General features: G+C 47.7%; 47 protein-coding genes (1 of these 47 running past the window's edge). 32 read left to right on the forward strand and 15 right to left on the reverse strand.

Features of this window, described 5'->3' with window-relative positions; translation table 11 throughout:
* Positions 1–166: 166 nt before the first annotated feature.
* Positions 167–1,447, reverse strand: coding sequence for an adenylosuccinate synthase (locus tag LRL21_RS34735; RefSeq protein WP_240420397.1), 1,281 nt, complete (start codon positions 1,445–1,447; stop codon positions 167–169).
* 114 nt (positions 1,448–1,561) lie between these two features.
* On the opposite strand from LRL21_RS34735, the gene LRL21_RS34740 reads away from it, so the two are divergent.
* From LRL21_RS34740 to LRL21_RS34780, 9 genes are all read left to right on the forward strand, one after another.
* A complete protein-coding gene (locus LRL21_RS34740; RefSeq protein ID WP_240420398.1) occupies positions 1,562–2,461 on the forward strand; it encodes a LysR family transcriptional regulator in 900 nt (299 codons plus the stop codon).
* 409 nt (positions 2,462–2,870) lie between these two features.
* The gene (locus LRL21_RS34745; protein WP_240420399.1) at positions 2,871–4,592 is read left to right on the forward strand and encodes a sensor histidine kinase; all 1,722 of its coding nucleotides are present in this window, start codon (positions 2,871–2,873) and stop codon (positions 4,590–4,592) included.
* Position 4,593: 1 nt separating this feature from the next.
* Positions 4,594–6,249, forward strand: coding sequence for a response regulator (locus LRL21_RS34750; RefSeq protein WP_240420400.1), 1,656 nt, complete (start codon positions 4,594–4,596; stop codon positions 6,247–6,249).
* 168 nt (positions 6,250–6,417) lie between these two features.
* Positions 6,418–7,743 carry an ABC transporter substrate-binding protein gene (locus LRL21_RS34755; protein WP_240420401.1) on the forward strand — a complete coding sequence of 442 codons (1,326 nt, stop codon included), beginning with the start codon at positions 6,418–6,420 and terminating at the stop codon, positions 7,741–7,743.
* 71 nt (positions 7,744–7,814) lie between these two features.
* The gene (locus LRL21_RS34760) at positions 7,815–8,687 is read left to right on the forward strand and encodes a carbohydrate ABC transporter permease (RefSeq protein WP_240420402.1); all 873 of its coding nucleotides are present in this window, start codon (positions 7,815–7,817) and stop codon (positions 8,685–8,687) included.
* Between the two features lie 11 nt (positions 8,688–8,698).
* Positions 8,699–9,529 (forward strand): carbohydrate ABC transporter permease, encoded by an 831-nt coding sequence (locus LRL21_RS34765; RefSeq protein ID WP_240420403.1) that lies wholly within the window; start codon positions 8,699–8,701, stop codon positions 9,527–9,529.
* On the forward strand, positions 9,529–10,491 hold the full coding sequence (locus tag LRL21_RS34770; RefSeq protein WP_240420404.1) for a phosphoglycerate dehydrogenase: 963 nt from the start codon (positions 9,529–9,531) through the stop codon (positions 10,489–10,491). Before LRL21_RS34765 ends, LRL21_RS34770 begins: the two co-directional genes overlap by 1 nt.
* Before the next feature lie 42 nt (positions 10,492–10,533).
* The gene (locus LRL21_RS34775) at positions 10,534–11,817 is read left to right on the forward strand and encodes a nickel pincer cofactor-dependent isomerase, group 22 (protein WP_240420405.1); all 1,284 of its coding nucleotides are present in this window, start codon (positions 10,534–10,536) and stop codon (positions 11,815–11,817) included.
* A gap of 55 nt (positions 11,818–11,872) precedes the next feature.
* Positions 11,873–12,781 (forward strand): dihydrodipicolinate synthase family protein, encoded by a 909-nt coding sequence (locus LRL21_RS34780; protein WP_240420406.1) that lies wholly within the window; start codon positions 11,873–11,875, stop codon positions 12,779–12,781.
* A 136-nt stretch (positions 12,782–12,917) separates the two neighbouring features.
* Here the strand turns inward: LRL21_RS34780 and aroA are convergent, their stop codons facing one another.
* On the reverse strand, positions 12,918–14,309 hold the full coding sequence (gene aroA, locus LRL21_RS34785; RefSeq protein WP_240420407.1) for a 3-phosphoshikimate 1-carboxyvinyltransferase: 1,392 nt from the start codon (positions 14,307–14,309) through the stop codon (positions 12,918–12,920).
* Between the two features lie 110 nt (positions 14,310–14,419).
* Between aroA and LRL21_RS34790 the strand changes: the two genes are divergently transcribed.
* Positions 14,420–15,343, forward strand: a complete 924-nt coding sequence (locus LRL21_RS34790; protein ID WP_240420408.1) for a LysR family transcriptional regulator — start codon at positions 14,420–14,422, stop codon at positions 15,341–15,343.
* Between the two features lie 60 nt (positions 15,344–15,403).
* On the opposite strand, the gene LRL21_RS34795 is transcribed toward LRL21_RS34790, so the two are convergent.
* Positions 15,404–16,279, reverse strand: coding sequence for an AraC family transcriptional regulator (locus tag LRL21_RS34795; RefSeq protein ID WP_240420409.1), 876 nt, complete (start codon positions 16,277–16,279; stop codon positions 15,404–15,406).
* Positions 16,280–16,447: 168 nt separating this feature from the next.
* Between LRL21_RS34795 and LRL21_RS34800 the strand changes: the two genes are divergently transcribed.
* Complete coding sequence (locus LRL21_RS34800) at positions 16,448–19,444, forward strand: family 78 glycoside hydrolase catalytic domain (RefSeq protein ID WP_240420410.1); 2,997 nt, start codon at positions 16,448–16,450, stop codon at positions 19,442–19,444.
* 180 nt (positions 19,445–19,624) lie between these two features.
* The gene (locus tag LRL21_RS34805) at positions 19,625–19,846 is read left to right on the forward strand and encodes a hypothetical protein (protein ID WP_240420411.1); all 222 of its coding nucleotides are present in this window, start codon (positions 19,625–19,627) and stop codon (positions 19,844–19,846) included.
* Positions 19,847–19,984: 138 nt separating this feature from the next.
* Here LRL21_RS34805 and LRL21_RS34810 read toward each other — a convergent pair whose 3' ends face one another.
* Positions 19,985–22,045, reverse strand: a complete 2,061-nt coding sequence (locus LRL21_RS34810; protein ID WP_240420412.1) for a peptidoglycan D,D-transpeptidase FtsI family protein — start codon at positions 22,043–22,045, stop codon at positions 19,985–19,987.
* Between the two features lie 24 nt (positions 22,046–22,069).
* Complete coding sequence (locus tag LRL21_RS34815) at positions 22,070–22,216, reverse strand: hypothetical protein (protein ID WP_240420413.1); 147 nt, start codon at positions 22,214–22,216, stop codon at positions 22,070–22,072.
* 170 nt (positions 22,217–22,386) lie between these two features.
* Between LRL21_RS34815 and LRL21_RS34820 the strand changes: the two genes are divergently transcribed.
* The 6 genes from LRL21_RS34820 (at position 22,387) to LRL21_RS34845 (ending at position 29,370) form a co-directional block, all read left to right on the forward strand.
* Positions 22,387–23,820 (forward strand): hypothetical protein, encoded by a 1,434-nt coding sequence (locus tag LRL21_RS34820; protein ID WP_240420414.1) that lies wholly within the window; start codon positions 22,387–22,389, stop codon positions 23,818–23,820.
* A 133-nt stretch (positions 23,821–23,953) separates the two neighbouring features.
* A complete protein-coding gene (locus LRL21_RS34825; RefSeq protein ID WP_240420415.1) occupies positions 23,954–24,493 on the forward strand; it encodes an RNA polymerase sigma factor in 540 nt (179 codons plus the stop codon).
* A 69-nt stretch (positions 24,494–24,562) separates the two neighbouring features.
* Entirely contained in the window at positions 24,563–26,119 is a 1,557-nt protein-coding gene (locus LRL21_RS34830) for an ABC transporter substrate-binding protein (protein ID WP_240420416.1), read from the forward strand.
* 41 nt (positions 26,120–26,160) lie between these two features.
* Complete coding sequence (locus tag LRL21_RS34835) at positions 26,161–27,537, forward strand: ABC transporter substrate-binding protein (RefSeq protein WP_240420417.1); 1,377 nt, start codon at positions 26,161–26,163, stop codon at positions 27,535–27,537.
* 241 nt (positions 27,538–27,778) lie between these two features.
* On the forward strand, positions 27,779–28,438 hold the full coding sequence (locus LRL21_RS34840; RefSeq protein ID WP_240420418.1) for an HAD family hydrolase: 660 nt from the start codon (positions 27,779–27,781) through the stop codon (positions 28,436–28,438).
* Positions 28,439–28,551: 113 nt separating this feature from the next.
* Complete coding sequence (locus LRL21_RS34845) at positions 28,552–29,370, forward strand: squalene/phytoene synthase family protein (RefSeq protein ID WP_240420419.1); 819 nt, start codon at positions 28,552–28,554, stop codon at positions 29,368–29,370.
* Between the two features lie 97 nt (positions 29,371–29,467).
* Here LRL21_RS34845 and LRL21_RS34850 read toward each other — a convergent pair whose 3' ends face one another.
* On the reverse strand, positions 29,468–30,256 hold the full coding sequence (locus LRL21_RS34850) for a phytanoyl-CoA dioxygenase family protein (RefSeq protein ID WP_240420420.1): 789 nt from the start codon (positions 30,254–30,256) through the stop codon (positions 29,468–29,470).
* Positions 30,249–30,539, reverse strand: coding sequence for a hypothetical protein (locus tag LRL21_RS34855; protein ID WP_240420421.1), 291 nt, complete (start codon positions 30,537–30,539; stop codon positions 30,249–30,251). The genes LRL21_RS34850 and LRL21_RS34855 overlap by 8 nt, the downstream gene beginning before the upstream one ends.
* A 571-nt stretch (positions 30,540–31,110) precedes the next feature.
* Here LRL21_RS34855 and LRL21_RS34860 point away from each other — a divergent pair.
* From LRL21_RS34860 to LRL21_RS34885, 6 genes are all read left to right on the forward strand, one after another.
* Positions 31,111–31,995, forward strand: a complete 885-nt coding sequence (locus tag LRL21_RS34860) for a helix-turn-helix domain-containing protein (protein WP_240420422.1) — start codon at positions 31,111–31,113, stop codon at positions 31,993–31,995.
* A gap of 148 nt (positions 31,996–32,143) precedes the next feature.
* Complete coding sequence (locus LRL21_RS34865) at positions 32,144–33,859, forward strand: ABC transporter ATP-binding protein (protein ID WP_240420423.1); 1,716 nt, start codon at positions 32,144–32,146, stop codon at positions 33,857–33,859.
* A gap of 181 nt (positions 33,860–34,040) precedes the next feature.
* On the forward strand, positions 34,041–34,535 hold the full coding sequence (locus LRL21_RS34870) for a hypothetical protein (protein WP_240420424.1): 495 nt from the start codon (positions 34,041–34,043) through the stop codon (positions 34,533–34,535).
* Between the two features lie 401 nt (positions 34,536–34,936).
* On the forward strand, positions 34,937–37,024 hold the full coding sequence (locus LRL21_RS34875) for a hypothetical protein (RefSeq protein WP_240420425.1): 2,088 nt from the start codon (positions 34,937–34,939) through the stop codon (positions 37,022–37,024).
* Positions 37,025–37,219: 195 nt separating this feature from the next.
* Positions 37,220–37,648: a DUF6157 family protein gene (locus tag LRL21_RS34880; RefSeq protein WP_240420426.1), complete on the forward strand. Its 429-nt coding sequence runs from the start codon at positions 37,220–37,222 to the stop codon at positions 37,646–37,648.
* Positions 37,649–37,704: 56 nt separating this feature from the next.
* Positions 37,705–37,881: a hypothetical protein gene (locus tag LRL21_RS34885; protein WP_240420427.1), complete on the forward strand. Its 177-nt coding sequence runs from the start codon at positions 37,705–37,707 to the stop codon at positions 37,879–37,881.
* Positions 37,882–37,891: 10 nt separating this feature from the next.
* On the opposite strand, the gene LRL21_RS34890 is transcribed toward LRL21_RS34885, so the two are convergent.
* The 6 genes from LRL21_RS34890 to LRL21_RS34915 all read right to left on the reverse strand — a co-directional run bounded on the left by LRL21_RS34890 (position 37,892) and on the right by LRL21_RS34915 (position 44,732).
* Positions 37,892–38,830 carry a dipeptidase gene (locus LRL21_RS34890; RefSeq protein ID WP_240420428.1) on the reverse strand — a complete coding sequence of 313 codons (939 nt, stop codon included), beginning with the start codon at positions 38,828–38,830 and terminating at the stop codon, positions 37,892–37,894.
* 52 nt (positions 38,831–38,882) lie between these two features.
* Positions 38,883–40,217, reverse strand: a complete 1,335-nt coding sequence (locus tag LRL21_RS34895) for an LLM class flavin-dependent oxidoreductase (protein ID WP_240420429.1) — start codon at positions 40,215–40,217, stop codon at positions 38,883–38,885.
* 32 nt (positions 40,218–40,249) lie between these two features.
* Complete coding sequence (locus LRL21_RS34900; protein WP_240420430.1) at positions 40,250–41,143, reverse strand: AraC family transcriptional regulator; 894 nt, start codon at positions 41,141–41,143, stop codon at positions 40,250–40,252.
* A gap of 48 nt (positions 41,144–41,191) precedes the next feature.
* Positions 41,192–42,067 (reverse strand): carbohydrate ABC transporter permease, encoded by an 876-nt coding sequence (locus LRL21_RS34905; protein ID WP_240420431.1) that lies wholly within the window; start codon positions 42,065–42,067, stop codon positions 41,192–41,194.
* Positions 42,068–42,078: 11 nt separating this feature from the next.
* Positions 42,079–43,014, reverse strand: a complete 936-nt coding sequence (locus LRL21_RS34910) for an ABC transporter permease (RefSeq protein ID WP_240420432.1) — start codon at positions 43,012–43,014, stop codon at positions 42,079–42,081.
* 98 nt (positions 43,015–43,112) lie between these two features.
* The gene (locus tag LRL21_RS34915; RefSeq protein WP_240420433.1) at positions 43,113–44,732 is read right to left on the reverse strand and encodes an extracellular solute-binding protein; all 1,620 of its coding nucleotides are present in this window, start codon (positions 44,730–44,732) and stop codon (positions 43,113–43,115) included.
* A gap of 407 nt (positions 44,733–45,139) precedes the next feature.
* Here LRL21_RS34915 and LRL21_RS34920 point away from each other — a divergent pair, with 407 nt between their 5' ends.
* Both LRL21_RS34920 and LRL21_RS34925 read left to right on the forward strand, forming a co-directional pair.
* Complete coding sequence (locus tag LRL21_RS34920; protein WP_240420434.1) at positions 45,140–45,964, forward strand: sugar phosphate isomerase/epimerase family protein; 825 nt, start codon at positions 45,140–45,142, stop codon at positions 45,962–45,964.
* Complete coding sequence (locus LRL21_RS34925) at positions 45,954–46,958, forward strand: Gfo/Idh/MocA family protein (protein WP_240420435.1); 1,005 nt, start codon at positions 45,954–45,956, stop codon at positions 46,956–46,958. The genes LRL21_RS34920 and LRL21_RS34925 overlap by 11 nt, the downstream gene beginning before the upstream one ends.
* Before the next feature lie 43 nt (positions 46,959–47,001).
* Here the strand turns inward: LRL21_RS34925 and LRL21_RS34930 are convergent, their stop codons facing one another.
* Complete coding sequence (locus tag LRL21_RS34930) at positions 47,002–47,688, reverse strand: class I SAM-dependent methyltransferase (protein ID WP_240420436.1); 687 nt, start codon at positions 47,686–47,688, stop codon at positions 47,002–47,004.
* Positions 47,689–47,792: 104 nt separating this feature from the next.
* Entirely contained in the window at positions 47,793–48,650 is an 858-nt protein-coding gene (locus LRL21_RS34935; protein ID WP_240420487.1) for an AraC family transcriptional regulator, read from the reverse strand.
* A gap of 174 nt (positions 48,651–48,824) precedes the next feature.
* Between LRL21_RS34935 and LRL21_RS34940 the strand changes: the two genes are divergently transcribed.
* From LRL21_RS34940 to LRL21_RS34965, 6 genes are all read left to right on the forward strand, one after another.
* Entirely contained in the window at positions 48,825–51,401 is a 2,577-nt protein-coding gene (locus LRL21_RS34940) for a glycoside hydrolase family 2 TIM barrel-domain containing protein (protein WP_275901066.1), read from the forward strand.
* Between the two features lie 72 nt (positions 51,402–51,473).
* Positions 51,474–52,628 carry a glycoside hydrolase family 88 protein gene (locus tag LRL21_RS34945; protein WP_240420438.1) on the forward strand — a complete coding sequence of 385 codons (1,155 nt, stop codon included), beginning with the start codon at positions 51,474–51,476 and terminating at the stop codon, positions 52,626–52,628.
* Between the two features lie 781 nt (positions 52,629–53,409).
* Complete coding sequence (locus tag LRL21_RS34950) at positions 53,410–54,978, forward strand: AraC family transcriptional regulator (RefSeq protein ID WP_240420439.1); 1,569 nt, start codon at positions 53,410–53,412, stop codon at positions 54,976–54,978.
* Between the two features lie 401 nt (positions 54,979–55,379).
* On the forward strand, positions 55,380–55,949 hold the full coding sequence (locus tag LRL21_RS34955) for a nitroreductase family protein (protein ID WP_240420440.1): 570 nt from the start codon (positions 55,380–55,382) through the stop codon (positions 55,947–55,949).
* The gene (locus LRL21_RS34960; protein WP_240420441.1) at positions 55,946–56,896 is read left to right on the forward strand and encodes an ABC transporter permease; all 951 of its coding nucleotides are present in this window, start codon (positions 55,946–55,948) and stop codon (positions 56,894–56,896) included. Before LRL21_RS34955 ends, LRL21_RS34960 begins: the two co-directional genes overlap by 4 nt.
* On the forward strand, positions 56,889–57,671 hold the 5' portion of the coding sequence (locus tag LRL21_RS34965) for an iron chelate uptake ABC transporter family permease subunit (RefSeq protein ID WP_240420442.1). The gene runs 168 nt beyond the window's last position; the window shows 783 of its 951 coding nt (coding positions 1–783); it begins with the start codon at positions 56,889–56,891; its stop codon lies beyond the right edge, outside the window. The genes LRL21_RS34960 and LRL21_RS34965 overlap by 8 nt, the downstream gene beginning before the upstream one ends.

The raw sequence follows: 57,671 nt of genomic DNA on the forward strand, positions 1-57,671 counted from the left end.
GCATAACTCTCAGAATTGCTTAAATAACGTTGAACAGCTGATAATTTTTCGTCTGAAGTATACTTAGCCATTAAAAAACTGCACCTCCAACTGTTAGATGATGTCTAACAATTGGGGTGCAGTTCAATCCGCTGGGGGATAAAGCGGTTTTTTGTTTGGAAGAGCTCTAGACTCTTTCCATCAGCTGCTCACGGTTCGGACCGTTGGATACCCAACGAATAGGCGTCTGGATCAGCTTTTCCAGTAAAACAACATAGGCTTGCGCCTGCTCGGGTAAATCCTCAAAACGGCGAATATGGGAAATATCGCATTTCCAACCAGGGACCTTTTCGATTACCGGGCTAGCATACTGAAGCTGCTCGGACACCGGAAAGGTTATTGTTGTCTGTCCATGAAGCTCATAAGCTGTACAGATTGGAATCTCATCCAGATAACCGAGTACATCCAGGTTCGTTAAAGCCACCTCTGTGGCTCCCTGTACCTCACAGCCATATCGGGTTGCCACGGCATCGAACCAGCCTACCCGTCTTGGACGTCCGGTTCTGGCTCCATATTCTCCGGCATCCCCACCGCGTTTGCGCAGCTCTTCAGCAGCATCTCCCACTAGCTCCATCACAAAAGGCCCAGCCCCCACACAGCTTGAGTATGCCTTCACTACGGCAAGAACACGTTGGATCGAATGTGGAGGAAGCCCGGCTCCTACCGAGGCAAAGCCAGCCAGCGTAGAGGAAGAGGTCGTAAATGGATAGATGCCATGATCAGGATCACGCAGGGAACCGAGTTGACCTTCAACGAGGATGTGCTTACCTTCCGCCAGTGCCTGATTCAGCATTGTTGTTGTATCCGTAACAAAAGGCTTCAGCCATGCAGCCAGCTTCATTAATTCCGGCATCAGCTCGTCTACCTGAACAGGCGGTTGCCCGTATAGATGCTGCAGCAGTACATTTTTGGCAGCTAGCGAGGCCTCCAGTCGGGTCCGTAAATGCTCTGGATCATAGAGCTCGGATACCTGAATGCCCAGCTTCGCATATTTATCCGCATAAAACGGCGAAATTCCCATCTTGGTCGACCCAAAGCTGTTTGCACCGAGTCGGGCTTCTTCCAGCTCGTCGAAGAGGACATGGTAAGGCATCAGCACCTGAGCACGCTCCGATACGACAAGCTGGGGTGCCGGAATCCCGCGTGCCTGCAGATTGTTCCATTCCTTCATCAAATCAGATATGTTAAGTGCAACTCCGGGTCCGATTACATTGATCACATGAGGATCAAATACACCTGAGGGCAGCAAGTTGAGCACGAATTTGCCGTAGTCATTAATAATCGTATGGCCTGCATTGCTTCCTCCTTGATAACGTACAACATAATCCGATTGGGATGCCCATGCATCCGTCATTTTACCTTTGCCTTCATCTCCCCAGTTAGCTCCTACTACAGCCGTAACCGGCATATCCATCGCCTCTTTTCATCAGATTGCTTGCTCCTACAGGTTTCAGTATAATCTCTATTAGGACATAAGTTAAATTGATATTATTGATACAGGATATAAAGGAGATTGATATTGGTGTTGGATAATTTGGAATGGTATCGGGTATTCTACAAAATCGCTATAACTGGAAGCTTCTCCAAAGCAGCGGAAGAGCTTTATATTACCCAGCCGGCAGTAAGCTACGCCGTTAAGCAGCTGGAGAACAGACTGGGCAGCAAGCTGTTTTTTCGGACCTATAAAGGGGTGAAGCTGACGCACGAGGGAGAGGTGCTGTTTCGATATATCGAGAAAGCGTACCACTTCATTGAAGCAGGAGAAAAAGAAATCGCCTCCATACATGAGCTGCACAGCGGGGAAATTACTATTGGTGCAAGCGATACGCTGTGCAAGCATTTTTTGCTGCCACATGTGGAACGGTTTCACCATGATTATCCGTTCGTTAAGCTGCGAGTGACGAATCGGACGACACAGGAAACGATTGATTTGCTGAAGCAAGGGAGGGTTGACTTTGGTATTGTCAATTTGCCAATCGAGGATAAACAGCTGCAAGTACAGGAAGCGTTGGAATTGCAGGACACGTTCGTAGCAGGAAAGGATTATTTGGCGCTGGCGCAAGCTCCGATTACGATGGAACGGTTGATTACCTATCCACTGCTGCTATTAGAGAAGGGAAGCAGTATTCGCCGTTATGCTGACAGCTTTGCGGAAGCTAGAGGGGTGAAGCTTCAGCCGGAAATTGAGCTGGGCAGCATCGATCTGCTGGTTGATTTTGCACGGATTGGACTTGGTATTGCTTATGTGATCCGTAATTTCGTATCGCCTGAGCTTGCATCAGGCGTACTGGTTGAAATTAAGCTGAAGGAGCGGATCCCGCCACGGCAGGCTGGGATTGTTACGCTCAAGGGCGTTCCTGTATCTGCGGCGGCTAACCGGTTTATTAATATGCTGCTGCCTGAAAAGCACAGTATCAAGTAAAGCTTCTGGCATACCGAAATTTGTTTGGTACGCTTTTCCAACGCACGCAGCTCCAGAGCGTGCGTTCTTGTTGTTGTATCGTAGCTGTCGAACCCCACGTGGCGTAGTTCAGCGTACAGCCGCCTGTTCAATTCAATTAAATTAATCCCCTAAATGTTAAGTTAATGCTATAGCTAAAAATGCTGGACACAATAAAATAAAAGTTAGAAGTCCGGTGAAGAACGAGCGCAGTGGCCAAATGATCCTGGAGAAGCGTAAGCGTTCGCCTTTGAAATCGTGAATAAACCGCTTAATCTCATCCAATTTCACGATTTCAACAGCGATCGGAAGGATATTTGGCCGCGCAGCGAGACTTATTCACCGGACTTTTAGAGATGACATCATGAGGAAATGGGGGAAACTTACAGATATGAAATTAAGGATGAACACCTTCGGCAAAGTAATTGCTCTTGTTTTTTTTCTGCTCATTCCGATCATTTTATTATATGGGTACTCCTATCAGGTAAGCGTAAATGTGGTGAGAGAGACCGTGGAGGACACGAATCGCAACAGGCTGTCTTTTTTTATGAGTCAGATGGAAATGATGATTGATCAATTGACGAAGTTTCCGGTTACGGTTAGCCGGGACTACAATATCAAACAATATTTTAACAGTCGAAATTCGGATGAATCCCGTACGTTATTGCAAAAACAGCTTCAGATTGCAGATGCACTTAATATTCAAACGGCAACGAGTGGTTGGAATAATCAGCTCATTTTATACTTGCTGGATTCCAAAGAAATTTTGTCTCCCGATTATTCTGTGCGTTATGAGGAGAACTATCTGCTTAATCCGGGCTCGAGAAAATGGCTGCACCGCAGCTCCTTGGTATACGGAATGTATCAAAGCTATTTTGCCAAAGTGCATGCAACCGATCTGACCAACCTGCTTGTTGAGGTGCGATTCACGGATGACAATATCAAAAACATGCTGAGCACGCTGAAGCAAGGGGGCCAGAGAGAGCCTTTTTTATACCGGACAGGTATGGAGCCTATCGTTAACTACTCTGCTAACCGAATACTTATAAACCGGATTATTGAACAACTGGACCAGTCGCAGCTTGCCTATAACGGAAGTCTGAACATCTCGCTGGATAAGCAAAAGTATATCGTGAATTACATTCATTCCGAGAGTCTGGACTGGTATCTGATCGATATTGTGCCGCTGGAGAGCATTTTCTTCCCAATTACAACGAGCCGAAATTTATTCTATACCTCTGTGGGATTATTAATGGTGTTAAGTATTTTGGCGACGCTTTTGTTGTACCGCAATGTTCAAAAGCCGATTCAATTGCTGCTGCGAGGCGTGCAAAGAATTAAGCAGGGGCAGTACTCTTCGCGGCTAAGGAAGCAGCCTAACAATGAATTTGATTTTCTGTTCGTCAGCTTTAACGAAATGGCTGAGCAAATTCAAGAGCTGATCGAAAAGGTGTATAAGGAAACGTTACAGTCCCGGGAGGCCACCTTAAAACATTTGCAGTCACAAATCAACCCGCATTTCTTATATAATTGTTTGTTTTATATTAAAAGCATGGCCAAATTAGGCGATCAGGAGGCAGTGGTGGCGATGGCTTTAAATTTGGGCGAATATTACCGTTACACCACGCGGCTGGAGAAAACGATGACAACGGTGAGCGAAGAGCTGAAGCTGATTGAAAACTATTTGAAAATCCAGATGCTGCGCATTCAAAGGTTCCATTACGAAATAGAGATTCCTGAGGCGATGATGGGAATGGAAATACCAAGGCTCATTATTCAGCCGCTCGTTGAAAATGCGATTATTCATGGGATGGAAAATAGTCTGGAGTACGGTATGCTGCGAATTCACGGGGAGTCTAAGAACGGTGTCCATACGATTATTGTAGATGACACAGGCCCTGGCCTTGCCCCTGAAGGATTGAAGGAGCTGCAAAGGCGAATCACGATTCCGTTGAATGAAGAAATGGGCTGTGGGTTGTGGAACATTCATCAAAGATTGCTCCATATGTACGGTGGCACATCAGGCCTAACCTTTTCTCAGTCTCCGCTAACCGGCTTTCGCGTGGAGTTGAGATGGGAAGCTATGAAATCATCGACCGAAGGGGGAGCTTGAATTGTTTAAATTACTGATTGTAGATGATGAGGCCTTCGTCGTCGATAGTCTTGGCGATACATTGCCATGGGAGCAAATAGGCGTCACAGCGGTCTTTAAAGCTTATTCGGGCTTCGAGGCTCTTGATATATTGAAGACGAATTCGATCGATATTATGATCACGGATATTCGAATGCCCGGAATGAATGGACTGGAGCTTCTGGAGCAGGTGCGGCGCAGCTGGAAAAGAATCAAATGTATCCTGTTGTCTGGACATGCGGAATTTACGTATGCCCAGCAAGCGATCCAGCATAACACGTATGAATATTTGCTGAAGCCGATAAGTGATGAAGATGTTTTGGCCAAGGTGAAGGAAGCTGTAGATTTGCTGCAAAAGGAGCGAGAAGAGAATCAGTCCTATCTGCAAGTAGTAAGAGCCTTTGAGGAAAATCTTCCCAAGTTAAGAGGAGAATTGTTAAATGAAATGCTCCAAGGAAGGAAGTATGCCTCCCAGCGTTTGATGGAGAAGCTTGACTCTCTAAAAATGTCCATTAAGACGGATGAGCAGTTTGCTTTTATGCTCGTTCGACTGGAGGGTCCGATGCTCGATTTTGATTTCTATAGCTTATCCTTAATGGAATACGCCATTGTTAACATGGCCGAAGAAATATCCGGCGAATACTTTCAGCTGTGGTCAAGTAAAGACGTCCATGGATATATGGTATTTCTGGCTACAGTTTCCCCAGATAAGCAGGCTGAGCTTGCCGGAGCTCCGGATAAGGGGATGGCTATTCTTGAAGAACAGCTTGACCTTATGGGCTCCCAGCTGCAGCTGAATGTAAATCGTTATTTGAAAGGGACGGTTTCCGTTCTGCTTAACAAATGGGGGAGCTTCCCTGGCGATGTGCAGAAGCTGTACCAGGACAGCTTGCTTTCACTTCGCAGACGCATCGGAAATCAAAGTGAACTGCTAGTTTATGTTGCTGATGAAATCGAGCAGCTTGGCGTTCAATCCCTGCAAAAGCTGTACGAGCCGCCTCATATCATTCATTTGCTGGAATCCGGGAATTGGGAAGTGACTCACGAGAAGCTGACCAGTATTTTAAATGAGTTAAGTATGAAATGGGCCGATTCGCAGGAGCATCTGATTGAGGTGTTTTTTTCGGTCTATGCGTCCTTCAGCTCGTTTGCTCATAAGAATGGGCGTGAGCTAGCGGACATGATTGGTCCGGGCTTGTCCGAGGTCTCGGGCTTGCCTGCTTGCCGTTCGATAGCGACATTGGAGCAGTGGATCTTTAATTCGTTCCGGCAGCTGCAGCAAGGGATGGAGAATGAGACGAGAAATGATCGTGAAGGTGCAGTCCGCAAAATACAGCTGTTTGTCCAGAAGCATCTGGTTGAAGATGTTTCCCTGCAGGCGATTGCCGACCATATGTATATGCATCCTGTGCATGTGTCCAGAGTGTACAAGCTGGAGACGGGCGAGAATTTAAGCGATTATGTGCTGCGTTTGAAAATGGAGCTGGCGGCTTCTCTGCTTGCCAACGGTGCGCTGAAAAACTATGAAATCGGATTAAAGCTGGGTTATCAAAATCCGAATTACTTTATTAAAGTTTTCAAAAAATACTATTTTGTAACCCCCCAGGAATTTCGTTTGAGACTCGAAGAGGGGGATTAGAGTCTGCTAATTTAGTACTATCGATGTTAAATAGTTAGCATTTTAACGTTATCTTGGATGCAATACAATAAATACAGAAGCAAGGATGCTGTGAGCTGGGGATGTACAGTAAGTCTTGCTATCCAAGAAAACAAGCACAGATTTTACGACTATGGGAGGTCTATTCACATGAAACAATGGGTGTCCAAAACTGTGGCTGTCGCTTTAATCGCGTCTGTTGCCGCGGGCTGCAGTACAGAGAAGCCGACAGGTGAAGCTGCAAATAATACAAGCTCCAAGCCGTCGCAAACCTTAACCTTCTGGATGAAAAAGCAGCTGTTCGATGACCAGAACAAAATGATTCAGGAGCGGGCCAAGCAATTCGGTGTTGAAAATAATGTGAATGTCAACGTCGAAATCATTGCCTATGAAGATTTTTATCCTAAATGGTCGGCAGCTATCGAAACCTCAACCGTACCCGATGTATCGTTCTTCGGTTATCAGGAGGTTGGCCAGTTTTACGGTAAAAACGTTCTTGAGGATATAACGGATGTAGTCAAAAAAATAGAAGGCACCAATGGTGAAATTCAGGAGAGCCTGAAAAAAGCTATCAGCTTTCAAGGAAAGCAGTATGCCGTACCGTATTGGACCGAATCGCAAGTACTGTACTATCGTAAGGACCTGTTGAAAAAGGCAGGATTCGACGGACCTCCGAAAACATGGGATGAATTTAGAAAAATGGCTAAGGCGCTCACGGATCCAAGCAAAGGGATATATGGCGCAGGGATCGGTTATGGAAAAGGAAATTCGGATGCAGAGTTTTTGACGCGCGGGATCATTTGGTCTTACGGCGGCTCTGTCGATACGAAGGATGGCAAAACCGTGATCGTGAATTCACCGGAAACGGTTGAAGCGACCAAATACATCCGGGATATTTTCCTGACTGACAAGAGCACGCCGCCAAGCGCAATTGGCTGGGATGACAGCGGCAACAACAAAGCCTACTTGAGTGGACAGGCTGCGATGATTTTCAACACAGGAAGTGTGCTCAGCACGCTGAAAAAAGACAATCCGGAGATGTACGAAAACACCGGGATTGCTCCTTATCCTGCAGGACCTAAAGGGGTCTTTATTCCTGGAATCAGCAACAACCTCGGAATTTTTAAGGATTCCAAGAACAAGGATTTGGCCAAAAAGTTTGTAGAGTATATGCTGGCCAACGAATGGTACAAAACTTGGGTAGAAAAAGGAGCACCTTTATCCGGTCCGGTTTACACGAAGCTGATGAGTGAGCCTGTATGGCAGGATGAGAAAAATAAAGCTTTCGTTGAATCGGTCAAAGGCTTTAATTTCCTTGGATATCCAGGTGAATACAATCCGAAGGCGGGAGAAATCTTCAACCTGAGACTTGTTAACGATGCGTTCCAGCGTCTGCTACTGGAAGCAAGCTACACTCCTGAAACCGCGGTCAAGGATTTGCACACGAAGATTGAGGAAGTTTATAACAAAAAATAATTACCAAGCTTGGCAGCGGAGTGACGAAAAGCCGTCATTCCGCAGGTCCGGCGGGTTAGGCGGGATGAAGCATGAAAACAAACGAAGATAGCAAGCTTGCATACGTACTGTTGAGTCCTGTGCTCCTTTATTTGCTCGCCGTTATGGTGCTGCCGTTCGGCTGGGCTGTCTATTTAAGCTTTACCAATAAAGCGGTGGGTACTCCTGCCACCTTTATCGGTCTGAAAAACTATATCGATCTCATGAAAGATTCGTTGTTCTGGAAGGTAGCTTGGAACACAGTTCTGTTTACTATAGTGGCAGTAATTGGAAAAACCGTATTCGGTATGGTGATGGCCTTAGTTTTAAATGAAAAAATTGTATGCCGTAATCTCTTCAGGGTGCTGCTGTTTCTTCCCTGGACAATTCCAACCATCGTTTCCGTATTTACATGGCAGTGGATTTATTCAGATGTTGGAGGCGTGTTGAATTATATATTGACGAAAACCGGAATCCTCGACCATCAGGTAGGTTGGCTGGCAACTCCAAGCCTGGCAATGTTTTCGGTCATCCTGGTTAACGTGTGGAGAGGCATTCCGTTCATGGGCATAGCCATCCTTGCCGGTTTGCAGACGATATCCAAGGAGATGTACGAAGCGGCTATGCTGGACGGTGCGGGCGCAATTAAACGATTTGTATATATGACATTGCCTTCTGTTAAAGAAGTCACGATATTGGCGGCTGTGATGACAACGATATGGACGCTGAACGATTTTGAAATTATATGGCTGTTAACCCGTGGTGGACCATCCAACGGCACTCAAGTTTTATCCACACTTAGCTATACGACCGGATTTTTGAATTTGAGCCTTGGTAAAGCGATTGCTATTGCAATTATTACGATGCCGCCGTTAATCCTGCTGATTAACTACGTGACAAAGCGTTCGCTTTCATCAAATGAGTAGGTGATGCTGCTATGGAAAAAAATAATGTAAGTAAACAAATTTTAGTATACGTGACGTTGGCCATTTTATTAATCTTTGCCTTGTTTCCGCTTTACTGGATGTTGAACACCTCTTTTAAATCGCAAGGTGAGATTTATAATATGGTTCCATCATTTTGGCCCAAGCATTTCGAGTGGTCCGCTTATGTGAAGCTGATTACCGAGAAGCATTTTCTGGTCAACATTAAGAATAGCCTTGTAGTGTCTCTGATTGTTTCCTTAGTCTCTATTATGATTAGTGTGCTGGCTGCTTATGCAATATCCAAGCTTCGCTTCCCAGGTAGAAGCATCATTTCCAAAGGAATTTTGTACGCATATTTAATGCCGAGAGCTGTATTGTTCATTCCTTTGTATATGCTGGTGTCTGCCATCGGTCTAAACGATTCTATATTTGGCCTGATGGTCATATATCCAACCATTACGATTCCTTATGCAACATGGATGCTTATCTCTTATTTCAAGTCCATACCGGTGGAAATCGAAGAGGCGGCTATGATTGACGGCTGCACAAGGCTGCGTACGATGGTGAGTATTATATTTCCGTTATCGGCACCAGGTATTGCGGCCACCTTTATTTTTGCCTTCACGTTGTGCTGGAGCGAATATTTGTATGCGTTGGTGGTTGTGACCAAGGGTGCGGACAAAACGATTACGTTAGGCTTGGCCGATATGATTGTAGGTGACGTATTTGCTTGGGGTCCTCTCATGGGAGGTTCTATCATCGCTTCTATCCCTGTCATCATTATGTATTTGTTTACTTCAAAATATATGGTCAGCGGAATGACTGTCGGAGGAGTTAAATAATGACAAAAGTGAATAAAATTTTAGTAACGGCGACCAACTATTCCAAGCTGTGTGCAGAAGCGAAACAATTATTGGAGGATAACGGCTGTGAAATTATAGAGAATAGGCTCGGCCGCCCCTTCACGTTCGAGGAATTAAAGGATATCGTGCGTGATATCGATGGCGTTGTCGCTGGTGTCGATACATGGGATGAGGCTGTGTTCCAGCTCGCTCCCAAGCTGAGGGTTATCGCAAGGTTTGGCGTTGGCGTTGATAATATCGATCTGGAGAAGGCCAAGCAATACGGCATCAAGGTAACGAACGTACCAGGCGGAAATGCGAACGCGGTAGCGGAGCTAGCCATTGGACTTATCCTTGGCGCCGTGCGAAATATTCCGGCCTTGCAGCAGTCAGCAAGAAATGGAGTGTGGGACCGGTTTGTAGGAGCGGAGCTTAAAGGCAGAAAAATTGGTTTGCTTGGATTTGGAAATATTGCCCAGATGGTGGCCAAGAAGCTGCAAGGCTTTGAAGTCGAGCTGTCAGCTTACGATAAATATCCAAATGCCGACAAAGCCAGGGAGCTTAACGTTACATTGACTTCTTATGAGCAGATTTTGCGTGAATCCGATGTAGTAAGCATGCACTTGCCGAGTCTGCAGGAAACGCATCATTTCATGAACAATGAAACCTTCGGGATGATGAAGGATGGTTCTTACTTCGTTAATACCGCAAGAGGTGCTGTTGTTAGCGAGAAAGCACTTTATGAGGCATTGAAATCAGGAAAGCTTGCCGGAGCCGCCATTGATGTGTACGAGCAAGAACCGGTTTCAGCGGATAATCCATTATTTCAAATCAGCAACATCGTCACCACGCCTCATACGGCTGCTGAAACCTATGAAACGTACCATTTGGTTAGCTTGACGACGGCTCAAGCGATTCTCGATGTTTTCCATGACAAGCAGCCGGCCAATCTGCTCACGTAGTTTGCAGCAGTACACTTTATTACGAGATCGAGGCGGATGCAGATGTTGATGGACACAATTCTTCCCCGAATGATTCCGGTTGAACAGCATTTTGCGCGTAAAAGGGTTGGGCATATATCGAAAGCTATACAGCAGCAATTTGCATTAGAGGATGTTCATCGTAAAATTGGCAGCGGCATGAAGGTCGCAGTGGCAGTTGGCAGCCGGGGCATTGCTGATTTGCAGCAGGTTGTAGCTGCTGTTATCGCGATGATTAAGCATTATGGAGGGGAGCCGTTTATCGTTCCAGCTATGGGCAGTCACGGTGGTGCCTCTGCCGAAGGCCAGATCGAGATTCTGGCGGAATACGGAATTACGGAAGCTGAGGTTGGAGCGCCTGTTGTCAGCTCGATGGATACGGTTGAGGCAGGGATGACGAGCGGTGGTATCCCTTTGTACTTTGATCGGCATGCCTTTGAAGCGGATGCAGTTGTCATGGTGGGACGAATTAAAGCCCATACCGATTTTAAGGGCTCTGTGGAAAGCGGGCTGCTCAAAATGGCAGCAATCGGCTTAGGCAAGCATAAGGGAGCAGCAGCTCTGCACAGCCAGGGCTTCGACTCGTTTGCAGCGTTGATTCCGGAAGCGGGCGCTATTTTGTTGGCGAAGACACCCATCGTATTAGGGGTTGCCATCCTTGAGAATGCGTATGATGAAATAGCAGATATCCAAATCCTCACCTCCGAAGAAATAGCTGCCAAGGAGCCGGAGCTATTGGCTATAGCTAAAACCTATATGCCGCGAATTCATCTGGATCAGATAGATGTGCTGATCATCGATGAGATAGGCAAGAACATCAGCGGAGCAGGAATGGACCCCAACATTACGGGCCGGTTTGGCGGACCGATTCATCATCCTGTTGAAGCACCGACTATTCAAAAAGTGTTTGTCCGCGATTTAACCTATCAATCTCATGGCAACGCTACAGGAATTGGGTTAGCGGATATTACGACAAGACGGCTGGTGGATAAGATTGATTTTAACAAAACCTATACGAATTGTATCACTTCAACCGTTCTGACAGGTGCCAAAATACCGGTTACGATGCCTTCGGACCGTGATGCCTTGAATATTGCAATTCAAACGTGCAACAAGATTGTTTCGGGAAATGTTAAAATCGTTTGGATTAAAAATACATTATTTTTGCAGCATATCTACGTATCAGACGCATACGCTGAGGCTTTGAAAGGCTGTTCCACGATGTCCATTATGGGAGACGCTGTACCATTTGAATTTGATGAGTTGGGCAACTTGGCGGTACCGCCATTGTTTGTTGATCATTCTTGAACGACACAACACTAGCAATGATGAAGATCATCTGATCATTAAGGAGATAGGACAAATGAAACATTTATATGGTGTAACGACAGCTATGGTAACTCCGTTCGATGAGCAAGGCAATGTTCAGATCGATAAAGTGGAGGAGCTGACGGAATTTTTAATTTCCAAGGGCGTTCATTGCTTGTACCCGCTCGGTACAACAGGGGAGATGCTGAGACTTTCCGTAGAGGAACGGAAAAAAGTTGCACAGGCCGTTGTCAAAAAGGCAAATCAACGTGTTACCGTCTATATTCATGTCGGAGCGATGAACGAGGAAGAGACCATTGCTCTGGCTAAGCATGCTTATGAGATTGGCGCGGACGGGATCGGCGTCGTTACACCTGTGTTTTTTGGAGCCAACGATAAAGAGCTGGAAACGTATTTTGTGAACGTTGCTTCCAGCGTACCGGATCATTTTCCTGTATATTTGTACAGCATCCCGCAATGTGCGGCGAATGATATCAAACCGGAAGTGGCTCAGCGTGTGGCTGACCAATGTAAGAATGTGATAGGCATCAAATACAGCTATCCCGACTTTTTAAGAGTGAACGAATATCTTACCGTTAATCAAGGTGATTTCTCGGTAGTGCCGGGTGCTGACCGCTTGTTTTTGCCTGCATTGGCTATGGGCTGTGAGGGTGTTGTATCAGGTGTGTCCTGCGTATACCCTGAACCATTTGTAGCCGTCTACAACGCCTATAAAGCAAATGATTTGGATAAAGCAAGAAAGATGCAAAGGCTGGCTACCCAATTTTGTGAAGCATTGAAGAGTGGAAGCAATATGTCCTACTTTAAAGAAGCACTCAGGCTCAGAGGGGTTGATGCCGGATTGATGAAAGCACCCCAATTAAATATTACATCGGCTGAGATTGCTGAGATGGAAGCAGTTTTAAATAAACTTGAACAACAGGCAGCCGTGTTATTGGGATAATTGGGTGAAAAGCAGAGCAGAGCACCCCGAGAGGTGCTCCTTGTATGATGAGGTCAACCGGAAACTTCGGGTGGCCTTTTTGATGTACCGTGTTCTATAGTGCGCATCTTCTGGCATGTTGTTTGCAGATACGTCTTCAGCGTCTATGCACTTGCAGCCCAAGCTGCTCCATATCCTCGAAAAAGCGCGGATACGTCTTGGATACACAGCCGGGGTCCAGTAGACGGATACCGCCGATGCGAGAGCCGATCAGGGTAAGCGACATCGCCATACGATGATCATCATAGGTTGGCAGTACAGCAGGCTGCGGGGTGCCGGGATAGATTGTCATTCCGTCAGGGTGCTCAACGACCTGAATCCCGAGACGGCCAAGTGATTCGCACATGGCCTGTATGCGGTCGCATTCATGTGCTCGAATATGGCCGACCTCCGTAATCGTAATCGGCGCATCGGCAAAGACAGCCATGGCTGCCAAAGTCATCGTCTGATCCGACATTTCCTTCATACTGATCGTAAAGCCGCCCTTTAATTGCTGTGCTCCCCATAATTCAATACCGGCGGCACTCTTCTGAATGCGGCAGCCCATTTGTTCAAACACCTCCAGCATACCGAGATCCGGTTGGTTCGTTTGGTCTGGAAGATTGGTAATCCTCACATAACCACCGGTTAGTGCGGCGTAGGCCAGCGCGTAGCAGCTGGTTGATGCATCGGCTTCGAGTGTCAGCGTCTGGGCTGCGTACACCTGCGGCAAAATTTCGTATTCATTCAATCGTTCATGGTGCGTTACGGTAACACCAAATTGCTTCATCAGGCTTATCGTTAAGCTCACATAGGCGTGCTGGACGATGGTGTCTGTGATTCTGATTCGTGTTGCTTGCCTCGCATATGGACTAGCAAGCAGCAATCCGCTTATGAATTGACTGGAAACAGACCCGGATACATGTACATTGCCCCCACGAAGTCCATGTGCCTGAATTTCTATAGGCAGCTGCCCATTAATAGCCTTATATTCGATGCTTGCACCTAACTGCTGAAGGGCTTCAATCAATGGCCGAATCGGACGTTCGCTTAGACGTTGGCTGCCTTCAACCAACCAATTCCCCGCTGCACTTACCGCCAAAGCTCCTGGCAGGAAACGGGCTGCTGTGCCAGCCGCACCCAAATACAGCCTTCCGCTCTGATTTGGCCATTGGCCTCCAGTTCCTTCAATGGTTACCGTGCTTTCATCGACATCAAGCTTCACGCCCAGCCTTTGCAAAGCATCCAGACACCAGTAAGAATCATCACTGCGAAGAATATGTCCGATTGTGGATGTGCCTTCTGCCAATGCAGCTATAAGGAGCGCACGATTCGTGCAGCTTTTGCTGCCGGGAATGGCGATGGCGCCATCCGGTACATGAAGGGGAGGATAAATCTCGACTTCCTTCGTATCTGACAGAGCGGCCCAGGGGGAGCGGGCTTGAAGATCGGGGCTGAAACTGTGTTTAGAATCGTTCTTGCCATCATGTGGCGACTGGTTAGCAGACATCAGCTTGTCACTCCTTGTTTACGAATTTGGATGTTTTCTCTATTATAAGGAATAGATAGACATACAAAAAATTGTTATCTTCTATACTTCACATAGAGAGGTGCTATGTCATGAGCTCGATGGACTACTATAAGGTGTTCTATCACACCGTGAAGGAAGGCAGCATAACCGGAGCCGCGCAGCAGCTTTACATTACGCAGCCGAGTGCCAGCTACGCAATTAAACAATTGGAGGAGCAGTTGGGCGTTCGTCTGCTGCTGCGCAAGGCCAAAGGAATTGAAATGACGGAAGAGGGCAGGGTGCTGTTTCAATTCGTGGAGCAGGCTTACGGGCTGCTGGTTGCCGGAGAGCGGAAAATCAGCGAGATGAAAACCTATATAGCGGGGACGATTCGTCTCGGTGCCAGCGACTCGCTCTGCAAATATTTCCTCTTTCCTTTTCTCGATAAATTTCACAAGGCGCATCCGAGCATACGCATCTGCTTATCTCACGGAAAAACGGAGTCCATCCTGCAGCGTCTGCGGGATGGGGAGATCGATTGCGGAATTGCCCATCTGCCGGTGGATGACCGGCTTCTTGTGCAAACGACGAGGCCGATCCAGGACTGCTTCATAGCGGGGCCTGAATATGCAGCTCTTGCCCAAGCACCGATTACGCTTCAGGAGTTGAGTAAGCAGCCTTTTGTTATGTTGTCGGCACACAGTCGGACGCGTACATTTTTTCATGCGCTGCTGCAAACCTATGGGTTGGAGGTCGTACCGGATATTGAGCTCGGGAGCGTGGATTTGCTGATCGATTTTGTCCGTAAGGGGATGGGTATTTCCTTTATAACCAAGGAGTTTGTAGGCGATGATTTGGCGGCAGGCACGCTGGTCGAGCTCGAGCTTGTGGAGCCGATCCCTTCCCGCTCGATCGGGGTCGTTACGATACCGGATGGGGCTTTGTCGCAAGCTGCGGCTTTTTTTGTAAAAGAGCTTGTCGCTCATATGGAGCAGAATGAAATGGAAGCGCGTCCGATAGATCGTATGGTATGATAAACAGGAAGCTTTGCGGATCGGATATTCGTTAGGCTGTACGTTTTGCATCTATTCTTTTCAACAGGTGGAGTCCCGGTATTGACTTGGGGTGACACCTGTTTTGCTTTTAAACAAACGATTAAAAAACTTCATATCCTGATATCCGGCACGAGAAGCGATATCACTTACCTTAAAGCTGGTTTCCCTGAGTAAAAAGCAAGCCTCACGAATTCGCAGATGCTGGAGCAGACCAACAAAGGTCATTCCTGTTCGGGCTTTGATCAGCCGTGACAAGTGGCGTTCACTGACCTTAATCGCTGAAGCAACCATGGAGGCCGTCAAAGGATGAGCAAAATCACGTTCCATCATGACCAAAGCTTGATCGAAGGGTTCGATGCCGGCACTTAGGGCCGGTAAACCGGCGGGATTGGAGACAGGTCGTGCTGTATGGAACAGTAAACCGTTCAGTTGGAGCATCCCTCCATATACAATGAGCTGCCAGCCGGGCTTTTTGGCTGAGAAAGCTTGATAGAGAAAGCTGAAAATCCGCTCGAATTCATCTCTTTCCTCACGATGCCGCAGCCAGCTGACTCCGTTCATGCTGTCCAGCAGTCCACTTCCTGGTTCCCACGGCAGGATGCTTTGCATATGACTTACGGCTTCCTGGGTAAATAGGCAGTTATAGACGATCAGCTTGGTTTTGGTGGTGGGTGATTCCGGACGGAATACATGAGAAACCCCAATTGGAATAAAGGTCACATCCCCTTTACGTACCGGAAAGCACTGCCCTCCTATAAAATGAAAGCCGGATCCTTCCCCGACGTAACAAATTTCATAGAAATCATGCGAATGCACCCCAAGATGGAACGATTCCGCGACCCGATTCACATAGATAGGAAAGCTTTTGTCAAAAAATTGCTCACCTCGGGTGACAAAAACGGCTTGCTGAACCATATTTCATGACCTCCTTATGAAATGCCCCTATTAAATGTCCGTATAGACCCTAATACTTCATTGCGACCATATTAAAATAAGAATAGATGGCAGTCAAGCATCTACTTACGAAGTAAGTGTTTCTAAGAACGATTTATATGTTCAGAAGAAATCTAAGGAGGACAATACATGGAAACTGGAACGGTTCACGATTTACCGTTTGTACCAGAGGCACGCTGGATTTGGGGAGAAGGGGAGGAAAGCCCGAGGAACGAATGGAGATGCTTCAGAACTTCGTTCATCCCTGTAGTTGATTCCGTGGGAAAAGCCGAGCTGCTGTTATCCGCAGATACCCGATATGTATTGTATGTGAATGGGGTTTTGGTTGGACGTGGGCCTGTACGTTCGTATCATCACCAGTATGCTTATGATGTTTACGAGATCTCTCATTTGCTGCATTCGGGAGCTCCAAACAGTATTGCCGTATTGGTGCTGCATTTTGGGGTAGCGACCTTTTACAGCTTGCGGGGACGCGGCGGGTTGCTGGCACAACTGACCTTTTCAGGTACAGGCAGCATCGAACCTGCCAATAGGAGTGAAGCTTCCGGAGCCGGGGGAAAATCGAGTACGGAGCCAAGGAAATCCATTGTGACTGACTCCAGCTGGAAAACAGAGCTGCACGCAGGTCACGACCCGCATCAGGCACGGATGTCCGTACAGCATGCTTTTGCCGAGAGTACGGATGCCAGGCTGTGGGATGACAGCTGGACGGAGGCGGGGTTCGATGATAGTGGTTGGCAGGCTGCACATACCATTGGTCCGGTAGGTACGGCACCGTGGACGGGGATGATGGAGAGAGACATTCCGATGCTTACTGAGGAAGTGGTGTATCCTGCAAGGGTGGAATCGTTGAACCAAACGAGACCTCCGGCATGGTCGATTGCTATCGATGTCAAATACCATTGGGAGGACAGTGGCGCTGATCACGCCAATCACTACCAGGTTGCCGGGATGGTAGCGGCGCTAATACGTCTGTTCGAGCCGGGACTGGTGACTCTATGTATGGTGGAAACCTCATTTCTCGCTTGTGCGATTAATGGACAGCTCTATGAGAAATCGGATTTTGACGGGGAAGATCCGAAGCTGGAGCTTGGTGTGGAGCTGACTGCAGGAGACCACCTGCTGCTGCTGGACGTATCCGGCAAAGATCATGGCAAAGCCTTCCGGATTGCGTTGGATGCGAACGTTCCATTTGAGGTTGTATCACCTTTGGAGTCGTCATCATTAAGCAATGAAACGCAACCATCGCCAGTCGTCACCGTAGGCCCTTATAAGCATATGGTTATCAAGGATACCGATGTCGTAGATGCCAAGGAGACGGAGGATTACGTTGAAGCCTTGTCCAAGGTTACCGAGACAATCAAACAGATCAAGACGATAGATGATTTGGTTAGTGGGGCTTATCCGGTGAAAGCCATTTCTCCAAGTCTTGTTCGACTGGAGGATACGTTTGCGATGTCCATTTGGAAACAGGATTCCGTGAGTCATGCCGTTCCTGTATCCTTACAGCTTCTGGCAGCGGCCAATGGGGTACCTGTGGAGGCTCCATTATTTGAGGGAAGCGATACGGAATTTGTATTGGATTTTGGCAAGCAATGGTCAGGCTTTCTGGAATTTGAGCTGAATGCTCCAGAGGGAACGGTAATCGACATGTATGGCTATGAGTTCCAGCAGGATGGCTGGCGTCAGGAAACCTACGGTCTGGATAATACGCTGCGATATATATGCCGCGAGGGCAGGCAAAGCTATGTATCGCCCGTTCGCCGAGGCTTCCGCTATCTCATGGTCACTGTACGCGGCGGCGTGCGTCCGACTCTGTGGTATAAGGTTGTAGTCCGCCAAAGCAACTTTCCTGTTGCACAAATCGGCGAATTTCAGTGCTCTGACCCCTTATTAAATGATATATGGGAAATCAGTCGTCATACGACCCGTTTATGCATGGAGGATACATTCGTAGATTGCCCTGCTTATGAGCAGACCTTCTGGGTAGGTGATAGTCGTAATGAAGCATTAGTTAATTATTATGTATTCGGGGCGACCGATATCGTGGAGCGCTGCATGCGGTTGGTGCCGGGATCGGCTGGACAGACCCCTTATTATGGGGATCAGGTGCCAAGCGGCTGGGTAAGCGTCATACCGAACTGGACCTTCTTCTGGGTCATTGCCTGCAAGGAATATGTCGACTACACAGGCAAAATCCAGTTTGCGGAGGATATTTGGCCGCATGTAAAATACACGCTTGATCATTACCTGCAGCACATTGGCGAGGATGGCTTGTTCAGTTTTAGAGGCTGGAATCTGTTGGATTGGGCACCCATCGACCAACCGCGGGATGGTGTTGTTACTCACCAAACGATGTTTTTGGTGAAGACGCTGTATGCAGCTGCGGAATTGGCCGAAACAGCAAATGACAGCGAACAGGCCGTGTTGTATCGGGAGCGTGCCGCGCAGCTGGCTGAGGCGATCAATCGTCAGCTGTGGTCAGAGGAGCAGCAGGCTTATGTGGATTGTATCCATGCAGATGGAAGGGTTTCGTCTATATTCAGTATGCAAACGCAGGTTGTGGCCCTGATTTGTCATATTGCCAACGGGAAGCGCGAGTCGATTTTACGCGAGTATTTGCTTGCACCTCCGGAGCATTTTGTGAAAATCGGCAGTCCGTTTATGTCGTTCTTCTACTACGAGGCGCTTGCCAAATACGGTGAAACGGGCCGTATGCTGGAAGATATTCGTCAACATTTTGGCGAAATGATTGAGAATGATGCGACGACCTGCTGGGAAATGTATCCCGGCTTTAAGGAAAATCGGGCGAATCCGCGCATGCTGACACGCAGTCACTGCCATGCCTGGTCTGCGGCTCCGGGATATTTCCTGGGGGATCAGCTGCTCGGTGTCAAACCGTTAACTCCAGGCTGGACTCAGGTCAAGGTAGCGCCGTCTCCAGGTGATTTGCGCTACGCCAAGGGACGAATCCCACTGCCCGTTCAAGGCTGCATAGAGGTATCCTGGAAGCTGGATGCGCAGCAGCGTTTGTTCCAGATACGGGTAAGTGCCCCGAAAGAGATACAGCTGGAGGTCGAATGTCCGACCGGCTACACGCCTGATATCACGATCGTTCGAATTTAATTGAGTATGATACACAAATATCGCAAAAACACCAGACACAGGAAATCTGGTGTTTTCTTGTTCATATATAAAGTTATCAGAAAATTAAAAACAATCTGAATTATTGCTTGACATGGAAATGCTTACAAAATTATGCTTTATTTATTCCAAAAATACCATTTGCAGGGGAGTGGATAGCTGATGAGAATGTCCGAGGGAAATCATGAGTCGATTGTGGATGCTTCAAACCGTTGCTATACGGAGTATCAGTATTTTACAGGACTATCTCTCTTCGAGCTTAATCGCCTACAAGGTAACTATTACTCGGAATTACATACACTTCAAGAAGAATTTAATCGCTTGATGAATGAACTGCGCGAAGAGCTGAAGCACAAACAAGGCCAGCTATCGCAAACTGCGTAGGAAGTCTCCTCACACCCTCAGACATAACTTCCACCTGTGTTGTATGCAGCATCAGTATACAATGTATAACATAACAAGACCTTGACTGCTCGGATCCGGGCAAACGAGGTCTTGTTCTCATTACATATGCAGATAGCATCAGGGTCTTTTTGCTGTATTGCCAGCTCCGGCAGCACCAGCAGGCGCACTTAGACCACCGATATATTGATCATAGGCTTGATACATTTTGGCAGCGATAGGTGCGGCCCCGTACTTTCCGAACCGACCCTCGGGTACGACAACGGCTATCGCCAGAACAGGATCATTGATAGGGGCAAAAGAGATAAATACCGCGTTATCTACACGTCCGCCAGGAACGTCCTGTGTGGAGGTTCCGGTTTTGCGAGCTACAGGAAAAGGCAATTCTTCAATGCCTTCCGCTCCGCTGCGCATTCCATTAATGACCGTATCCCAATAGTTTTTCGGATAATTAACCTCGTTAAGGACTACAGGCTCATAACCACGAACAAGCTCACCGCTCGACTTGGTCACTTTCTCCACGAATTGCGGCATCATGCGTTTACCCCGGCTGGCCAATGTTGCGGCAAACTGCGTAAGCTGCAGTGTCGTGTACTTTTCGTTTTGTCCCCAGGAGGCATAGACCATAGCAGATTGATAGCTGCTGGACTTGGCATTTTTATAAAACTCATTGGAGCCCTCGTACTCGTTGGGCAGCTTGCTGCCAGTTTTGACACCCAACCCAAATTCGGCAAAATACTTAGCCCACACGTCGAGTACCTCTGATTTCTCGCCACCGTATTTGTTATACAGCGGTATCCCGATCATGGCTGACATGAACGTATTGGACGATACTTGAATGGCCGTTGTTGGGTTCAGCAATCCATAGGCGTGTCCGTCCGAGTTGCTGATGGTTCGTTTATCCTTGCCGAACGTAAATGAGCCGCCATCGCTATAAGTAGAAGAAGGTGTAATTACATTTTCCATCAAGCCGATCAGTACCGACAACGGTTTAACTGTAGAGCCCATGTAGACCAGGGAAGATGGGTGCTTGTTGCGCTCTTTTTCCGGATAATCGGGGTAAGAGGTTGTGATCGTACCGTTATTGATAAAAGGCATGATCTGGTTATATTCTTCCGTACTCATGCCGCCTGTCCACGTGTTTGTATCATAGTCCGGCATGCTGGCCATCGCTACGATTTTACCGGTTTTGACTTCCATAGCTACCGCATAGCCCGAGCGGGCGTTAGGCGCGTAGGCGATATCGCCTGCCAAACGGCGGTTGCGAAGAAAGTTCAAATGATCCGTAATCGCTTGCTGGGCGACCAGCTGTACATTTTTATCGATGGTCAGATGCAGGTTGTGTCCTTTTTCCGGTGGTGTGAGTGTGGCAGGGCCAATAATTTTTTGGAGAGCATTGACCGGATACGACTTGATTCCTTTTTGCCCGCGAAGCTCATCCTGATACATCAGCTCCAGCCCGTCAAATCCGACATCCTCCACCTCCAAATATTCGTCACCCTTGTTTTTGTAGAAATCAAGTCCTGAAACCGGGTTTCTTGCAGCATTATATCTTTTCATATAGCCGACGAGCTGGGCCGAGATGCTTTGCTTGTCGTACACACGGATGCTATCCTCAAACACTTCAATGCCCCGAAGCTGGTCGCGATGCTCCAATAAATAGGCAATTTCTGTATTGGTCAGGTCGGTTTTGATTCTTCGGGGAACGGAATAATAGCTGGGTTCCTTCGCCTTATTCTTATCCATGTCGAATCCGACATCCATCAGCTTGAGAATATCACCAGCACTGAGACGTTTTTGCTCCGGTTTACCGAAGCGGGCAAATATATCTTCAAGCTCCTTGGCAAGGCGGATAATGTCATCCTTATCGGTGGCTCGCCCTTCTACACGGTAATATACGGATTGCATCGACCGCGATTGTGCGATTGGATAACCCGTGCGGTCATAGATAGTACCTCGGATGGGGGCAATGGGGCTGCTGCTTTTAGTAATTTCGGATGTTGCTTCCTTCAGGTACTTGCTCTCGACAAACTGTAAAATAGCCAAACGCACAATCAGTACAGTGAAAATCAAAAAGGTAGCAAAAAAGAATATGTTCAGCCGTATCGAAAAATGTTTTTGTATTCTTCCCTTTTTCTGATCAGGCGGTTCCTCCGTATATCGTGAAAATTGGTTTGCCATTCATTCACTCTCCAAGCCCCGTATTCAATTAGTTACATTAGTATTCGCAGGTAAGGCGGCCCATAGCACAATCACCCAGAGAAGAATGCCACTTAGCAGTCCGAGCATGAGATAAACGATAGCCTTGCGCCATTGATTACCCTTGTGCTGATGGCTTTCTGTGTTTCGCATCCATGACTCTCCTTTTACCTTTATTTTACCACGGGAATGATCAATAAGGCGAAAGATTAATTATAAAAAAACAGTTATTTTTCAAAGCGTGAATACTCGTATGAAACTAATTCATGTACCTCAGCGTCTAACTGATTGGAAAATAATTATAAATGCAGGAGGAAACCGCGATGTGGAGATTTTTATTTATAGCAGCGCTATTCATCGTGTTGCTTGGCCAGCTGCCGCAGCAGCTTCAGGCACAGTCTGGGCAAGTGCAAGTTACAATCCCCGAGTTTTCCATTACGTTGGATGGGGTGCAGATCGATCAGGAGCATAGCGCCTACCCGCTGATTACCTATAAAGACATTACTTACTTTCCGCTTACCTGGAACGCTGCGCGCGCATTAGGGCTTGCTTACACTTGGAGCCAGCAAAACGGACTTACGATCGTTCCAGGCTATGAGCAGGGGCTGCCGGGCAAAGACAAATGGAGTCAGGATGATTCCGTCACAAATCGTCTGAGTGCCAGCTACAATGCCGCGGTCGCATCCTTTGCCGTTACGGTATATGGACAGCCGGTTGATCAAGCATCAGAGGCGTATCCACTGCTGCAATTCCGTGACATTACGTATTTTCCGATGAGTTGGCGCTTCGCTCACGATCTATTTCATATGAATATGCAGTGGGAGAGCATAGCTGGACTAACGATTACAACAGATCAGAGCCGCCTGTTAGACCGTATCGAATATGATGATGAAAATTATGTGTACATCCGGAATCATATGTACAAAAATAACGAAAACGGCTACTTAAAAATCGCTAAATCTCTTCAGGAGCCACCGCAGTGGATCAGGGGGAAAACGGTGGGAGAGCTGTTTGATCATACATCGCAATGGATGTGGACCTATAAGGATGAGGAGGTTTTGGAACGCAAGCAGGATGAGCTCTACTACAATAACCTGCAGCTGACCTCTTTGACGAAGTACCTGAGTGAAAGTCAGACGCTTTTCGCGCAGTATCCTGATGCTGTGAATAACGGGGTGACTTACCGTGCTCTGACGCATCGTTTGAGCGAAAAGCAAACCCTGCTGATGCTTTCTATTATCGTCGACGTACCGGTGAAAGGACGCTTTCAAGGACCGAAAGAATATCAGCTCAGTTATCTGATTCGGGGGAAAGCCGTTACCGAGCTGCCTTTTTCCATGATCCGTGGGTCCTGGAGCAATGCAGATGGAAGTCACTGGGTGGCGGGCGATAATTGGAAGCTGCTGCTCGTTAGTTCTCAAGGTGAGATTTCAACTGTGAACGATCTGTTTCAGGGAGCGGAGGTAGAGATTCCACACTTTGGTTATCCGAGAACAAGTGAAGGGACGCTGATTATTAAAACCCACTCGCCTTCATACAGCACGTATGCTCTGGATACAAAGCTGAACGTCACAAAGCTCTATGGGGATTATGGAGCAGACCTTCCCTACGGTGCTTATGTAGAGGGCTATCATTATGATCTATTCAAAGTGGATGGAAATACGATCACGAATACAACGCGCAACGAAAGCCGTACCTTCTGGGACTATGAACTGTTTGGCGCCGCGGAGGTTACGGGTTCAAATCAAACTAAATAAAGATCGTCTTTTTGATCGCCGTACTGACGCTGTTCTCCTCGTGTTAGCACGGCGTTATTTTATTGACCATAAAGATTGGAAAAGGGAACCTTTTATCCGCTGCTTCGTCCAATTGTGTGAGAGGTGAACAAGGGTGGCATTTGAATATTTGAAATCGCTCTCCAGCGGAATGGACAAAAATGTCATCTTAGAGGATTTGATGGTGGCATATGGAGAGGATGTATGGAATTATGCATTTTTTTTGACGCGGCAATCCGAGCTATCGGACGATATTACGCAGGATGTGTTTGTACGGGTATATGAACGCTTGTTTTCTTATAGGGGAGAGGCCTCCGTGAAAACCTGGCTGCTCACGATTACACGAAATTTGGTCAGGGACCATTGGCGCTCGGCCTGGTTTCGCAAGGTTATGCCATTTGGAACGCCACTGGTTAAAGGGGAGAGTGCCCCTTCAGCGGAAACAGAGGCAATGAATCGGCTTGTAAGCGAGGAAGTGTGGCTGGTTGTGCTAGCTCTCCCGATCAAGCTGCGTGAGGTACTGCTGCTGCATGCCCATCATCAACTGACGCATACCGAGATAGCCCGGCTGTTGTCCATTTCCGAGGGTACGGTAAAGTCCAGATTGTATCGGGCCCGGCTGAAGGTTGGCAAGCTCATGGAGCCTACAAAGTGAGTTTGCTCCGCAAACAAAGTTAATGCTTACGAAGTAAGTTTGCTATGCAAACTTTTAGGGGGAGACCATATGAAGCACAACGAACCGGAATATTGGGAGAAACAGCTGGCAAATTCACCAATCCCCAAAGGTGAAGCGGGCTTTTCCAAGGATTTAATGCAAAAAATTAAGGAGCGTGTTGAGATGCAGGAACGTCCGACAAACAGGCGGTGGCTGAAGCTGGCTCCGCTGCTGGCTATATCTGTGATGCTTGTCTTCGGCTTTTTTCAATGGGAACGGTTAGAAAGCATAGTCGGTCCCATGTCCAAGCCTGTTGTTCCGATGGCTTTGGAGCCTATCGATGCAGAAAAGGAATTCACCCTCAAAGTCGCCTATTTCCATGAGAACACCTTCATGATGCACTATGGCAAAGCCTACACCATTCGTTATCCGAATATTGAGGTCAAGGTCATTACGATGGGGGATAACGGTTGGAATAGCTTTGACGATAAGGACAAAATCCTTGAGCTGCTGGATAAGGAAAAGCCCGACGTCGTTTACCTGTCCCCGAATATATACGGTGAGCTGGCCAAGGAAGGCCGTCTGAATCCGCTTGATCCTGTAATGAAGCAGGACAGCTATGATCTGAACAACTTGTACAGCGGCGTTACGGAAACACTGCGAACGGCAGCTGACGGCAAGCTGTATGGTCTGGCGCCCGATTACGAGATGAACGCGCTCTACTATAATAAGGATCTATTCGACAAATATGGTGTGCCGTATCCGAAAAGCGGGATGAGCTGGGAAGAGACGATGCAGCTGGCGGCTCGTTTTCCGGCGAACGGGCAAGGCGGCGATCGAGTGTATGGACTGTTGCCTACCTATTACAGTGAAGCCTCACAATTGGCCGGGCAAATTGCCAAAACGATGGGTTTGAGCATGACGAATGCGGATGGGAATCAGGTAACGCTGCGAACAGACGGATGGAAAAAGGCATGGAGTCTCGCTGCTGACGGGTATAGCCAAGGTTATGTATATCAGCCTGAGCCAAGGGCGAATCCGCAGGGCAATATCCGAATGGAGGATATGTACAAAAGGAATCCTTTTATTACCGGCAAGGCAGCAATGGCTTATTCCAGCTATTCACTCAGCAGGGATTTGGAGACGGCCAAATCACAGTATAAAATGAATTCATTTAATTGGGATATAGTCAGCGAGCCTGTTGATCCATCGAGACCCAATGAATCCGCATCGTTCACACTGGGTCCTGTATATGCAGTGAATGCTCAATCCGAACATCAACGGGCGGCCTGGGAAATGATCAAGCTTATCAATAGTGCGGAAATTATGAAGAAGTTGAACCGTTCTGCAGGAGGGGGCAGCTTGTCTGTGAGACTGCAATCCTTAAAGCCTGAGGATGGCCGCAACTATGTGCCGTTCTATAGCATGAAGCCAAGCACGGTAGGAGCCGAATCGGGACTTCATCCTCGTGCGCTGCGCAAGTTCATGGAAGCGTACAGCCCATTGGCAGTCAAACAGATGAAAGCGGTAGTGGAAGGGCGCTTGAAGCTGGACGACGCTTTGAAGCAGCTGCAGGAGGATTCGCAAAATGCGCTGTTCTCGGCACTGCTCGATAGCCGAAACTAATACATGGAGCTGTACGGCATCCGATAAAGGAGCGATTGAGCATGAAAGTAGCTTTCAGTAGGAAAAGCAAAACGACACGGAATCCGGGATGGCATTGGCTTGCTGTGTCCATCGTAGGCTTTGCGCTTGTATTAAGTGGCTGTGACAAGCAGGAGGAAGCGGCCGCAGCTCCCAAGGGGGCGCTTCGTATTGCCATAGGCAACGAGAATACTTTTGAATATATGTATGCCGATTATTTTGCTGCCAAGTTCCCTGAATTGGAGGTCCAGATTATACCGACGGAGGGGATTTATGGTATCGGCAAAAAACCGCTGCAGGAGCTGACCAAGCTGATTGATCAGGAGAAGCCTGACCTGCTGTTCACGAGTTCTTTTGATTATGAGAAGCTGGCTTCGCAGGGAAAGCTGTACGACCTGTCCGCACTCATTGAAAAGGACCGATTTGATCTGGACAATTTACTGCCGGCCGCGGTCGATTATTTACGAATCAAAGGGCAGGGGAGTATATACGGATTAGCTCCTAAGTTCTCAAGCTCTGTGCTTTTTTATAATAAAGAGCTGTTTGATCGTCATCACATCCCTTATCCGACAGACCAAATGACCTGGGCGGATATGTTCCGCTTGGCTCAGCGGTTCCCAGCAGAGGGTGGCAAAGGAGAGCGGGTGTATGGCTTTCATATGGGCTATATGAGCTCTCCACAGGATTTGGCTGATTATATAGGACAAGCTCAGGGACTCGGAATGATAGATGCTGAAGGAAAAAAGCTGCTGATGCAGACGGATTCCTGGAAGCGGATCTATCAGCTGGTTATGGATGGCTATCGAAGCGGTGTGCTGCAATGGAATTATATGCCGGGCAAAACCCGATATGAAAAAGAGGATGTCGAGGCAGAGGATTTATTCAGTATCGGCCGTACAGCGATGACGATTTCCAATGAAGGACAGCTCAATGCTCTAAGACAGCGGGGAGCTGCTTTCGAGTGGGGGATGGTGGGCACACCATCAGCAGATCCGGGGCATACGCGTAATCCCAATTTTTATTTATCGCCGATCTACAGCATTAATGCTCAGGCGGAGCATGTAAAGAGTGCCTGGGAGGTTATTAAATATTTCAATGGTGCTGAGGCTGCAAGGATTGAAGCGAAGACTTCCAACGATCTACCGGTTCGCAAGGAGTTCGCCCATGAGATGGATGGGCATAGTCTGGAGCCTTTTTATCAGGTGAAATATGAGGAAACGGTGCAGGGCGGATATAATGAAAACGTACCGGGTACATTTTTTGAAAAGTATCGGTCCATCGCCAAGCAGCAGGTCGATGCTATGCTAACAGGAGAAGTTACCGTCGAGCAGGGCTTGCAGCGCATTCAGCAGCAGGGTCAGCAGGCACTGGATGAAGCTTATGCGGCTGAGGTCAAGTAGGAAGACGGATGAAATCACTAAGAATTGTTTCCCTCAGCAGAGCTGGGGGTCTTTGTGATTCCATTCGAAATAGTATTTACATAAACCGAATAATCGATTATTATTTTATTATAGTAGAGTGGTAAAGTGATAAAGCGTGATAGATGGATAAGGAACCAAGCTTTAATTGGATTTTTTATGGTACGATAGAGTATATGGTTTCGCAAATAAGCAAAGCAAGCATATGAATGGGGGTTTTTTCATGATTAAAGCAGTCGTATTCGATTTTGATGGATTGATTATAGATACGGAAACCGTATGGTATGAAGCTTTTAAGGAAGTATTGCAAGCTTACAATGTTCGTTATCCTTTAGAGGAGTTTGTGAAGGTTATTGGAACTCATGATGCGCTGCTGAATCAATTCCTTGAGGCTAAGGTAGGCTTAGCCGAAACAACAGTCGTTCGAAAGCTGGCCAAAGAAAGTTATTTGGTGAAAATACAAGCGTCGGAAATCCGCGATGGGGTTAAGGACTATCTGGAGACTGCACGGGAGCTTGGTTTGAAAATTGGACTGGCCTCCAGCTCTAATCGGGCTTGGGTGGAGGGGTATTTGAAGCAGCTTGGGATCTTGGACTATTTCGAAGTGATCAAAACAGGCGATCAGGTCGAAAAGGTAAAGCCAGATCCTGCTTTATACATAAAAGCAATAGAAGAGCTTGGAGTAGCTGCGGATGAGGCGATCGCGTTTGAAGACTCCTCCAATGGTGCAAAAGCGGCCAAGGCGGCAGGCTTACATTGTGTTATTGTGCCTAATGAGGTTACAAAATCGATTATTTTTGACCAATATGATTTAAGGATTCATTCCATGAGCGAAATGAGCTTGCAGGAAGTTATCGAGTATTTAGAGAAAATTTGTGATTAAGGGGCAGTCTGCCGCAATTGGACTTGTTTTTACATACTAAAATGTCCTAAAATAAATTTATATGCTTAAAGTGAGATTAGTTAACCAAATCCATATAAAGAAAGGCCAACATAATGAATGAGACAAACGCTTTATATCAAGAGGCGATGGATGTATTGGCTGAAACCAGTCGAACCTTTTTTATACCGATCAGTCGTCTTGTGCCCGGCTTGCAGGAGGCTGTAGCTTCTGCTTATCTGTGCATGCGGGCCATTGATGAGATCGAGGATGACCCCTCTCTGGCGGTCGAAATTAAGGTTAAGCTGTTGAATGAGATCAGTGACATTCTCCATCGGCCGGTTTATGAGGAAGCCTTGGCAGCGCTGTTAACTCCTTATAAATCGGTGCTGCCGGAGGTTACGTTGCGACTGGCGGATTGGGTCCGATTCTGCCCGTTGTCGGCGAGTGACGTCGTACGGGAATCGACTTCAACCATGGCCCGAGATATGGCGGGCTGGGTTGAAAGGGACTGGCAGGTTCATACGAAAGAGGATTTGGACAGCTATACTTATTGTGTAGCAGGTGCGGTAGGTGTGCTGCTATCGGAGCTATGGTTATGGCATGACGGTACCGAATCGGATTATACGGAGGCTGTAGCTTTTGGCCGCGGCTTACAGACGGTTAATATTCTTCGTAATCGTAAAGAGGATATGGAACGGGGAGTCGACTATTTTCCCGATCAGTGGGGAACGGAAGAAATGTTCGCCTACACTCGCGGCAATCTGGCGTTAGCTGACCGTTATGTTGCTAATTTGAAGCCCGGCCCTGTGTTTGATTTCTGCAAGCTGCCGTTAGCGTTGGCTCACGGCACACTATCAGCTCTGGAGGCTGGCGAAGAGAAGCTGAATCGTGCTGCCGTTATTGAGATTGTGAATCAGGCATCCGCAGAATGATAGTATTCCCATCGCAATAATGAAGAGGCTGTCCCGAAGTCAATTGACTGGTGGGACAGCCTCTATGTGTTGGACACATAATGCTTGGAAGCTTTACTTATAAGCCCATCCGGGTGAGCGCACCCTCAAATGAGGTATCGACCTTATCATCACCGCATAAGAAACGCCAGAACTTGGCGGTTTGGATCTGATTGACACGAGCCTCGTCGCCGCACCAAGGATGGTAGGCCTTCTTGAACACCTCACGAACTTCCTCGCTATTGTAACCATCGGTATTGAACAGATTGCGCTGTTCTTGACCGGGGCGCAGCCGCAGCTTGAACACATAACGGGTTTCATCCGTATGGTTGGGCTGGGCGCAGTGCCATATGCCGTGATGGAGAAAACCGATTGTACCGGCTTTGGCTACCATCCGTTTTTGTCCTACGATATTTTTATAGCGGCTGATGCTGCCATTGCTTACCTTGCGCAAATGTGAGCCAGGGAGCACCAGGGTTGGCCCCATTTCATCCGGCGCGTCGTGGGAGAAATAGAACGCTTGAATGTCATAGCCAAACGGGCGAGTATCGATGACGGAATCGGCATGATAGCCTTGACCTTTAAGGTGCTTGGCGCGAACAATATGCATAAATGAATGGTCATAGATAGGATATTGACCGACAAAGCTTTGAAGTGCTCCCTTTACCTGAGGCAGATTAAAGATATCCTGAATCACCTTCGATTCGTTCCAGTAGGTGGAGCCGTTGCCCTGGAATTCCCGTTGCTCCTTATAAGCAGCTTCATTCAGTTCTTGCGGGACGATTTCGTCCAATCGAATAAAGCCATTCACGGCAAATTCGGCCATTTGCTTGGCGGTCAGGAGATGCTGCTTTTCTATGCTACTCATCGATCGTCACCTTCTTTTCCAATACGGTTTCATAAGGCAGATGTCCTTGTTCATGCTCAAAGCCAGTGCGGAAGATCGGCATCGTCGGCAGTTGGATGACGTTCCAGCCGTCGCGCATAGCGTCAAGCACGGAACCGTAGATCGGCTCGTTGGAATCGCCCGTGTTCATCTGCAGCTGCCCCTTGGGGATTGTGCTGTCGTAGAGCGCCCAGGCTACAGTGCGGCTCTCGAGATCGGGATCGCTGGAATGGAGTATCAAAATCTTTTGTCTGGTCAAGCTCATGAATAGTCCTCCTTAGAGTTTGCGAAGCAAACTAGCTTCGTAAGCATTTACTTAGAGTTTGCGAAGCAAACTTGCTTCGAAAGCATTTACTTAGAGTTTGCGAAGCAAACTAGCTTCGTAGCGGTTAGAAGTCCGGTGAATAAGTCCCGCTTCGCGGCCAAATATCCTTCCTGGGTAGTGCTTACGAAGCCAGTTTGCTTTAGCAAACTCTCAACTGTTGAAATCGTGAAATGGGATGAGATGAAGTGGTTTATTCACGATTTCAAAGGCGAACGATGACGCTTCTCCAGGACCATTTGGCCGCTGCGCTCATTATTCACCGGACTTCTTGAATTTGCGAAGCAAGCTTGCTCACTAAGCGTTGTTGAGTATTGTCTTAATAAAACTCACTGCTGATTGTTACTCAAGTGGCATTGAAATTAGCTTTGGCACTTTCACCTCGTAAGCGGTATCAGGCTTGTGTGAGCAGCTGATATATGTATTGTAGTATGCAAAAGGCGATCTGAGGATGTATGATAGTAGCATATGTTTACACAATACTAAGGAGTTATCAGTCTAATGGAGGGCTCATATGGATCAGGACAAGCTGCAGCTGCAATTGATACGCAGTTATTTGGAAAATGCTCAAATCATGATGCAGATGGCTCATTACACGAAGGTTGGGCCGAGCTGGCGGGATTCATATCGAATGACCGACGTGAATCGGCTCTATTATATACGTGAGGGCAGCGGGTGGATTCACATTCGCGGCAAGGATTATTATCCGAAAGCAGGTCAGCTGTATCTGCTTCCGGCCGGGATGAAGCTGGCTTATGCACGGGATGATGCCGACCCGCTGGGCAAATACTGGTGCCATTTCTCGGCTACGGTGGGAGATGTGAATCTGTTCCAAATGCTGGAGCAGCCGCACTGGATTCAGGTTCAGGATGAGGTGCGGCTGGAGCAGCAATTTCAGCAATTGGTTGACCTGCATCGCAGCAATACGTTGACCGCACCGCTGAGGATCAAATCGATCCTGCTTGAGATTATTTCCGAATATATCGAGCAGTCTACCGAGCAGCCGCATCTGACTGCAACTACGAGCACATCAAAGATTCATAGTGTGCTGTCCTACATCGAAAGCCATTTGTCCGAGCAGATGTCGGTAGATGAGCTGGCTAAGCTGGTGCACTTTCACCCGAATTATTTTATGCATTATTTCAAAACCATGATGGGTCTTTCCCCGATCGTCTATATTAATAAAAAAAGATTGGACAAGGCACGCAGACTGCTCACAACAACCGAGCATACGATCTCTGCGATAGCCGATGAAATCGGAATGGAGCTGTATTATTTTTCGCGTATTTTCAAAAAACAGACAGGTATGTCACCGTCTGAGTACCGCAAGGCTTCCGGGAAAACGCATATTTCTGAAGAGGAAACCGAGCAGGAACCGAACGGAATTTTCCCTCATTAACAAGAGGTTACCGAGGGTTAGTTATTCAGTGCTCTTGAAGGAAAGTTTGGCTATTAATGGAATTAGGGATTTAATAATGATTCAAAATTGATTATGATGGGGGCAGAGAACAAATACATTCGGATACAGAGAAAGGAAAGTGATTGGGATGCTTCGCCGTTTTTTTTCCTATTACCGGCCTTATAAAGGGCTTTTTATTCTCGATTTTGCTTGCGCGGTGTTTGCGGCTTTACTGGAGCTCGGATTTCCGCTTGCCGTCAATCAGGTGGTAGACAAACTGCTGCCCAGTAAAGATTGGACCTTGATTTTATGGGCGTGCTTAGGGCTGCTTGTGATTTATGTAATCAATATGTGCATGCAATTTGTGATCAACTACTGGGGGCACAAGCTCGGAATCAATATTGAAACCGACATGCGGCGCAAGCTGTTTGAGCATGTACAGAAGCTGTCGTTCCGTTTCTTTGACAATAATAAAACAGGCCATCTCGTTTCTCGGATGACCAACGATCTGATGGAAATTGGCGAGGTTGCGCATCATGGGCCTGAGGATTTATTCATTGCTGTGATGACGCTGCTTGGAGCATTTGCCATCATGCTATCCATCAACGTGAAGCTGGCTATTCTTACTTTTGCGATGGTGCCTTTCCTGATCTTCTTTTCCATCTATTTCAACAAAAAAATGACAGCTGCGTTCCGGCGCATGTTTGCCGATATTGCCGACTTTAATGCCCGTGTGGAGGATAATGTAGGCGGTATTCGCGTTGTACAGGCTTTTTCGAATGAAGAGTTTGAAAAATCGCTGTTCGCTGTGAACAATGGTCGTTACCGGCTCACCAAGCTGCTTGCTTACAAGATTATGGCCTGGAATTCGTCGATCAGCTACCTGCTGATGCGCTCGGTTTCACTTATCGTGCTTATTAGCGGAACGTGGTTTGTGCTGAATGAGTCGATGAGCTATGGATCATTTATCGGATTCGTGCTGCTGACTAATGTCTTTTTGCAGCCTATTCAGAAGATCAATACGGTTATTGAGAGCTATCCGAAGGGGATTGCCGGCTTCAAAAGATACACAGAGCTGCTGGAGACAGCCCCGGATATTGACGATGTTCCGGATGCGGTGGAAGTGAGCTCGCTGCGCGGTGATATTCGTTATCGTGGTGTTTCGTTCGGCTATGAGGAGCAGGCCCATGTGCTGCACAACATCGATCTGACGATTCATCAAGGGGAAACGATCGCTTTTGTAGGTCCTTCAGGTGCTGGAAAATCGACGATTTGCAGCCTGCTGCCCAGGTTCTATGAGGTTCAGGAGGGAAGCATCAAAATTGACGGTATCGACATTCGCCAAATGAAGCTGTCCTCGCTGCGCAAGCAGATCGGGATTGTCCAGCAGGACGTATTTTTGTTCACCGGAACCTTACGGGAAAATATTGCCTACGGCAAGCTGAATGCAAGCGAAGAGGAAATATGGGAAGCGGCCAGACGTGCGCGGCTGGAGGAATTTATCCGTTCACAGGAGCTTGGCATGGACACGATTATCGGTGAGCGGGGTGTGAAGCTGTCGGGTGGACAAAAGCAGCGGCTTGCGATTGCCAGAATGTTTTTGAAAAACCCGCCGATCCTGATCCTCGACGAAGCGACCTCGGCACTGGATACCGAAACCGAAGCAGCCATTCAGCAGTCGCTAACCGAGCTGTCCAAGGGACGTACGACGCTGATTATTGCCCACAGACTGGCTACGATCAAGAATGCCGACCGGATCATTGTTGTTACCGAGGATGGCATATCTGAGCAAGGCCAGCACGGCGAGCTTATCGCCGCTGGTGGTGTCTACAGTCGTCTGCATCAGGCGCAATTTGGTTCGTAAAATACGCAGTTTACACACCGCCAAAGTTGATTGATATGGAAATAAATATATGATATAGTAAAATAAGAACAAATGTTCCTGTTATATGGTTTGCTTTATCACTTATTATGCAATCTCTATGGAAAAATCGTTATCACTTTGGTATGCTGTTTAAACACGGACAGTCGGGGAGGTTAATCGGATGAGCGACCTGATATTGCAGCAAATTTTAACAGAATTGAAAGAAATTAAGGTTGAGCAGGTCAACACTACGCAACGCTTTGATCGACTGGAGAACAGGTTTGATGCATTGGAAGTCAGATTTGATGGTCTGGAAGTCAGATTTGATGGGTTAGAAGCCAGATTTGATGGGTTAGAAGCTAGATTTGATGGGTTAGAAGCTAGATTTGATGGGTTAGAAACTAGATTTGATGGTTTGGAGAAAAGGGTAGATAGTAACTCCAAAGATATAGCTGATATCAAAGTCATCATGGCTACTCTGGCAACCAAAGAGGATGTGAAAGAGATTCCATTCATCCGTCAGGCTGTTCTGGAAATCAACGAGCGGCTGAAGAACAATGAAACTGGAATAGGAAGCCATACGGAATCTCTGATCGATCACGAGCATCAATTCAACATCGTTAACAAGCGTATTTTTGCATTGGAATCCGACGTAGACCGATTGAAAAACAGGTAAGCTAAGTAAAACTTATTGTGTGTAGAAGTGGGTTCTTGCGTTATACAAAGATCGTAGTATTCAGTCCTTTGGGCCGGATAGTACGATCTTTTTTGATTTTGAGTCTTCACCAATATGCACCATTTCACTATTTTTTTGTATTTTTCCTGGAGATCAATTTTTGTCTTACCTATGTAAATGAGCAGCCTGGGAGTGAATAATTGTCTCTCTTTTATAGATACATGTAAGTCTAAAGCAGCACTATGGCTGTAATTGGATAACAGGTAATGTCTTACCTTCAGCAGTACAAAAAGTGTCTGTTCAGCGCCGTGCTGATCCATGGTAACATGGGGCCAGTCTTCAAAAAGTGTTGAACACGCAAGGCTAAGTGAACGAGAATAGGGTTGAGGGAGGACAAGTCCGTGAAGCTGATTTACAATCATCGTGATGCTGTAATTGAATTTGGTGTGGAGCAGTTAAAAAAAGCTCTTGAGCTTAAAGGTATTTATTATATCGAGCAGTTTGAGGGACATGGAACGGTTGTGCTGCCTGATCATGGAATCATAATTCGAAACATGCCGACAGCACGAAATCAGGCTCCGTTGTATGCGAATGAAGCCTTTCGTATTTATAAAAGTGGAAACCGGGTGCACATTGAGGGCTCGGATTCCCGTGGTGTCATGTATGGGTGTCTGGAGTGGGCTGAACGCCTTGGACGTGGAGAGGATTTGAAGGCGAACGAGGAGATCAGCCGTGAGCCTGCGCTTGGTGTTCGTGGTATTAAGTACAATCTTCCTTATGTTCCATTTGATGACGGCGACCCGTTTGTGCTGAATGCGGCCACATGTATGGATATCGAGTTCTGGCGCACGTATATCGATATGCTGGCGCTGAATCGTTACAATTGCCTCAGCCTGTGGTCCGAGCACCCTTACCATCTGATGGTCGTATCGTCGAAGTACAGGGAAGCCAATCCTTACAGCGATGTACAGATCGACCGCAATATTCGTTTTTTCCGTGAGCTGTTTCGTCATGCAGCTAATCGTGGTATAGATATTTATTTGTTTACATGGAATATCAGGCTGACGCCGGAGGTAGCGCGCGGATTGGGGCTCCCGGAAAATGTTGGGGATTACGGCGATATGTACGATGAGCTAATTCACCGCGTAGGCCTGCCGCTTAATCGCTTTCGCGGCCAATCCGAGGTAATCCGCGATTATATTCGTGAGATGGTGCTGCAGGTGCTGATCACTTATCCAGAGCTTAAGGGGCTGGGGACATCGGCAAGCGAATGGATGGATGGCAGCGGGCACGAACGGGAGCAGTGGATCGTCGAAACATATGTGGAAGCCATCAAGCAATCGGGGCGGACCATCCCGTTCATTCATCGTACCAATATGCAGAGTGCCGGCAAGGAAATCAAGGAGCTGGTACAGCCGTTATTCGATCCGAAGCAGTTCTATATTAGCTGGAAATATTCGAATGCCCATGCTTACTCCCATCCGGAGCCGCAGTTCGAGAAGCTGTGGGACGCTTGGGATGGGATTGATCTGTCATCGACCCAAATTTTATACACGGTGCGCAATGATGATGTATTCACCCACCGCTGGGGTGACCCCGATTATGTGAGAGCCTATGTAAAAGGAATGATCAAGCCCTACATAAAAGGATTTTATTGGGGCTCAGATGGTTATGTGTGGGGACGTGATTTTCAGCATATCGACCATGGACATAAAACGTGGAAGTATGATTTTGAGCGGCACCTGCTGCAGTTCCAGCTATGGGGACGACTTGCCTATGACCCGGAAACCGACGATTCGACGTGGACGTATTTATTGCAAAAGCAATATGGACCGCAGCATGCTCCCGACTTTTTACAGGGGCTGCGAGTGGCTTCGCGAATTATACCTGCTGTAAATCGCTTGTTCTGGATCGACTATGATTTTCAATGGCATGCAGAGAGCTGCTTGTCCCAGGTGAGCGGCTTCAAAACCATTCTCGATTTCGTCGATGGTGTTCCGATGCCTGGAGTAGGCGTGATGGGTATTGTTGAGTATGCTCAGGCTGAGCAAGATGGACGGTTGGAGGCCTTACAGGCACAATACGGGGAAACACCTGCCGATATTATACGCATTCTTGATGAATCAGCCAAAGCTACCGAGCTTGCCGCAGCTCATCTGGATACAATTCTTGGCGAATACCGGGGCAGTCATGCGGAATGCACATTGCTGGATTTACAAGCCTACGCGGCGATGGGACACTATTACCGCTGCAAGTTTGCCGCTGCATTGGAGCTGAATCGGTACAGGCTCAATGGGAAGTCATCTCATCAAGAGCAGGCTGTTGTCCTGCTGGAGGAAGCCTGCGGCCATTGGGAGCGTCTTGGATTTTTCTGGAGCCAGCATAACAAGCCTTATTTTATGGCCCGGGTGAAGCGAACCTTCGGTTATCCCTATTATGCTGAGGATGTAAGAAGCGATGTGGAGTTGGCGCGGCGGTTTGAGCCGTAATGAGTAATGATACAAGGAGGCCATACCGTGATACGGTGTGGTCTCGGCTCGTTGTATGCTTCGGCAGGCCCATCAATCAAATGGGCTTTTATTCGTGTTATAATGGAGAAAAACAAGCATAGGAAACAGCGGCTGGTATCGTTATTCAACTGGCTTTAGCAACACTTACAGTTCGATGTGGATGGAGGGTTAGCTATGGAATGGAATTATTATAATACGTTTATTACGGTTTCACCGGACTGTCCTGCGGTGGTGGGTACGGTGCCGCCAGATAAGAAGTCTGGAAAGACAAAGCCCGGAATTGAATTTGAGTTAGTGTCGCAGGCTCCATATGTATATACGCAGGAAGAGCTGTTGTACCAAGTACACATACGACACAAGGAAATTCCTCAAGAGGTATTATTGGAGCGTGGAGCTCAACACAGAGATGAGTTTTTTCAAAAACCGACGGCCTGCCTAAGGGCATCCATGCTGCCCAAGAAATACGGATGGGGCATTCATTTTAATTCAGAAGGAAAAATGGCTCTCGTCCCTATGGAATCTGCTGAGTATCAGCATTTTATCGATGGCGATCATGCCGATATCAAGCTGGTCGCCGCTATGCGCAATAGCAAGGGAAAGTAGAATATTCTCAGTTGAGGCCTTTCCTTCAAAACATAAAGGGGAGACAAGATAATTTATTGGATCTCACAAAGCCCTATTGGCTGCTGGATCAGATAGAGCCCGCAGCGCAGTCACCCCAAGTTCTGGAGTTTGGCTGCGGCAGCGGGCTGCTGTGGATGGTCAAAGCCGATCGGATCCCCGTCGACTGCATTTGGCCTTATCCGATCACAATTGTTATATACTGGTGGTTATGAACAAAGGTAGTTACGTAGCAGGCAATTGTTTGTCAAAGAAGGAACGCCAGTTTCTGTGCAGCAAGCCTTCCACAAAATCATTCGAATAGTGGTTGGCAAGAAGCTCCGCGAGCGCGTTGTATCTACCCATATGCTCAAGTCCGTTCGTAAACTGGGCTGTGCCATCAAAATCGGACCCGAAGCCGATATGCTTACTGCCTCCCAGCGAGGCTATATAATCAATATGCCGCAGCAGGTCGGTCATAACAGCTGGCTTCTCCGAATTGACCAAGGGGGGAATAAAGGTGAGGCCAATGCGCCCGTCTTTTTGCAGGATCGCCTGGATTTGATCCTTGGTCAAATTGCGTTCGTTGGGAGAAATGACGTAGGCGTTGGAATGGGAGGCGATAAATGGCCGATCGGACATTTCTGTGAGCTCCCAGAACCCCTTCTCCGTCAGATGGGACACATCGAGAATGATGCCGAGCTCATCGCATTGCTTCACGAATTGCTTGCCCTTTAACGTAAAGCCTCCTTGTCGCGGTTCTTTCACTCCATCGGCTGCCCAATTCGCATAGTTCCATGTGATTCCGATAGAACGGACGCCCAAATGAAAGAGCGTCCTAAGATAAAGCTCTCGTCCCATTAACGGTTCAACGCCTTCGAGCGTCAGCATGGCTCCGATTCGACCCTCTGCCTCAGCCTGCTGTAAATCGGCTGCAGATCGAATCTGCATCATCTGCGGGTGAGATACAATTTTGGAAGCAAACAAATCAATAGCTTTCAGGATGTGATCGAATTGCGGATTGATGATCTGTACGGACATATACACGGCAAACAGCTGCAAGACAGAGCCTGCTTCAATCAAACGCTCAAGCGTAACATTCAAGCGATCCGCATCATGAAAGTCGATCTCCGGGTGAAGCATCATCTTGTTCAGCACATCACAGTGCGCATCGATAACTTTCATTATCCTCGTCTCCATTCTGATAAAATGTCCACACTGTCATCATGCTGCTATATTATTGGGACTCGCGTGTGAATTGATTGTGTGGACGAGACAGTCCGAGATGCTCACGAAGCGTGGTCCCTTCATATTCCGTCCTGAACAGTCCACGTCTTTGCAATTCCGGTACGACGAGATCGACAAACTCATCCAGACCATCCGGCAAGTACGGAGTCATAATATTAAAGCCGTCCGCGCCTTGTTTAATGAACCATTCCTCCAGATGATCGGCGATCTGTGCCGGTGTGCCAACGACTGTATGATGACCACGTGAACCGGCTACCCTCATGTACAGCTCACGAATGGTCAGCCCTTCCTTGCGGGCGATATCGATGAGCAGGTGATTCCGGCTTTTATCTCCATTGCTTTCAGGCAGGTCGGGCAACGGTTCATCCAACGGATATCCGGAAATATCGTGTCCGAGCTTACGTGAGAGCACATCAATCCCTACAGCGGGGTGTATCAGCTCTTGCAGCTGTTCCAGCTTATCCTTGGCTTCCTGCTCGGTGGCTCCAATCACAGGAAACACACCAGGCATAATGAGCAGCTCGTTCGCTGCTCGCCCGAATGCGGCAACCTTCGCTTTAAGCCCGGAGTAGAAAGCTTGTGCTCTTTCAAGTGTAGGCTGTGCGGTGAAAACGAGTTCGGCCGTTTGAGCTGCGAGATTCTGGCCTTCCTCTGAGGAGCCGGCTTGAATAATAACCGGGTAGCCCTGAGGAGCGCGAGAGATATTCAGGGGGCCGCGCACATTAAAGTGCTCCCCGCGGTGATGGAGAACATGCATTTTGCTGCTGTCCGCGAAATGTCCTGACTCCTTATCAAACAAGAAAGCATCGTCTTCCCAGGAGTCCCATAATCCGGTCACGACCTTCAAAAATTCCTTGGCGCGTTCATAACGGAGGGAATGCTCCAAATGGTATTCTTTACTGAAATTCATCGCTTCGTCTGCCAGTGCCGAAGTCACCACGTTCCAGCCCGTGCGTCCTCCGCTAATGTGGTCTAGTGATGAGAACATGCGAGCGATATGGAAAGGCTCGTTATAGGTGGTTGTGGCTGTAGCTGCCAGGCCGATGTGGCTCGTAACCGCTGCCAGGGAAGCAAGTAAAGTAAGCGGCTCCAGACGAATGGTCACATTGTGATCGAAAAAGGAGCTATAGTTAGGAACGCCAAGCGTATCGGCAAAAAAAACGAGGTCCAGCTTGCCCCGTTCCGCTGTGCGAGCCATTTCCTGATAGTACTTAACGTCTACAACCCTGCTGGCTCCGGCATTAGGGTGTCTCCAGGCTGCGACATGATGTCCGGTTTCCATTAATATTGCGCCAAGCTTCATTTGCTTATTTTGATTGCTCATAGTTGATTTCCCCTTTCTGTAGGCCCCAGAATTTAATCTTCGAATGATTTGTTGACTTGCTTGCGATACGTATGCGGAGTCATCCCCATTTTGCTTTTGAACGATTTGACAAAATAAGCACTGCTGTTGAAGCCGGTCTGTTGTCCAACCTGGGCGATCGTTAAATCGGTGGTAGAGAGGAGCAGACGGGACTCGCGCAAGCGGTGGGCCAGTACGTATTGGCTCAACGTACAGCCGGTTTCCTTACTAAACAAATGGGATGCATAGTAGGGGGAGAGGTGCAGGCTTTCCGCCAAACGATCCAGCGAAAATTCCTCTTGAAAATGCTCTTCGATCCATGCCATCATCTGCTCGACATGCCGGCTGTTGGTTCGGAGCGAACCGTCTGACGCATGCTTCTGTCCAGCTTCGGCGAGCTTGCGGAGTTCACGCAGCAGGGTGAAGAGAAATAGCACGACCTCTTCAGTTTGCTGCAAGCTCGGACAGGAATTAAGACTTGTATGGAAATCCTGAAGCAGCTGACTGAGCAGCATTTGATCCTCGGGATTAAGCTGAAAAACCTGCTGATCCAGTCTTGCCTTCCAAATTTTATGGAAAAAAGCGTGCAGAGCGGGAAAAGCTGCCGCATAGCGCTCCAACAAAAAAGGATCAAACACCAATACGGACCGAATATAAGGCGATTCCCGGGAAATATTCATTTTGAACTTGTGCAGCTGGTAAGGCTGGCACATCAGTAATGTACCGGCCGATACCGAATGCAGCTTTTGATCAAAGATAAGGTGACCATTGCCTTCATGCACATATAGGAATTCGATGCCTTGGTGGGAATGAATCTGCTCCCAATCTCCTTCTTGAGTAGTACGACGATAATGGAAAATGTAGTTGCTTTCCTGAAACTTCGGCTTAGGTTCCACCATTTGACTCATGTATCCACCTCTTTCCTTCAGCAAGGCTGGTAGCCGGCTTCCATCAGTTTAGCCCTTGATAGCACCGATCAAAGCGCCTTTAATAAAATACTTTTGCAGAAATGGGTAAATCAACAGGATCGGTAAGGTTGCGACCATGATGGAAGCGTATTTGATCGTTTCTCCGATCTGTAATAACTCGTTAACAGCTCCGCTGGATATCGTATCCGTCGAATCGGCAATCAACAGCTCACGCAGCACAAGCTGGAGAGGATACAGCCCGCGATCCTTCAAAAAAATCGAAGCATAAAACCAGGCGTTCCAGCGGTCTACCGCAGAGTATAAAGTAACTACGGCAATGACAGGCATGGAGAGAGGAATAATGATTCGCAGCAGGATCGTCAAGTGGTGAGCACCGTCCATTTTGGCGGATTCCTCCAACGTTTCGGGCAGAGCTTGAAAGGCTGTTCGCATAATGATCAAATGAAAGGTGTTCATGGCAAAAGGCAGGACAACAGCCCACAACGAATTGAGGAGACCGGTTTGCTTCACGATCAGGTAGAGCGGAATCAAGCCGCCGTTAAAGAACATGGTGAAGATAATAAAAAATATAAAAAACTTGTTCCACAGCACGTTTCTTCTCGACATCACAAATGCGGCTGAGGTGGTCAGTGCGACATTCAATACAACCCCGGCACCGACGACAAACAACGTGTTGATGTAGCCTTTAAACAAGGCTTGGTTGGCAAGAACCTTTTCATAGCCGCCGAGGTTAAAGCCAAGAGGCTTCCAGAGCAGGCCCTGATGAGCAATTAACTGGCTGCCATCACTTACAGAGGCGAAAGCGACATACAGCAGGGGATATAAAGTCAAAATTGCAAGTATAGAAAGCAATATCGTAACGATGCAGCTAAAAAGTTTGTCTGAGAGACGCGAAGTGTTCATAGGTACCACCTTTACCATAAGCTGTTCTTGCTCCATTTGCGGCTGAGATAATTGGCGCCCACCAGAAGCAGCAGATTGAACGCCGAATTGAATAGTCCCACCGCGGAGCTGAATCCCCAGTTCGCTTCAAGCAGCCCTTTGCGGTATACCGAGGTCGATATCACATCGGCTGTTTCGTAGATCACAGGATTATATAACAAAATAATTTTTTCATAACCGACATTCAGCATATTGCCGATACGAAGAATCAGCATAATCATAATCGTGGGCATCAGTCCGGGAAGCGTAATATGCCACATTTGTCTGAGCCGGCTTGCACCGTCGATTCTGGCTGCCTCGTATTGCTCCTGATCGATCCCGGTTAAAGCGGCCATGTAAATAATCGATTCCCAGCCGATCTTCTGCCAAATTTCCGATAACACGTAGATCGACCGAAATAACTCCGGCTTTTGCAGCAACGCTTGTCCATCTGTACCCGTGACAAAGGTGTAGGCGAGATTGACGAAACCACCGCTGCCGGTAAAATCCTTAACGATCCCGCAAATGACGACAAGCGAAATGAAATAAGGCATGTAAGCAATCGTCTGCACCATATTTTTAAAGCGGCGGTTCCGCACCTCGTTAAGCAGCAAGGCGAGCAGAATCGGAGCCGGAAATTCGAACAGCAGTGTATTCAAGCTGAGGAGCAGTGTGTTGGTAAGCAGCCTCCAGAAATAATAGCTGGAAAAGAATGCTTGAAAATGCTCCATGCCGGCCCATTCGCTTCCCCAGATGCCTTTCACTGGAGAAAAGTTTTTGAAGGCAATGATCGCACCATACATGGGCATATAATGAAAGACAACGTAATAAGCGATGATAGGGAGCATGAGCAGATATAAATATTTATTGTGCAGGAAGTCCTTGGCATACTTCGAAGCGCCAGGTTTTCGTTTATGTGGAGTCGTCATGGCTTGGTTGGCGGCGTTCCGGCGCATAGGTACACCCTTTCTCATATAAAAAATGATAGACGGGGCTCATAAATCGGTCGCCCCGTCACTGGTATTACTTATCTTTTGTTGTATTGGTCATAAGCTTTTTGCGTGATTTGAATCGCTTTGTCCAAATTTACTGATTTCAGCTTGGCCAGATGGCTGTCGAAGGAATCAATAGGTAACGCGCCAAGAATGATTTTGAGCGAGGTCTCATCCACCAGCGTATTCACATCCGACATGATTTTGGAATACTCACCGGAATCTGCAAGAGAGATTGTCACAGGAGGCAGTGCATACTTATCGTTGTCACTCTTCCATACAGTCAAGGCATCCTTCTGCTGAGGCATAGCGTAGAACTGCTCGATAAACCGTTTATCCTGAATGAAAGGTCCGGTACCTGCAGCGCGGATGTATAAGCCCATTGCCTGGGATGGTGCAAGCTTATCCGGATTTTTCAATAATAGATCGGTGTATTTAGGATATCCGTTTTCCAGATTGTAGCTTAAGCCCGCAGTTCCGAAGTTAAAGAAGTTGTACCCTTCCTCACTGTAGGCATAGTCGAGAAATTTGACGGCAAGCTCCGGATTTTTGGCTTTGGCTGAAATGGCGGCCGAGGAAGCACCCGAGTAAGAAAATTCTTTTTGTCCGAACTTCGGTGTGTCGCCTTTTTTCAGCACTGGATATGGAGCGGGTACCAGATTAGCATTCGGTTCCTTGGCAGTCAATATCGGTCCCCATTTGCCAATTCCGCCGCCGGCTCCACCAATAGTAGCGCCCGTGGCTCCAGAAGTAACAGCCGCATCCAGCGATTTGGTATCTGCTGTCGTAAAGTTCTTGTCAAGCAGGCCTTCCTCGTACCATTGATGCATCGTTGAGAGAAATTCCTTATATCCTGGCTCCGCCGGTCCGTATTTGACCTGACCGTTATCGACATAGAAGTTTTTCACAACTCCGTATGCTCCTACAAAAGAGCCGTTAATCAGACTTTCAAGCGCTCTTGGCTTTCCTTTGATAGAAAGAGGAGCAGCAACACCTTTCTTTTCCTTGAATGCCTTCAGCACATCATGCCATTCATCGATAGTCGTTGGAGTCTGCAGTCCCAGCTCATCGAGCCAATCCTTACGGATAACCGGTCCTTCTGTTGTTTTGACCAAATCGTCCTTGCGAATAAAAGGGAACACATAGTAGCTGCCGCTGTCTGTTTTGACCATTTTATCAACATCCGGGTTATCTTTGAGGTACTTTTTCAAATTCGGGGCATGCTTATCGATCAAATCATTCAGCTTTAATATATATCCATCATTTATCATCTTCTCCGGACCGCCAGGTGCACCCGTCAGCCAGTTGTATTCAACCACATCGGGAAGATCGCCTGAGGCCAGCATCAAATTAAAGGCTTCTTTGGACTGTCCATTAGGGATTTCTGTAATATTCAACGTCACTCCGGTATTTTTCTGCCAATCCTGAAAGAAAGGAACATCCTTTAAGGTTGATTTAAGCCCTAAGAACGATGCATTCATCTCAATCCAATAGCTTAGCGTTTCTTTTGTCTGGATCGGATACTTAGTCGGTTCGGCATTGGTCTGAGCGGCTTGACCAGCAGGCTGTGCTGGCGACTGTGCGCATGCGGACAACAGTCCGAGAATAAGGGTACCGGCTAAGGGGGCTTTTAATAATTGCAATTGTTTGTTCATTTCAGGTCTTGGCTCCTCTTTAATAGTTGGAATTTGTTATATGTTGTTAAAAATTGATATAACTATTTTTAGATTTTGTTACCTCATCAACCGATAATTTAATGAGAATAGGGTGGATCATAACCTTCCAAAGAAGAAATTTTTTGTTTGTATTTAGCTAAAAAAAGGGAATTATGGTTAGGATATGAGACCTATTTTTCAAAATTAGTCATTTTTCCTTATAATATTATACCAAATCCGAGTTGTAAAGTCGGAAAAGTTGGTAGCGCAATATTATTATATTATATAGCAATATTGTTATGTCTTTGATTGATATAATACAAGAAACAGGTCACAGCCCAGCTGTACGGAGTGTATGACCATGATGAGCATGAATAGATGAGCACTTATAAAAGGAGGAACCCCCTTTGAAATATGCATTTAACTCAGCTTCTTGTCCCAACCTGACGTTGCCCGAGATGACGGCGGCAGCTCAGGCTTATGGGTTTCAAGGATTGGAGCTGCGCAGTGGAACAGGGCATAGGCACGGGGCAGAGCTGAGTGCAAGCCAGTCAATAAGAAATGAGCTCAGGAAGCACGCGACGGATTCGGGAATAGAGCTTTGCTGCCTCGGCATTTCCAATATCTATTCCCAACCGGAGAACGTTGAAGCCCAGATCGATGAAACGAAGAGCTACATCAAGCTGGCCCATGATTTGGAAATTCCTTATGTCAGAGTGTTCTGCGGAAGAATTCCGCCTGAAGGTACACGGGACGTGTCCCGGCACAGCATTATTGAGGCATTCCGCTCTCTTGGGCCGTATGCCCGGACCCATGGGGTAACGATTGTTGCTGAAACTCATGACCATTGGTCGGACCCGCGTGTGATGGCAGATATTATGCGTGAAGTGAACGATTTGAATGTTGCGGCAGCTTGGGACGTTATTCATACGGAGCGTGAGGGATTGACTGGACCGGAGGCTGTAATGGACAGCTTGGGGCCATGGATACGGCATGTGCATTTCCATGACGGGTTGAAACGGCTGGATCGTCTGCATTACGCGCCCATCGGAACGGGTGAATTTGATCAGCTGCGGATTGCAAAAGCTTTATTGCAGGCAGGTTATGAAGGCTATGTGAGCGGGGAATGGTACAATTGGGAGCCTTACGATATTCATCTCCCCCGCGAGCTTGCAGCCTGGAAACGATATGTAGCCTTAGCGATGAAAGGTGGAGAAGAGGATGGCTTTTAAAATAGTAACGATAGGCTGCGGCAGTATTGCACTGCGAGGTCATGGACCCGCCTCCCGGAAATACGCCGAATCGAATCCTGATGTGGAGCTGGCGGCTTGCGTAGATATCGATGGAGACAAAGCGGAGGCATTCCGCGATCAATTCGGCTTTCAGAGAGCATATACGGATATGGATACAGCGTTGGAAAATGAGAAGCCCGATGCGGTCTGCCTGGTCGTCCCTTATCAGCTGACTGCTCAGCTGGCTGTAGCCATACTGGAGAAAGGCTATCCGCTGTTGATGGAGAAGCCTCCAGGAATGACCAGACAGGAGACCTTACGGATGATCCAGGCGGCTGAGCTTAGCGGAGCGCCTCATCAGGTGGCCTGGAACCGCAGATACATGCCCGTCGTGGCCTATACGAAGCAATGGTTATCCCGCGAGCTGTCGCCGGGCAGTATTCATCATATTCGGTACGATCTCAATCGTGTTAACCGTATTGGCTCTAATGCTTCCATGACGATGGTACACGGCATTGATATGGTCAAATATTTGGCTGACTCCGATTATAAGCAAGTGCGTATTCGTTATCAGCCGTTCAGTCATCAAGGTGCAACCGAATCTAATATTCATCTGGATTGCGAATTTGAATCGGGCGTATGGGCACAAATTCAATATCGCCCTTTATCCGGCAGTGTGCTTGAGCGTGTCGTCATTGATGCCGCGAACCATACGATGCACCTTCATCTTCCTTTTTGGTCTTCCTTGGATGCTCCCGGCAAGCTGATTCATATGGTCAATAACGAAATCAAAGCCGAGCTCGGCAATGTCGAGCTTGGCAGAAGCGAAGAAATGTTCATTGTAAACGGCTTTTATTCAGAGAATGCGCTGTTCTTTAATGATATTCGTGCAGGGCGTAAGCCGGGTGATACTTTAAAATCAGCCATACAAGCCGTTGAAATCTCCGAGGCGATCCGAATGGGGCGGGAGCTGTATGTTTCCGGTGAAGCCTAAAGGTGCAGTGAACAAGCTCCGCTGCGCGGGAACACCTCTCTATTCATAGCTGAAGATGCCAGATCCCTGCACATTCGGGCAGGCGGGTTAGCTTGTGCCTGATCACCTGTTCAGCCAAGGCATCACCAAAGAAAAATCGCGTTAGCCGTTCTGCCTGCTGCCAATGATCGAATGTGTAATCGGTTCTTACCCATTGGTGAGCAAACCCGTAATCCTTTTCCAGCATGGCATAATAAGGCTGCAGGAAATCAGGGGCGGTCGGCGTCTCTGAGCCTGTGCCTAAGGTTTCGATAATAACGGCGGTTCCATCAGGTCGGAGAACACGTCGTATTTCGCTCATCACCTGATGAATATTTTGCTGCCAGTTAGCAACGTTCGTACTTCCCAAGTAACAGATACTCCAGCCGGCTACGATCAAATCGGCACTTTGATCAGCCAGTGGAAGTCTGCGATGGTCGGCAGCCTGTGTGCGCCAGTTGGTTAATCCGGCTTGCTCCAGTCTGTCCGCGGCAACGCACAGCATAGCTTCCGAGGCGTCAAGAGCGACGATCGATTTGGCTTTCTTTCCCAAAGCCACCGTTAACCGTCCTGTTCCAGCACCAAGGTCTACGATATCGAGACCGCAGCAGGGACGTAGCTCTTCAATCCTTCCCATTAAATCAGCTTGCTTTGAGATGAGCTCGTGGTAAGTGTTGGCTTCATGTTGATAAATAGTTGTGTGATCAGGCATTGCTGTATCCTCCTTGTATCGATCCAATGAATGTGAACAATTCGATCGTACAAGTTGACGTAACGTCAAGGTCAATACCTTTCTATATATTCACGAAATAACAATCAAGAGCCCGCAGAACGTTTGAACCGATAGGGGCTCATGCCCACGTGCTTTTTAAACAGCTGACAAAAATAAGGGAAATTCCCGAGGCCAATCATCTGTCCGATATCTTGTACACTCAAGTCGCTCGTTTGCAGCAGCCAGCAGGCTTGACGAATGCGGCGTGCGGTTAAATATTCGGTGATGGTCGTGCCGATCGTCTGTCTGAAGACGGCAGATGCGTGATTAGGCGATAAGTGAACTGCTTTGGCTAATACCTTCAGTTGAAATTCCTCCATATAATGCTCCTCAACCCATTCCATAATCTGCTCGGATGCCGTTGACTTTGGTCTGGCCACAGGCTCGGTATGCCGATCAGTCACTGCCTGTCCCTTCAAATAATGCAGCAGGGCCACCAAAAAAAACATTTGCTCCTCCAACCGCAGTTCACCTTGTACAGTATGTGCAATACGATCTCGATACTGATTCAGCAGCGGCAGAATCGTTTGCTGAGGAAGCTCGCTAAAAATTTGCGGCTCCAGCGGGTCCTTCCATAAACGTTGAAAATACAATTGAAGGCTCGCAAACGGGCTTAAGTAGGAATCCAGTACGGAGGGCTCGAATACAAATAGTGAGCGTATATAAGGCGCTTCCGGTTGAATATCCATTTGGATACGATGCAGCTGAAAAGGTCTGAAGCACATCAGACTGCCCGGAGCCAGCTCAATAATTTGTTGATTGACAATGACGCGCCCGTGTCCCTCGTGAACATACAAAAGCTCCATGCCCTGATGGGCGTGATAAATATCTACAAATTCGTAAGTTCGGTCTTTGGCAAAAGATAACTGGACCGGATACTGGTTCAGATTCATATAGTTCATTATTTTCAAGGGGCAGCCTCCTGCAAGCTTTCCAGGAAAAACTTGCTTCGTTAATCGTAATATAACAACATTTTATCATAAGGATGCCAAACATTCCGGTGCTATTTTTTGTTAAGGTTATAACGTAGAAGCAGAACGTACCTGAGCATAAATAAACAACTGGGAGTGAATGGCTTGATTAAGCATCGATTGATCGACAATTGGCAGCATCACCGTGGAAGTCTGGGTGGTCCCTGGGAAGTATGGAGACAGGACAAGCTGCAAAATCACTATAACGTACCATGGCATGAAGTTGAGCTGCCGCATACCTATAACGGTTTGGACGTATTGGATCCAGACGGTAAATACTATCAGGGACAAGGCTGGTACAGGACACTTCTGAAGCTGAACAATCCCTATCCGCAGGGACGGACGCTGCTGCATTTTGAAGGAGCAGGCCAGCGCTCCGATGTGTATGTCTATACGAAAAAAGTTGGCTCTCATCTGGGTGGCTATGATGAATTCACTGTCGACATTACAGAGGCTGCCGAGGAAGCACTTAAGCTGGAGCGTTATCATGGGGTTACGCCGATAGCCATTGCTTGTGATAACAGCCGCGACCTGGAAACGATACCTTCAGATGCAAGCGATTTTAATCTGTATGGGGGTATTTACCGCTATCTGAATGTAGTCTATGTTCCGGCGATTTCCTTGGAGCGCCTGCATATCGAGACATCGCTGTCAGCAGATTTGGAAAGCTGTCAGATTGCGGTTCGGGCTTCCTTATATAACCCGCTTCAAAGGGATGAAGAGTTGGAGCTGGTCATTCGTTTGCATGGACCCGATGGGCGGGAAATGGATGAGTTTACGGTTCAAACCCAGACATGGGAGGGGATGAAGCAGCTTGCTTCGTATGAGATTGCCGCGCCTTCTCTCTGGTCGCCTGCTGAGCCTCATTTGTACAGCTGTACCGTTGAGCTAATAAATGGACAGACCGGGCAGACGAATCCAATCAGTCAAACCAGCATTACAGAACGCTTTGGTGTTCGCAGCTTCGAATTTGTAAAGCAGGGCCCGTTCAAGCTGAATGGCGAACGTTTGCTGCTGCGCGGTACACATCGTCACGAGGACCATGCGGGGATTGGACCTGCAATGACAGAGGACATGATCCGTACGGAAATGCAGCTGATCAAGGATATGGGAGCCAACTTTATCCGGCTTGGGCATTACCAGCAATCCCGTATTGTGCTCGATTTGTGTGATGAGCTGGGGATTCTGGTATGGGAGGAAATTCCTTGGTGCCGGGGTGGCCTGGGTGGTGAGCAATACCGTCAACAGTGTAGGGACATGCTGAGCGCAATGATTGAGCAGCATTACAATCATCCTTCCGTTATTTTATGGGGGCTTGGCAATGAGAACGACTGGGAGTGCGATTTTGATTATTTTGATCAGGAGGAAATTCGCAGGTTTATGCAGGAGCTTCATGATCTGTCGCATAAGCTTGATCCAAGCCGCCTGACAGCAATTCGCCGTTGTGAATTTTGCAAAGATATTATTGATGTGTATTCCCCTTCAATCTGGGCGGGATGGTACCGTGGCATTTATACGGATTATGAAGAAAGCAGCAAACAAGCCTTTGAAAATGTCGATGCGTTTTTCCATATGGAATGGGGCGCGGACAATCTGGCGACACGCCATGTGGAGAAAACCTTCACAGGCTTTGAGTTTATCGGACAGGGTGGCGGCAATACCGATGAGCGCGACGGTGACTATTTGCTGACAGGTGGAGAGCCCCGTGTATCTCGTGACGGTGATTGGTCGGAAACGTATTTCTGCGAGATGATCGACTGGTATTTAAAATCGCAGGAGCATATGGACTGGCTGACGGGTACTGCACAGTGGTCCTTCAAGGATTTTGCGACTCCGGTACGTCCGGATTCACCGATTCCGTATTTGAATATGAAGGGTATCGTCGAACGGGATTTTACGAAAAAAGATGCCTACTACGTCTACCAATCGTATTGGACGGATCAGCCGATGGTGCGGATCGAAGGTCATACGATGCCGGTTCGCTGGGGCAGTCAGGATGAAATCAAGCGAATCAAGGTATACTCCAACTGTTCGGAAGCCGAGCTGTTCCTCAATGGAATCAGCCTTGGAGCTAAACAGCGCGATTCACGTAGATTTCCTGCTGCCGGACTTCGCTGGGATACGGTGCTGCAGCCGGGGATCAATCAAGTGAAGGTAGTAGGGACGAAGAACGATGTGACCGTGACAGATGAGCTGTCATTCGAATACCAGACGCAGAGCTGGGGAGCTCCGGCTGAACTGAAATTAAGCGCACAGGTTCAAAAGGATGGACTCGTGCTTGCCGAGGTACTGGCCTATGATGCTCAAGGCGTTTTATGTCTGGATGCGACCAACTTTATCCGCTTCGGGCTGACCGGTGATGGCAAGCTGATCGACCATCAGGGCACGGTTCGAGGTTCCAGCCTGATCCAGCTTGCCAACGGTCGCGCCCGGATCTTGATCGATCCGATTGGCGGTGCTGCTGCCAATGTGCAAATCAGCGGCTTCGTATCGGCAAGCGGTCCTGCATCCGGGGGAGCCGGAACAGCAGCGCCTGTGACAGCAGGTCTGACTACGGGTGCTGTCAACGATGGTATCATCCATGATAGTCAGGCGCCAATAACGGGTGCTTCGGTTCGCAAGTCTGCATCAGTCGTGAGTGTGGCGAGTGACGGACTATCTACCGTATTTATCACTATTTAATAAATCTGCCGTGCTTTAACGGCTGCTCCATAGCACGGACAATTCTATTCCAATTTCAGGAGGATGAACAGGATGAATTCACCGGAATCAAGAACTTTTTTGCAAGCTGATACTTTGCAGGAAGCTTTGCCGCAATTATGGGAAGCACTACAGCATAAGGTTGACCGTATGATTGAACAGATTGGCAGCAAGTCGCCGCATGTGGCGACCAGGGATTCAGGTATTTATGACGATATGCGTCACGATTGGTGGACTTCCGGCTTCTGGCCGGGAATTCTGTGGATTATGCATGAAATGACAGGCAAAGAGCATTACAAGCAAGCGGCTTGGGGCTGGGATGAGAAGTTTGAGCAGAAGTCGATTCAAGTGAGTAACTTTCATCATGATGTGGGCTTTCAATATTTGCCTACTGCCGTTATCAAGTACAAGCTGACCGGAGATGAAGAGGGTAAACGCAGGGGATTGGCGGCTGCGAATTTCCTGGCAGGCCGTTTTAATATTGCAGGCAATTTCCTGCGGGCATGGAATCAGGACAAAACGGGCTGGTCAATTGTCGATTCCTCGATGAATCTGTCGATTTTGTTCTGGGCAGCCGAAGAGATTGCAGACCCACGGTTTACGCATATTGCCAAGGCTCATGCCGACACGGTCGCGAATCATTTCATTCGTCCCGACGGTTCAGTGAACCACATTGTCAGCTTCGATCCGCTGACAGGGGAAGTCATCGAGTCGCTCGGCGGCCAAGGCGCCGGTCCCGACTCGGCCTGGAGCCGTGGCGCCGCATGGGCGCTGCACGGCATGGCGAACACGTATCGCTATACGGGCGATACGAAGTATTTGCACGCGGCACAGCGCGTCGCGCATTACTTTCTTTCCATGCTGCCGGACGACCACGTCGCGCATTGGGACTTCCGCGCGGCAGAGTCGCTTGACGCTGAGCCGCGTGACACCTCGGCGGCCTCCTGCGCCGCCTCGGGCCTACTTGAGCTGGCCGCTGCGCTGCCTCCGGTACAGGGGAACCCGTACCGCAAGGCCGCTGAGCGCATCCTGCTCTCGCTGACGCAAAACTACGCCACGTGGGATCGTCCCGAGCACGAGGCGATTCTGCTGGCCGGCACCGGCCATAAGCCGGCCAACTCGAACGTCGATGTCTCCCTCATCTATGGAGACTACTATTACGTCGAAGCGTTGGCCAAGCTGCTTGGCTGGAAAACGCGGATTTTCTAAAAGCATAGGCACTTTCCAAGTCAAGTCCTGTTACGATGTAAAACATCGTTACAAACCGAAGAACAGCCCAATAGACTTGCAGTACGATGAATAACATCGTAACAGGTCGATATGGAGCCCCAAATGTGCGGAAAGCTCGCTGTAATGATGAAAAACATCGTTAGAAGCATCCTGACGGGGTTGTATTCCTTGTAACGATGTTTTTCATCGTTATGGAACCAGCCTGTGGTAGAAAGGGAGGTCGAGCGTGCAAATGGGAAAAGAGAACTGAGACGCTGAAAATCAGCACCAGTGTTTTGCTTTTTGCACATGCAGCCTCACTACCCGAAAAGCTGTCGAGCGTTGATTATATGGCAGCTCCGATAAAGTAGAATAAAATAAACTCCGGTTGCCCGATTGAGTTCACCCTGCACCCTCCATGATGGGAGGAGCGGGGTTTTCGTGTGATCTGCCTTTCATCCGTTAAGTATAAGCTAATGATTTCCAGCGGCTTGTAACCTGCAAGGAAAATCGTTAAACTAGGAAATGATTATCATTATCATTGTTATGCTTCAAGTACAGGTCTAAGGGTTCCATCATCATACAAGCTTCTTTCCCATACTTGCTCCTCCATCGCGATTTTTTAATATAGTATCCAAACCTGCTTGGTCTACAATCACAAATTTGTTATTGTCCAAGCTTAGCTTGTCTACACTCACGATTCCGTTTTTTAGCTCAGCTCAATTTTCGCTCTATCCCATCACACGATCTGGTCAGTTTAAAAAAGGAGATGTCTACTACAATGCGACAGCCTGATCTGAACGGTCCTATGAACTTAACCTATAGAAGCACTGAAGAACTCAAAATCGTTAAAGGCGAGCCGCTTCACATACATACAGCCACTGAGTATGCTTTTGCTTTTGTGATGCTGCACAAAGTAAAGGTGACGCTGAGAACCTCCCGTAAGCCCATGATTGGTAATGCGCTCAGTGGCGAAATTTTTCTGATTCCTGCCCATTGTCAGTGTAAGCTGGAACAGACCGCGAGTCAGCTAGTGACGATCATTGTCATCCGGTTTAGCCAAGATACACCTCAGCCGCAAGCCAAGGGAAAAGCGGATTACCAGCCCATGGACGTGCTGCTCTCAGAAGACTTCCATCCATTCCGCACACCGCAGGTCCGCAGCTGGATTCATGATTTTATGAGTGAAAATGAGTACGTGGGAACCGCGCTGTATTACCAGCTCCAATCCCATTTATACGCGATAGCTGCCTGTTATCTGGAATCGGTGCAAAAGCCGAAAGAAACGCAAACCGATCGGATTATTTTTGTCGAACAGGCACGTCAACTTATGCTGGAACAATACAACCATCCGTTGGATATTGAAGAGCTTGCCAAATCCTCGGGTTCGAGTCCTAGTCGTTTCTATATGGCTTTCAAAGAGCAGACTGGGCTCAGTCCGCACAAATATATGACCAAAATCCGTATGGACGCTTCGCTTCACCTGCTGGCAGGAGGGACAACATCCATTGTAGAGGCCGCTCACGCTGTCGGTTATCTCGATGAGTACTATTTTAGCCGCTTGTTTAAGAAGCACATGGGGATGACGCCAACCGAATATACCGCGCGTGCGAAGAAAAAAGTTGCTAATCTCAACGGTGTTTTTGCCGGGGATCTTGCTGTTCTAGGTATGACCTCGTATATATCGTTTGAGCGGACTTGGCGGGAAAATAATCCGGAGCTTGTTCTGGAGCAGCTTGCCATTGCCCAGCCGGAATTGATTATAAGCGGGCCGACCACGAACGAGTACTACGAGAAGCTTTCAGAAATTGCCCCGGTTGTTGTGCTTCATTGGAAGGAATATTCATGGAAAGAACGGCTGCTGGACATTAGCGAGGTGTTAGGTCTGACATCGATCGCAGAATGGTGGCTTTCCTATTATGAGTTGAAGGTGGAAAATGCCCGCCGTCATGTGAAAAATGTGCTCGGTAATGAACCGTTTCTTGTTGTCCATGCGGTTGAGGGCGGATTTTATTTGTTTGGAATGAAGTCGAGAAAGCTGAGAGAAATTTTTTATGAGGATCTACAGGTCACTCCACCGTCTCCAGCCAAGCAGATCAGCCTGATGAAGGTCGATAAGCTTGAAGAAATTGCTGAGCTTGATTGCGAAAATGTGTTGTTTCTGATGCATTCTTCGACAACTGAAGCCTTTTGCGTGGAGCTTGAAAATCAGTGGTGCGTCTTGAAGCCGAGTCGCCTCAAAAAACGGTGCCTGTTTCTTCGCGAATATGATTCACCGCTCTACAATCCGATAGTGAACGAGAGTCTGGTGGAGCAAATGGTAAAACAATTGCTTGTCCGAATGGACTAAAACCAGCGTACATGGCGATGTCTGCATGTGTACAAAATAGGAATATCCAAGCCCCCTGCAGAAAAGTCCATTCTCAGCAGAGGGTGGCTGTTTTATGATATCGGAGTGAGAATGATTATTACTATCACGATTATAAAATAATGGTGATTAGATCCTGCTGCACAACCGGAATGTTCCTATGATTGCTGTTGTTTGAGAATTTCTTTATTCTATAAGACATTTAAGGGTAGAAATTCGCAAACGGTTTATGCTTTCGAAGTCGCTTTCTTACAGAAAGCGTGTAGGCACCGCTACGCTATCTCCAGAACACTCCGGTCGCTCCGCTCTTTAATCACCATTATTTAATTAGTTTATCTTACTAGCACTTCAACTGGTTTTTACCACATTCTGGGGGAAGAAATATGAACTTAGCTGAGCTTTTAAAAGAAAGACGGTCCGTCCACCGGTTTCAAAGCCGCGAGGTTCCCGTTGAGCTTGTAACCGAGCTGCTTGATACCGCAGTATGGGTGCCTAATCACAAGATGACACAGCCATGGCGGTTTGTGATTGTCCGTGGAGAAGGGCGCAAGCGGATCGCGGAAATCAGTCGCAACAACGTGGGAAAAAGAGAAAGAGACCCGGAGAAAGCCAAAGAGCTCGGACAAAAATTTTACGATAAATTTATGGCGGTACCGACGTTTGTTGTCGTAGTGATGAAAGAAAATCCTGTGATTAGCGTTCGTGAGGAGGATTATGCCTCTACGAGCTGCCTCATTCACAACTTTAGCTTGTTAGCTTGGGAGCAGGGTATTGGCCTGGTATGGGAGAGCTACCCGCTGCTGTCAGACCAAACATTCCGTGAAGCCTTGGGCATCCAACCGGGTGAAAGAGCGATAGGCAGTTTACATGTAGGTTATCCGGAGCTAATTCCGAACGCACAACCGAGAATTCCGGCTGCTGAACGCATTACGGTCATCGATCAAGCCTTATGAAACAGAGATATTTGGTCATAGCAATCGTGATTTTATCATTGTGTTCGGTGTTCATAGGTGTGAAGGACATCAGTCCCTTGCATCTGCTGAGTCTGACGGAGGATCAATGGGAAATCCTGCTGATTAGCCGCTTTCCGCGATTGATCAGTCTCATTATTGCTGGCGTCAGCATGAGTGTGATCGGTCTTATTATGCAGCAGCTGACCCGTAATAAATTCGTTTCGCCAACAACGGCAGGGACTGAGGATTCGGCGCGATTTGGGATATTGGTTTCCTTAATGATGTTTACAACGGCCAGTCCGATGCAAAAAATGCTCGTTTCCTTTACCTTTGCCCTGCTCGGTACATTCATTTTTATGAAAATTCTCGACAAGGTCAAGTACAAGGACGTTATTTTCATCCCTCTGGTGGGGCTGATGTTCGGGCAGATTGTCGGTTCGACGACGACGTTTTTTGCTTATAAGCATGATCTTATTCAAAGTATTTCGGCTTGGCTGCACGGAGATTTCTCAATGATCATGAAAGGCCGTTACGAAATGCTGTACATCAGTATTCCGGTTGTGATCATTGCTTATTTGTATGCCAACAAGTTTACCGTAGCAGGTATGGGCGAGGAATTCTCGATTAATCTGGGACTCAACTACAAGCAGGTCGTCAATATTGGGCTGGTTATCGTGGCCTTGGTTACCTCAGTCGTGATTCTGACCGTCGGTATGATTCCGTTTCTTGGGCTGATTATTCCCAATATCGTGACGCTGTATCAAGGCGATCATCTCAAAAAAAGCTTGAGTCATACCGCCTTATTGGGTGCTGCCTTCGTGTTGTTTTGCGACATTCTCGGTCGGGTCATTATTTATCCGTATGAGATTTCGATAGGCCTTACGGTCGGTGTTATAGGTAGCGGGATTTTTCTGTTCCTGCTGTTGAGGAGAAAGGCTTATGCATAATAAAGTCAAAATTACGATTTTGGCCGCAGTCGCACTGTCACTTATCATTACGTTTATATTTATTCAATCCGGCACCAACTGGGGGTATGTGCTGCCCAGACGAGGAATCAAAATTCTTGCCATCGTACTGACTGCTGCTGCCATTGCGTTTTCTACCATGGTGTTCCAGACGATTACGAATAACCGGATTTTGACGCCAAGTATACTCGGACTCGATTCGCTTTATATGCTTTTTCAAACGTTTATCGTCTATTTCTTTGGTTCTGCGGCATTGTCGTTGATGAGCAAGCATATGCATTTTGCAGCTTCTGTGGGCTTGATGGTTGTGTTCTCAGGATTGCTGTACAAGATCATTTTCAAGCGAGAGGGGCAAAACATCTATTTTCTGCTGTTGATCGGCATTATAATGGGCACTTTGTTCCAAAGTGTTTCCTCTTTCATGCAGGTGATGATTGACCCTAATGAATTTTTGCATGTGCAGGATAAAATGTTTGCCAGCTTTAACCGGATCGGCTCCGATCTGCTTACGGTTTCCTTTATTGTTGTGCTTGGAGTAGCGGTGTATTTCTGGAAATTTGCCAAATACCTGGATGTGCTCTCACTGGGAAAGGAGCATGCGATTAATCTTGGCATCAATTATGATCATGTGGTCAAAAGATTGCTGATTCTCGTCGCTATTCTCATTTCCATATCGACTGCCCTTGTCGGCCCGATCACCTTCCTTGGATTGCTTGTAGCGAATGTGGCCCATCAGATGTTCAGGACGTACCGGCAC

The sequence above is a fragment of the Paenibacillus periandrae genome (assembly GCF_022458865.1).
Taxonomy (GTDB): domain Bacteria; phylum Bacillota; class Bacilli; order Paenibacillales; family NBRC-103111; genus Paenibacillus_S; species Paenibacillus_S periandrae.

Coding starts and splice junctions, on each gene's coding strand:
- LRL21_RS34735 (WP_240420397.1), bottom strand. CDS start 1,447: ATGCCGGTTACGGCTGTAGTAGGAGCTAACTGGGGAGATGAAGGCAAA.
- LRL21_RS34745 (WP_240420399.1), top strand. CDS start 2,871: ATGAAATTAAGGATGAACACCTTCGGCAAAGTAATTGCTCTTGTTTTT.
- LRL21_RS34755 (WP_240420401.1), top strand. CDS start 6,418: ATGAAACAATGGGTGTCCAAAACTGTGGCTGTCGCTTTAATCGCGTCT.
- LRL21_RS34760 (WP_240420402.1), top strand. CDS start 7,815: ATGAAAACAAACGAAGATAGCAAGCTTGCATACGTACTGTTGAGTCCT.
- LRL21_RS34765 (WP_240420403.1), top strand. CDS start 8,699: ATGGAAAAAAATAATGTAAGTAAACAAATTTTAGTATACGTGACGTTG.
- LRL21_RS34770 (WP_240420404.1), top strand. CDS start 9,529: ATGACAAAAGTGAATAAAATTTTAGTAACGGCGACCAACTATTCCAAG.
- LRL21_RS34775 (WP_240420405.1), top strand. CDS start 10,534: ATGTTGATGGACACAATTCTTCCCCGAATGATTCCGGTTGAACAGCAT.
- LRL21_RS34780 (WP_240420406.1), top strand. CDS start 11,873: ATGAAACATTTATATGGTGTAACGACAGCTATGGTAACTCCGTTCGAT.
- aroA (WP_240420407.1), bottom strand. CDS start 14,309: ATGTCTGCTAACCAGTCGCCACATGATGGCAAGAACGATTCTAAACAC.
- LRL21_RS34790 (WP_240420408.1), top strand. CDS start 14,420: ATGAGCTCGATGGACTACTATAAGGTGTTCTATCACACCGTGAAGGAA.
- LRL21_RS34795 (WP_240420409.1), bottom strand. CDS start 16,279: ATGGTTCAGCAAGCCGTTTTTGTCACCCGAGGTGAGCAATTTTTTGAC.
- LRL21_RS34800 (WP_240420410.1), top strand. CDS start 16,448: ATGGAAACTGGAACGGTTCACGATTTACCGTTTGTACCAGAGGCACGC.
- LRL21_RS34805 (WP_240420411.1), top strand. CDS start 19,625: ATGAGAATGTCCGAGGGAAATCATGAGTCGATTGTGGATGCTTCAAAC.
- LRL21_RS34810 (WP_240420412.1), bottom strand. CDS start 22,045: ATGGCAAACCAATTTTCACGATATACGGAGGAACCGCCTGATCAGAAA.
- LRL21_RS34815 (WP_240420413.1), bottom strand. CDS start 22,216: ATGCGAAACACAGAAAGCCATCAGCACAAGGGTAATCAATGGCGCAAG.
- LRL21_RS34820 (WP_240420414.1), top strand. CDS start 22,387: ATGTGGAGATTTTTATTTATAGCAGCGCTATTCATCGTGTTGCTTGGC.
- LRL21_RS34830 (WP_240420416.1), top strand. CDS start 24,563: ATGAAGCACAACGAACCGGAATATTGGGAGAAACAGCTGGCAAATTCA.
- LRL21_RS34835 (WP_240420417.1), top strand. CDS start 26,161: ATGAAAGTAGCTTTCAGTAGGAAAAGCAAAACGACACGGAATCCGGGA.
- LRL21_RS34840 (WP_240420418.1), top strand. CDS start 27,779: ATGATTAAAGCAGTCGTATTCGATTTTGATGGATTGATTATAGATACG.
- LRL21_RS34845 (WP_240420419.1), top strand. CDS start 28,552: ATGAATGAGACAAACGCTTTATATCAAGAGGCGATGGATGTATTGGCT.
- LRL21_RS34850 (WP_240420420.1), bottom strand. CDS start 30,256: ATGAGTAGCATAGAAAAGCAGCATCTCCTGACCGCCAAGCAAATGGCC.
- LRL21_RS34855 (WP_240420421.1), bottom strand. CDS start 30,539: ATGAGCTTGACCAGACAAAAGATTTTGATACTCCATTCCAGCGATCCC.
- LRL21_RS34860 (WP_240420422.1), top strand. CDS start 31,111: ATGGATCAGGACAAGCTGCAGCTGCAATTGATACGCAGTTATTTGGAA.
- LRL21_RS34865 (WP_240420423.1), top strand. CDS start 32,144: ATGCTTCGCCGTTTTTTTTCCTATTACCGGCCTTATAAAGGGCTTTTT.
- LRL21_RS34870 (WP_240420424.1), top strand. CDS start 34,041: ATGAGCGACCTGATATTGCAGCAAATTTTAACAGAATTGAAAGAAATT.
- LRL21_RS34880 (WP_240420426.1), top strand. CDS start 37,220: ATGGAATGGAATTATTATAATACGTTTATTACGGTTTCACCGGACTGT.
- LRL21_RS34890 (WP_240420428.1), bottom strand. CDS start 38,830: ATGAAAGTTATCGATGCGCACTGTGATGTGCTGAACAAGATGATGCTT.
- LRL21_RS34895 (WP_240420429.1), bottom strand. CDS start 40,217: ATGAGCAATCAAAATAAGCAAATGAAGCTTGGCGCAATATTAATGGAA.
- LRL21_RS34900 (WP_240420430.1), bottom strand. CDS start 41,143: ATGAGTCAAATGGTGGAACCTAAGCCGAAGTTTCAGGAAAGCAACTAC.
- LRL21_RS34905 (WP_240420431.1), bottom strand. CDS start 42,067: ATGAACACTTCGCGTCTCTCAGACAAACTTTTTAGCTGCATCGTTACG.
- LRL21_RS34910 (WP_240420432.1), bottom strand. CDS start 43,014: ATGACGACTCCACATAAACGAAAACCTGGCGCTTCGAAGTATGCCAAG.
- LRL21_RS34915 (WP_240420433.1), bottom strand. CDS start 44,732: ATGAACAAACAATTGCAATTATTAAAAGCCCCCTTAGCCGGTACCCTT.
- LRL21_RS34925 (WP_240420435.1), top strand. CDS start 45,954: ATGGCTTTTAAAATAGTAACGATAGGCTGCGGCAGTATTGCACTGCGA.
- LRL21_RS34930 (WP_240420436.1), bottom strand. CDS start 47,688: ATGCCTGATCACACAACTATTTATCAACATGAAGCCAACACTTACCAC.
- LRL21_RS34935 (WP_240420487.1), bottom strand. CDS start 48,650: ATGAACTATATGAATCTGAACCAGTATCCGGTCCAGTTATCTTTTGCC.
- LRL21_RS34945 (WP_240420438.1), top strand. CDS start 51,474: ATGAATTCACCGGAATCAAGAACTTTTTTGCAAGCTGATACTTTGCAG.
- LRL21_RS34950 (WP_240420439.1), top strand. CDS start 53,410: ATGCGACAGCCTGATCTGAACGGTCCTATGAACTTAACCTATAGAAGC.
- LRL21_RS34955 (WP_240420440.1), top strand. CDS start 55,380: ATGAACTTAGCTGAGCTTTTAAAAGAAAGACGGTCCGTCCACCGGTTT.
- LRL21_RS34960 (WP_240420441.1), top strand. CDS start 55,946: ATGAAACAGAGATATTTGGTCATAGCAATCGTGATTTTATCATTGTGT.